The sequence below is a fragment of the Gellertiella sp. DMC107 genome, from assembly GCF_056313605.1.
In genome coordinates this window covers 1-57384 of the sequence record NZ_JBQUZZ010000001.1, presented here as the reverse complement: position 1 = coordinate 57384, position 57384 = coordinate 1, and the positions used below count along the sequence as shown (strand labels likewise).

Annotated in this window: 48 protein-coding genes and 1 riboswitch (1 of these 49 only partly in view); of the genes, 25 read left to right on the top strand and 23 right to left on the bottom strand. The window is 63.3% G+C overall.

The genetic code is table 11. The features are described from left to right. Both ACT54B_RS00240 and ACT54B_RS00235 read right to left on the bottom strand, forming a co-directional pair. A protein-coding gene (locus ACT54B_RS00240) for an ABC transporter permease (protein WP_476041921.1) crosses the window boundary here: on the bottom strand, positions 1-129 show its 5' end (the start). The gene continues 675 nt to the left of window position 1, outside the view; the window shows 129 of its 804 coding nt (coding positions 1-129); the start codon lies at positions 127-129; its stop codon lies off the left edge, out of view. A 228-nt stretch (positions 130-357) separates the two neighbouring features. Further along, positions 358-1137 carry an ABC transporter substrate-binding protein gene (locus ACT54B_RS00235; protein WP_476041918.1) on the bottom strand — a complete coding sequence of 260 codons (780 nt, stop codon included), beginning with the start codon at positions 1135-1137 and terminating at the stop codon, positions 358-360. A 402-nt stretch (positions 1138-1539) separates the two neighbouring features. Between ACT54B_RS00235 and ACT54B_RS00230 the strand changes: the two genes are divergently transcribed. Beyond that, positions 1540-3765, top strand: a complete 2226-nt coding sequence (locus ACT54B_RS00230) for an OmpA family protein (RefSeq protein ID WP_476041916.1) — start codon at positions 1540-1542, stop codon at positions 3763-3765. Positions 3766-3897: 132 nt separating this feature from the next. On the opposite strand, the gene mobB is transcribed toward ACT54B_RS00230, so the two are convergent. The 4 genes from mobB to moaA all read right to left on the bottom strand — a co-directional run bounded on the left by mobB (position 3898) and on the right by moaA (position 7071). Continuing rightward, positions 3898-4413, bottom strand: coding sequence for a molybdopterin-guanine dinucleotide biosynthesis protein B (gene mobB, locus ACT54B_RS00225; protein WP_476041914.1), 516 nt, complete (start codon positions 4411-4413; stop codon positions 3898-3900). After that, positions 4410-5030 carry a molybdenum cofactor guanylyltransferase MobA gene (gene mobA, locus ACT54B_RS00220; protein ID WP_476041912.1) on the bottom strand — a complete coding sequence of 207 codons (621 nt, stop codon included), beginning with the start codon at positions 5028-5030 and terminating at the stop codon, positions 4410-4412. The genes mobB and mobA overlap by 4 nt, the downstream gene beginning before the upstream one ends. Further along, entirely contained in the window at positions 5027-5920 is an 894-nt protein-coding gene (locus ACT54B_RS00215; RefSeq protein ID WP_476041910.1) for a DMT family transporter, read from the bottom strand. Before ACT54B_RS00215 ends, mobA begins: the two co-directional genes overlap by 4 nt. A 107-nt stretch (positions 5921-6027) precedes the next feature. Beyond that, positions 6028-7071: a GTP 3',8-cyclase MoaA gene (gene moaA, locus ACT54B_RS00210; protein ID WP_476041908.1), complete on the bottom strand. Its 1044-nt coding sequence runs from the start codon at positions 7069-7071 to the stop codon at positions 6028-6030. Between the two features lie 219 nt (positions 7072-7290). Between moaA and ACT54B_RS00205 the strand changes: the two genes are divergently transcribed. Further along, the gene (locus ACT54B_RS00205) at positions 7291-7674 is read left to right on the top strand and encodes a gamma-butyrobetaine hydroxylase family protein (protein ID WP_476041906.1); all 384 of its coding nucleotides are present in this window, start codon (positions 7291-7293) and stop codon (positions 7672-7674) included. A gap of 47 nt (positions 7675-7721) precedes the next feature. Here the strand turns inward: ACT54B_RS00205 and ACT54B_RS00200 are convergent, their stop codons facing one another. Further along, a complete protein-coding gene (locus tag ACT54B_RS00200; protein ID WP_476041904.1) occupies positions 7722-8189 on the bottom strand; it encodes a MarR family winged helix-turn-helix transcriptional regulator in 468 nt (155 codons plus the stop codon). 45 nt (positions 8190-8234) lie between these two features. Between ACT54B_RS00200 and ACT54B_RS00195 the strand changes: the two genes are divergently transcribed. After that, positions 8235-9134: an alpha/beta hydrolase gene (locus ACT54B_RS00195; protein WP_476041902.1), complete on the top strand. Its 900-nt coding sequence runs from the start codon at positions 8235-8237 to the stop codon at positions 9132-9134. Positions 9135-9196: 62 nt separating this feature from the next. Here ACT54B_RS00195 and ACT54B_RS00190 read toward each other — a convergent pair whose 3' ends face one another. The 3 genes from ACT54B_RS00190 to fumC all read right to left on the bottom strand — a co-directional run bounded on the left by ACT54B_RS00190 (position 9197) and on the right by fumC (position 13679). Further along, entirely contained in the window at positions 9197-10264 is a 1068-nt protein-coding gene (locus ACT54B_RS00190) for a GGDEF domain-containing protein (RefSeq protein WP_476041900.1), read from the bottom strand. Positions 10265-10523: 259 nt separating this feature from the next. Beyond that, a complete protein-coding gene (locus tag ACT54B_RS00185; RefSeq protein ID WP_476041898.1) occupies positions 10524-12131 on the bottom strand; it encodes a fumarate hydratase in 1608 nt (535 codons plus the stop codon). Between the two features lie 156 nt (positions 12132-12287). Continuing rightward, the gene (gene fumC / locus ACT54B_RS00180; protein WP_476041896.1) at positions 12288-13679 is read right to left on the bottom strand and encodes a class II fumarate hydratase; all 1392 of its coding nucleotides are present in this window, start codon (positions 13677-13679) and stop codon (positions 12288-12290) included. A gap of 388 nt (positions 13680-14067) precedes the next feature. On the opposite strand from fumC, the gene ACT54B_RS00175 reads away from it, so the two are divergent. Then, positions 14068-15987: a L,D-transpeptidase family protein gene (locus ACT54B_RS00175; RefSeq protein WP_476041894.1), complete on the top strand. Its 1920-nt coding sequence runs from the start codon at positions 14068-14070 to the stop codon at positions 15985-15987. A 63-nt stretch (positions 15988-16050) separates the two neighbouring features. Here the strand turns inward: ACT54B_RS00175 and ACT54B_RS00170 are convergent, their stop codons facing one another. Then, positions 16051-16725 (bottom strand): HAD family hydrolase, encoded by a 675-nt coding sequence (locus ACT54B_RS00170; RefSeq protein ID WP_476041892.1) that lies wholly within the window; start codon positions 16723-16725, stop codon positions 16051-16053. A gap of 154 nt (positions 16726-16879) precedes the next feature. Between ACT54B_RS00170 and rpiA the strand changes: the two genes are divergently transcribed. The 4 genes from rpiA to ACT54B_RS00150 all read left to right on the top strand — a co-directional run bounded on the left by rpiA (position 16880) and on the right by ACT54B_RS00150 (position 21259). Then, positions 16880-17575 (top strand): ribose-5-phosphate isomerase RpiA, encoded by a 696-nt coding sequence (gene rpiA / locus ACT54B_RS00165; RefSeq protein ID WP_476041890.1) that lies wholly within the window; start codon positions 16880-16882, stop codon positions 17573-17575. Between the two features lie 26 nt (positions 17576-17601). Then, positions 17602-18138 (top strand): DUF2059 domain-containing protein, encoded by a 537-nt coding sequence (locus ACT54B_RS00160; RefSeq protein WP_476041888.1) that lies wholly within the window; start codon positions 17602-17604, stop codon positions 18136-18138. A 177-nt stretch (positions 18139-18315) separates the two neighbouring features. Then, on the top strand, positions 18316-19707 hold the full coding sequence (gor, locus tag ACT54B_RS00155) for a glutathione-disulfide reductase (RefSeq protein WP_476043428.1): 1392 nt from the start codon (positions 18316-18318) through the stop codon (positions 19705-19707). A gap of 178 nt (positions 19708-19885) precedes the next feature. Continuing rightward, the gene (locus tag ACT54B_RS00150) at positions 19886-21259 is read left to right on the top strand and encodes a class II 3-deoxy-7-phosphoheptulonate synthase (RefSeq protein ID WP_476041885.1); all 1374 of its coding nucleotides are present in this window, start codon (positions 19886-19888) and stop codon (positions 21257-21259) included. Between the two features lie 91 nt (positions 21260-21350). Here ACT54B_RS00150 and ACT54B_RS00145 read toward each other — a convergent pair whose 3' ends face one another. Beyond that, positions 21351-21842 carry a hypothetical protein gene (locus ACT54B_RS00145; protein ID WP_476041883.1) on the bottom strand — a complete coding sequence of 164 codons (492 nt, stop codon included), beginning with the start codon at positions 21840-21842 and terminating at the stop codon, positions 21351-21353. 234 nt (positions 21843-22076) lie between these two features. Here ACT54B_RS00145 and ACT54B_RS00140 point away from each other — a divergent pair, with 234 nt between their 5' ends. Beyond that, complete coding sequence (locus ACT54B_RS00140; protein WP_476041881.1) at positions 22077-22499, top strand: GFA family protein; 423 nt, start codon at positions 22077-22079, stop codon at positions 22497-22499. Between the two features lie 6 nt (positions 22500-22505). Here ACT54B_RS00140 and ACT54B_RS00135 read toward each other — a convergent pair whose 3' ends face one another. Then, a complete protein-coding gene (locus tag ACT54B_RS00135; protein ID WP_476041879.1) occupies positions 22506-23426 on the bottom strand; it encodes a hypothetical protein in 921 nt (306 codons plus the stop codon). Between the two features lie 161 nt (positions 23427-23587). After that, complete coding sequence (locus ACT54B_RS00130; protein WP_476043426.1) at positions 23588-25468, bottom strand: LTA synthase family protein; 1881 nt, start codon at positions 25466-25468, stop codon at positions 23588-23590. Between the two features lie 230 nt (positions 25469-25698). Here ACT54B_RS00130 and ACT54B_RS00125 point away from each other — a divergent pair, with 230 nt between their 5' ends. The 4 genes from ACT54B_RS00125 (at position 25699) to ACT54B_RS00110 (ending at position 31278) form a co-directional block, all read left to right on the top strand. After that, positions 25699-27378, top strand: coding sequence for an NAD+ synthase (locus ACT54B_RS00125; protein ID WP_476041877.1), 1680 nt, complete (start codon positions 25699-25701; stop codon positions 27376-27378). A 33-nt stretch (positions 27379-27411) separates the two neighbouring features. Next, a riboswitch (cobalamin riboswitch) is annotated at positions 27412-27616 on the top strand. Positions 27617-27662: 46 nt separating this feature from the next. Continuing rightward, complete coding sequence (bluB, locus tag ACT54B_RS00120) at positions 27663-28349, top strand: 5,6-dimethylbenzimidazole synthase (protein WP_476041875.1); 687 nt, start codon at positions 27663-27665, stop codon at positions 28347-28349. Between the two features lie 119 nt (positions 28350-28468). Then, positions 28469-29206, top strand: a complete 738-nt coding sequence (locus ACT54B_RS00115; protein WP_476041873.1) for a phosphatase PAP2 family protein — start codon at positions 28469-28471, stop codon at positions 29204-29206. A gap of 212 nt (positions 29207-29418) precedes the next feature. Further along, positions 29419-31278: a methyl-accepting chemotaxis protein gene (locus tag ACT54B_RS00110; RefSeq protein ID WP_476041871.1), complete on the top strand. Its 1860-nt coding sequence runs from the start codon at positions 29419-29421 to the stop codon at positions 31276-31278. Between the two features lie 63 nt (positions 31279-31341). On the opposite strand, the gene ACT54B_RS00105 is transcribed toward ACT54B_RS00110, so the two are convergent. Continuing rightward, positions 31342-32235 carry a hypothetical protein gene (locus tag ACT54B_RS00105; protein ID WP_476041869.1) on the bottom strand — a complete coding sequence of 298 codons (894 nt, stop codon included), beginning with the start codon at positions 32233-32235 and terminating at the stop codon, positions 31342-31344. 249 nt (positions 32236-32484) lie between these two features. Next, a complete protein-coding gene (locus ACT54B_RS00100) occupies positions 32485-34809 on the bottom strand; it encodes an NADP-dependent malic enzyme (protein ID WP_476041867.1) in 2325 nt (774 codons plus the stop codon). A 241-nt stretch (positions 34810-35050) separates the two neighbouring features. On the opposite strand from ACT54B_RS00100, the gene ACT54B_RS00095 reads away from it, so the two are divergent. The 6 genes from ACT54B_RS00095 to ACT54B_RS00070 all read left to right on the top strand — a co-directional run bounded on the left by ACT54B_RS00095 (position 35051) and on the right by ACT54B_RS00070 (position 41336). Then, the gene (locus ACT54B_RS00095; protein ID WP_476041865.1) at positions 35051-35863 is read left to right on the top strand and encodes a UDP-2,3-diacylglucosamine diphosphatase; all 813 of its coding nucleotides are present in this window, start codon (positions 35051-35053) and stop codon (positions 35861-35863) included. Between the two features lie 150 nt (positions 35864-36013). Next, on the top strand, positions 36014-37207 hold the full coding sequence (locus ACT54B_RS00090; protein ID WP_476041863.1) for an MFS transporter: 1194 nt from the start codon (positions 36014-36016) through the stop codon (positions 37205-37207). Between the two features lie 105 nt (positions 37208-37312). Continuing rightward, a complete protein-coding gene (locus ACT54B_RS00085) occupies positions 37313-38467 on the top strand; it encodes an ABC transporter permease (RefSeq protein ID WP_476041861.1) in 1155 nt (384 codons plus the stop codon). A gap of 3 nt (positions 38468-38470) precedes the next feature. Continuing rightward, on the top strand, positions 38471-39259 hold the full coding sequence (locus ACT54B_RS00080; RefSeq protein ID WP_476041858.1) for an ABC transporter ATP-binding protein: 789 nt from the start codon (positions 38471-38473) through the stop codon (positions 39257-39259). Between the two features lie 74 nt (positions 39260-39333). Further along, positions 39334-40704: an MlaD family protein gene (locus ACT54B_RS00075; RefSeq protein ID WP_476041856.1), complete on the top strand. Its 1371-nt coding sequence runs from the start codon at positions 39334-39336 to the stop codon at positions 40702-40704. 5 nt (positions 40705-40709) lie between these two features. Further along, positions 40710-41336 carry an ABC-type transport auxiliary lipoprotein family protein gene (locus ACT54B_RS00070; protein ID WP_476041854.1) on the top strand — a complete coding sequence of 209 codons (627 nt, stop codon included), beginning with the start codon at positions 40710-40712 and terminating at the stop codon, positions 41334-41336. A 131-nt stretch (positions 41337-41467) separates the two neighbouring features. On the opposite strand, the gene ACT54B_RS00065 is transcribed toward ACT54B_RS00070, so the two are convergent. After that, positions 41468-48160 carry an apolipoprotein A-IV repeat region-like domain-containing protein gene (locus ACT54B_RS00065; RefSeq protein ID WP_476041852.1) on the bottom strand — a complete coding sequence of 2231 codons (6693 nt, stop codon included), beginning with the start codon at positions 48158-48160 and terminating at the stop codon, positions 41468-41470. 442 nt (positions 48161-48602) lie between these two features. On the opposite strand from ACT54B_RS00065, the gene ACT54B_RS00060 reads away from it, so the two are divergent. Together ACT54B_RS00060 and ACT54B_RS00055 are read left to right on the top strand one after the other, a co-directional pair. Next, positions 48603-48971 (top strand): Hpt domain-containing protein, encoded by a 369-nt coding sequence (locus ACT54B_RS00060; RefSeq protein WP_476041850.1) that lies wholly within the window; start codon positions 48603-48605, stop codon positions 48969-48971. Between the two features lie 174 nt (positions 48972-49145). Next, entirely contained in the window at positions 49146-49466 is a 321-nt protein-coding gene (locus ACT54B_RS00055) for a 2Fe-2S iron-sulfur cluster-binding protein (RefSeq protein WP_476041848.1), read from the top strand. Between the two features lie 266 nt (positions 49467-49732). Here the strand turns inward: ACT54B_RS00055 and ACT54B_RS00050 are convergent, their stop codons facing one another. After that, on the bottom strand, positions 49733-50374 hold the full coding sequence (locus tag ACT54B_RS00050) for a DUF922 domain-containing Zn-dependent protease (protein ID WP_476041846.1): 642 nt from the start codon (positions 50372-50374) through the stop codon (positions 49733-49735). A gap of 101 nt (positions 50375-50475) precedes the next feature. Here ACT54B_RS00050 and folP point away from each other — a divergent pair, with 101 nt between their 5' ends. From folP to folK, 3 genes are read left to right on the top strand one after another with little or no spacing between them, the layout of a single operon-like run. Continuing rightward, entirely contained in the window at positions 50476-51348 is an 873-nt protein-coding gene (folP, locus tag ACT54B_RS00045; RefSeq protein WP_476041844.1) for a dihydropteroate synthase, read from the top strand. Further along, a complete protein-coding gene (gene folB, locus ACT54B_RS00040; protein WP_476041842.1) occupies positions 51345-51713 on the top strand; it encodes a dihydroneopterin aldolase in 369 nt (122 codons plus the stop codon). The genes folP and folB overlap by 4 nt, the downstream gene beginning before the upstream one ends. Continuing rightward, complete coding sequence (gene folK, locus ACT54B_RS00035) at positions 51703-52224, top strand: 2-amino-4-hydroxy-6-hydroxymethyldihydropteridine diphosphokinase (protein ID WP_476041840.1); 522 nt, start codon at positions 51703-51705, stop codon at positions 52222-52224. The genes folB and folK overlap by 11 nt, the downstream gene beginning before the upstream one ends. Before the next feature lie 60 nt (positions 52225-52284). Here the strand turns inward: folK and ACT54B_RS00030 are convergent, their stop codons facing one another. The 5 genes from ACT54B_RS00030 to ACT54B_RS00010 all read right to left on the bottom strand — a co-directional run bounded on the left by ACT54B_RS00030 (position 52285) and on the right by ACT54B_RS00010 (position 56464). Further along, positions 52285-52836: a hypothetical protein gene (locus ACT54B_RS00030; RefSeq protein ID WP_476041838.1), complete on the bottom strand. Its 552-nt coding sequence runs from the start codon at positions 52834-52836 to the stop codon at positions 52285-52287. A 114-nt stretch (positions 52837-52950) separates the two neighbouring features. After that, on the bottom strand, positions 52951-54039 hold the full coding sequence (locus tag ACT54B_RS00025) for a YcjF family protein (protein WP_476041836.1): 1089 nt from the start codon (positions 54037-54039) through the stop codon (positions 52951-52953). Beyond that, entirely contained in the window at positions 54036-55508 is a 1473-nt protein-coding gene (locus ACT54B_RS00020; RefSeq protein WP_476041834.1) for a YcjX family GTP-binding protein, read from the bottom strand. Before ACT54B_RS00020 ends, ACT54B_RS00025 begins: the two co-directional genes overlap by 4 nt. Before the next feature lie 3 nt (positions 55509-55511). Continuing rightward, the gene (locus ACT54B_RS00015; RefSeq protein ID WP_476041832.1) at positions 55512-55922 is read right to left on the bottom strand and encodes a VOC family protein; all 411 of its coding nucleotides are present in this window, start codon (positions 55920-55922) and stop codon (positions 55512-55514) included. 77 nt (positions 55923-55999) lie between these two features. Further along, positions 56000-56464, bottom strand: a complete 465-nt coding sequence (locus ACT54B_RS00010; protein WP_476041830.1) for a SixA phosphatase family protein — start codon at positions 56462-56464, stop codon at positions 56000-56002. Positions 56465-56796: 332 nt separating this feature from the next. On the opposite strand from ACT54B_RS00010, the gene dksA reads away from it, so the two are divergent. Beyond that, positions 56797-57216: an RNA polymerase-binding protein DksA gene (gene dksA, locus ACT54B_RS00005; protein ID WP_476041829.1), complete on the top strand. Its 420-nt coding sequence runs from the start codon at positions 56797-56799 to the stop codon at positions 57214-57216. Positions 57217-57384: the final 168 nt, after the last annotated feature.

Genomic DNA, 57384 nt, shown 5'->3' with positions numbered 1-57384 from the left:
GGTATCGCCGCACGCGACGATGGAATCCGGTGGCAGGAAGGAAAACACCCCCACCGGCCCGCATAGCGGGTCAAGCACATGTCCCAGCCAGCCCATGAACGAGCCGGCGGCGGAGAAGACTCCGTCCATTTTTCCCCCTCGCGCCTTGCCGGCGCGTTGTCCTTATCTCGGGTCTTGCACAGGCCATGCCCCGTTCCGGGGAGCGCTTGGCCTGCGCCGGGCGTCTTGCCGCGCCTCGCCTTCAGGTTATGCCCGAACGGGTGACGGTGTCCACCATCCGATCAGACTCTCCTAAAATTCGAAAGAAAATGGCGGAAGATCCGGTCTTCCGCCATGTTTACCGCGTCTTGACTTCGCTTATTCGCCGTAGACGTCGAAGTCGAAGTACTTCTTGTTGATTTCCTGATACTTGCCGCTGGCGCGGATGCCCGCGATGGCCTGGGTGAAGCGATCCGCCAGGGCTTCCTCGCCCTTGCGCACGGCAATGCCGGCGCCTTCGCCATTGATAACTGGATCGACCGGCAGGGTGCCGAGGATCTTGCAGCAGCTGCCGGCATCGGACTTCACCCACTGCGACAGCACCACGACGTCGTCGATCACCGCATCGATACGGCCGTTGGCAATATCGAGCTTGTATTCGTCAGAGGTCGGATAGAGCTTCAGCTCGGCGCCCTTCATGTGCGCTTCGGCATAGTTGGCATGGGTGGTGGAGGACTGGGCACCCAGCGTCTTGCCTTCCAGCGCGGCTTCGGTGGCTTCCGTCAGCGGGCTGTCCTTCGGCACGGCAATGGCCGGAGGGGTGTTGTAGTACTTCTTGGAGAAGGAAACCTTTTCCTTGCGCTCGGCGGTGATCGACATGGAGGCGACGATTGCGTCGAACTTCTTCGCCTGGAGCGCGGGAATGATGCCATCCCAATCCTGGGTGACGAATTCGCAGGTCACCTTCATCTCGTCGCAAAGAGCCTTGGCGATATCGATGTCGAACCCGGTCAGCGTGCCGTCGGCCTCCAGGTTGTTGAAGGGCGGATAAGCGCCTTCCGTGCCGATGATGATCTTTTCTTCGGCAAGGGCGCCGCCAGCAACAAAAGCAATGGCCGCAAAGCTCGCGGCAGCCAGAAGGCGTGCAGACAATTTCATGAGATCCTCTCCTTTTACAGGCGCCGGTTCGGACCGTCCGGCGCTCCCCTTTTGATTTGTGTATGTCTATACATAATTATGTCCGCTATTTTCACGGACGAGCTACGGAAATCAATATTAAATATGAATTTCCTGCCGTAAACGGGTTTTTTTGGCTGTTCTCGCGGAAAATCGGGGGAAGAACCGGGCAAAATTCGCCAAAAGCCACGTCCCGCTTGCGGAACGCTATTGCCCGGTTCGCGTTAACCGGTCGGTGAACAGGGCATTCATGGGCTATTCAGCTGGATGCCGCTACCCCTTTTCGGGAAGATTGTGAGCAGCTTGTCATATTCACGCCAGGAAATGCGGCAAGCTGGTCGGGTTCCCATCATCGCGATTCTTTCGCGCCAAGAGGATTAAGACATGACGCTTCGTTCCAAACTCTTTGCCACAGTGGCCTTGCCGGTGCTGTCGGTATCCCTGATTGCCGAACCGGCCCTTGCCGCGGGCAATCGCGCAGGCCAGCAGGCCGAATGGCTGATGGCGCAGGCGCTCGAGGGTGACCTCGATGGCGATGGCCAGTTGAGCGCGGAAGAGCAGCAGCTGCTCCAGCAGCAACAGCAACAGGAAGCCCCGGCCGAAGAGCCTGCCCCGGCCGAAGAACCGCAGGCCCAGCCGGAAGAACAGCCCGCGCCGGCGGAAGAGCCCGCGCCTGCCGAAGAGCCTCAGGCCCAGCCGGAAGAGCAGCCCGCCCCGGCGGAAGAGCCGGCACCGGCCGAAGAGCCTCAGGCCCAGCCGGAAGAGCAGCCCGCCCCGGCGGAAGAGCCGGCACCGGCCGAAGAACCTCAGGCCCAGCCGGAAGAGCAGCCCGCCCCGGCGGAAGAGCCCGCGCCTGCCGAAGAGCCGCAGGCCCAGCCGGAAGAACAGCCCGCTCCTGCGGAAGAGCCCGCACCGGCCGAAGAGCCTCAGGCCCAGCCGGAAGAACAGCCCGCCCCCGCGGAAGAGCCTGCACCGGCCGAAGAGCCGCAGGCCCAGCCGGAAGAACAGCCCGCTCCTGCGGAAGAGCCCGCACCGGCCGAAGAGCCGCAGGCCCAGCCGGAAGAACAGCCCGCTCCTGCGGAAGAGCCCGCGCCTGCCGAAGAGCCGCAGGCCCAGCCGGAAGAACAGCCCGCCCCGGCGGAAGAGCCTGCACCGGCTGAAGAGCCTGCCCAGCCCGAGGCACAGCCGGAACAGCCTGCCACGGAAGAGCCGGCCCAGCCGGAAGCGCAGCCCGAACAGCCCGCCACGGAAGAGCCCGCCCAGCCGGAGGCTCAGCCGGAGCAGCCTGCCACGGAAGAGCCCGCCCAGCCCGAAGCCGGCAACACGGATGCGCCGCTGCCTGTGATCGAGGATACGCTCTCGCCCGAGCAGAAGCAGCAGATCGCGGAAGATCCGTCCAAGACGGCGGATACGGTCGTGCTGCCGGTCGATAATGGCGGCGCCGTTCTCGACAGCGACAAGGACGCCGATACCACGGGTGGTTCGGAAGCCCGCGATGCCCGCACCAAGGAACGCGAGCAGGTCGATATCGCCCCGCCGCCGGAAACCGATGCGGATGCGCAGGCTGCCCTGCCGGTGATCGAGCCAGCGGCCGTGAATGAGGCCTTGCAGGAAAAGGGCAAGAAGGTTTCCGAAGCCCCGACCTTCCAGGTGCCCGGCGTCACGCAGGTGAACAATGTCACCAACAACAACGTGACGAACAACACGGTTATCAACAACACCGTGACCAACAATACGGTCGTCAACAATGTGACCCAGGTGAATGTGGTCGAGAAGGTCGACAATTCCGTGGTGCTCAATGTGGGCAACCAGATCGTGGTGCGCACGGATGACCGCGAACGCCTGCGGATGGACAGCAATGACAGCTTCTACGAGAACCTGTCGCGTGGCCGCAGCCGTGAAACCATCGTCCGCCCGGACGGCACCCGGATCGTCACGATCTACAACCAGTATGGCGACATCATCCAGCGCTCGCGCATCAATTCCGAGGGCGATGAATATGTGATGATGTACTCGCCGGAGGCGGACACCGAAGAGCCGCGCCGCATCTACGACGCCGGTTACGACCTGCCGCCGATGCGCCTGACGGTGCCGGTCAGCGACTACATCGTCTCCACCTCGGAAGACTCGGACGAGGATTACTACACCTTCCTCGAAAAGCCGCCGGTTGAAAAGGTGGAGCGCGTCTACACCATCGACGAAGTCCGCTACTCGGCCCGTCTGCGCGACAAGGTGCGCCGTATCGATCTCGATACGATCACCTTCTCCTCCGGCAGCGCGGAAGTGCCGATGTCGCAGGCCAAGACCCTGAAGAAGGTGGCCGGCGCCATTCTGAAGGTGCTGAAGAAGGATCCGGGCGAAACCTTCCTGATCGAAGGCCATACGGATGCGGTGGGTTCGGACAAGTCGAACCTGGTGCTTTCCGACCGCCGCGCCTCCTCGGTGGCCGCTCTCCTCACCGAAGTCTACGGCATTCCGCCGGAAAACCTGGTGACACAGGGCTATGGCGAGCGCTACCTGAAGATCCGCACCGCCTCCGCCGAACAGCAGAACCGCCGCGTCACCATCCGCCGCGTCACCCCGCTGGTTCGCCCGATGGCAAAGAAGTAAGGCAGACGACACAGCCGTCAAAAAGCAAGCCGCCCGGAGCGATCCGGGCGGCTTTTCTGTTTCGTAAGATGTCGATGGCGGCGGGCAGGGGGGCTGCCAGTCGGCGTTGCTGACAGGGCCGATACCCGGCTGTCAGATGTCCCTGAGACCGGTGATGCGTTCGACGAAGTTGGCGATGCTGACGGTGTCGTCGAGGTCGAAGACGGGGAGGCCCTTGTCGTCCACCGGGTGATCGGCGGCGATGGCGACGATGGTGGGATCGCCGGGCGCGAGCGGCTGGCGGTTGGCGGCGTCCAGGCGGCGGGCCTCGATCTTGGGGATCGGCTCGCGCTTGTAGCCTTCGATCAGCACCAGGTCGCAAGGGGCGAGGCGGGCGAGGATCTCCTCGAAGGCGGGCTCGGGGGCGCCGCGCAACTCGTGCATGATGGCGTAGCGGGTGCCGGAGACGATGGTCACCTCATGGGCCCCCGCCTGCCGGTGGCGGAAACTGTCGGCGCCGACCTTGTCGATGTCGAAATCGTGGTGGGCATGCTTGATCGTGGAAATGCGATAGCCGCGGCGGGTGAATTCCTCGACCAGACGCACGGCGAGGCCAGTCTTGCCGGAGTTCTTCCATCCCGAAATCCCGAAAACGCGGGGTGCGCTCATGGTAACCTGTCCCGTAAGGCGAGCGCCTGCCGATAGTCGGCGGGCGTGTTGACGTTGAAGAACGGGTCTATCGCCGCTTCCGGGGTCTCGATCAAGGGAAAGCTGACCGCCACATGCCGGTGACGCAGGATAAAGGCCTTCAGGCGGCGGTTTTCCGGATCGGCGAGCCACCGGCGCAGATCCTCTTCCAGCGCCAGGGGCCACAGCGCAAAGACCGGATGCCAGTGGCCGTCCGCGCTGGCGGCGACGGCGATCTCGTCCCCCCCGACGAGGGCGCCCTGCAGCGCGGCCCGCAGGCCTGCCGGGAAAAAGGGGGTGTCTGCCGCGACCGAAAGGAGATGGGTGGCCCGCGTGCCCGTGTGGCGGACATGGGCGAGCCCGGCCGCAATGCCGGCAAGCGGCCCGGCAAAGCCCTCGATGTCATCCGGCACGCGGGGAAGATCGGCAAGGCCGGAAAGGGGCGCGTTGACATTCAGGGCGACGGCGTCGCATTGGCTCCGCAAGCGGTGCGCCACATGGTCGATCAGCCGACCCTCGCCGAAAGGCAGGAGCGTCTTGTTCTCGCCCATGCGGCGGGACAAACCGCCCGCCAGAAGAAGGCCGGGCCTCTCGCTCATCCCGCCTCCCGCGCCCGCTTCTGGCGGCCGCGCATGGCTTCGCGGTGGAAAGTGTAGAGGCCGGTCAGCACCACGATGACGATGCCGATTACCGTTACCCCGTCCAGGGTTTCGCCGAGAAACAGCATGCCGAGCGCAATGGAGGCCAGCAGGCCCGAATAGCGGAAGGGGGCGATGAAGGAGATTTCCCCCGTGCGCATGGCGGCAATCACGAACTGGTAGCCGATCAGCGAAAACACCGACCCCACAGCCAGATGCAGGAAAATGCGCGGCGTGATGGGCATCCATTCGCGCGTGAAGAGCAGGATCAGCCCGCCCGCCATCGTTACGCAGGCGGCGTTGACCGTGGTGACCATCAGCGAGGGAATTTCCGCCGGCACCCGCTTGGTGGCAAGATCGCGCCCGGCCGCCAGGAACACGCAGGCAATGCCGAGCAGGGAGGCGGTGGTGAAGCCGTCCGGCCCGGGGCGGATGATGATCAGCACACCACCGAAGCCGACGACGATGGCAAGCCAGCGCCGCCAGCCGGTGGGTTCGCCGAGGAACAGCGCCGCGCCCAGCGTCACGGCCAGCGGCAGCGATTGCAGGATCGCGGAGATATTGGCGAGCGGAATATGGCTGAGCGCCGCCAGGAAGACGATGGCCGCGACGACCTCGAAGAAGATGCGCAGCACGACCGGCGTGCTGGCCATGACCCGCAGCGGACGCAGCGCGTTGAAATGCCGGGCGATGAGAAAGACCAGCGCCGTCGTCATCACCCCCCGGATGAGCATGATCTGCCCGACGGTGATCTCCGTGCTGATCGACTTGATCAGCGCATCATTCGCGGCAAAGCCGCACATGGAGAGCGCCATGAACAGGGCGCCTTTCATGTTCTTCGAAATGGCCATACGGGATGATTCCGGCGCGTGAGGACGATGCTGCATGTCTAGCCGGAAAAGCCCGGGGGCAATAATGCATATTTATGATGGCTGGCGGGCGGCTGTTGATGGATCGGTCAGCCGCCGGTGACGCTCATGTGCCGGGCGACGGCCGGGCGATTGCGGGTGCGATCGATGATGAAATCATGGCCCTTCGGCTTGCGCGATATGGCCTCGTCGATGGCCGCCGAGAGATGCGCATCGTCCTGCGAAGCGCGCAGCGCGGCCCGAAGGTCGGCGGCGTCGTTCTGGCCGAGGCACATGTAGAGCGTGCCGGTGCAGGTGAGGCGGACGCGATTGCAGCTTTCGCAGAAATTATGGGTCATGGGCGTGATGAAGCCCAGACGACCGCCGGTTTCCTTCACCGCCACATAGCGGGCCGGCCCGCCGGTGCGGAAGGGAATGTCGGTCAGCGTGAACTGCGTTTCCAGGGCGGCGCGCAGTTCGGAAAGGGGGAGATACTGGTCGGTCCGGTCCTCGTCGATCTCGCCCATGGGCATGGTCTCGATGACGGTGAAATCCATGCCGCGCGCATGGGCCCAGCGGATCATCTCGGGGATTTCCGCATCGTTGAAGCCCTTGAGGGCCACCGCATTCAGCTTGATCTTCAGCCCCGCGGCCAGCGCCGCATCGATGCCTTCCATGACCTTCGAAAGCTCGCCCCAGCGGGTAATGGCCCGGAATTTGTCCGCATCCAGCGTGTCGAGCGAAACATTGATGCGCTTCACGCCCGCTTCCGCCAGCTCCCCGGCAAAGCGCGCCAGCTGCGAGCCGTTGGTGGTCAGCGTCAGCTCTTCGAGCTCGCCGCTTTTCACGCGGGCGCCGAGCGCACGCACGAGGTGCATGATGTTCTTGCGCACCAGCGGCTCGCCGCCGGTCAGGCGGATCTTCTTCACGCCCTTGGCGATGAAGGCGAGGCAGAGGCGCTCCAGCTCCTCCAGCGTCAGAAGGTCCTTCTTCGGCAGGAAGGTCATGTTTTCGGCCATGCAATAGGTGCAGCGGAAATCGCAGCGATCCGTGACCGAAACGCGCAAATAGGTGACCATCCGCCCGAAGGGGTCGATCATCGGTGCGATGGCCGTATCGCCGGAAAGAGGACCGGGCCTGCTGTTCACCGTCATGCTCCGTGCTTGTTTCCGCCTAATGTGTTGGCTGGGGACCCCCACGTCAAGAGAATGACGATTTTGTGTTGGCGACGATGCGCAGCGAGCGAAGGCAAACCGTCCATAGGCGGCATGGTGCCCCTGCCGCCCGTCCAGCGCTCAGGCGCGGCGAGGGCGCTTGCGGTGGCGGGCCGGAGCGCCTAGATGAAAAACCACGAGACACAGCGAGGCACCCCCATGAGCGAGAGCACGACCATCTGGCCGACCGAAATCCGGGTAACCAAGGACCGGCAGAGGCTTGTCGTCGCCTTCGACAACGGCAAGGCCTACGACCTGTCGGCGGAAATGCTGCGGGTCCTGTCGCCGTCGGCCGAAGTGCAGGGCCACGGTCCCGGCCAGCGGGTGACGGTGCCGGGCAAGCGCACGGTCTCGATCATCTCCATGACGCCGACCGGCAATTATGCGGTGCGGATCGGTTTCGACGACGGTCATGACAGCGGGATCTTCACCTGGACCTATCTGGCCGAGCTTGGCGAGACCGGCGTCGAGAAATTTGCCGCCTATGAGAAAGAACTCGCCGAGAAGGGCATGAGCCGGGACAAATCCGAGAAGCCGCGCTGAGAAAATGAGTCCGGACTTCCGGCCAAGCGATTGACCGGAAAGGCGTTCTACTCCTCTTCCCGGATCTCGCTGATCAGCACGGATGCGACCGATTCCATGATTTCCGCCAGTTCGCGGCAGCGCTCGATGGGGGTGTGGGAAAGGGTGCGCTCGATCACCTCGGTCTGGATGCGCATCGCCTTTTCCGCGAGGTCCCGACCCCCCGATGTGAGCGACAGCCGCAACACGCGCTTGTCCCGGGCGTCGCCGGCACGGGCGATCAGCCCCCGTTTTTCCATCTGCGGCAGAAGCATCGACATGTTGGACCGGCCGACCAGCAGCTTGCGCGCCAGCTCCTGCTGCGTGATGCCCTCGTACCGGTAGAGATTGACCAGGATATCCAGATGCGGCGGCTTGATGTCCAGTTCGGCGAGCGAGCGCGACAGCACCTGCTGCATCAGCTGGCAGGCGCGACCGACGGCGATCCAGCTGCGAAAACGCGGGTGATCCCAGGGAAGGGCTTGATTTTTGTTCATACTTGTACTTTATTGTTCATCGTTGAACATTAGCGGAATCCCACTATGGCATCCTTTGCGCTTTCCGTCATCCGCCTCGGCCTGAAGGCTGTCGCAACCGTCTCACCCGAACACGGCGCGAGGCTGGCCTACCGGCTGTTCTGCACCACGGACAATCCGAAGCCGAAGGGGGCGAAGCAGCGCGCGGCCCATGCCGAGGGCGAGGCCATCCTGGCCGGCGCCAAAGCGGTCCAGCTTTCGCTGTCCGATTGCGCGGCCATGACCTATCTGTTCGATGCGGCGAAAAGCGCGCCCCGGGTGCTGGTCGTGCATGGCTGGGGATCGGCGGCCGCCTATCTCGCGCCCTTTGCCCGCGGGCTGCACCAGGCCGGAAACCGGGTGGTGGCGCTCGACCTTCCCGGCCACGGCCGCTCCGGCGGCCGCATTCTGGACATGCGCCGCGCGGTCGAGGCCATCAATGCGGCATCCCGCGAGCATGGTCCTTTCGACGCCATCGTGGCCCATTCCTTCGGCGGCGCGGCGACGATCGTGGCGACCGCAGGCCTGATTGCCTGTGTGCCCCGGGTGAGGGTTGGGCGTCTCGTCATCATCGGTGCGCCAAGCCGGCTCGACTTCATTTTCGCCGGTTTTGCCCGGATGATGCGGCTCGGCAAGCCCATGCTGAAGCGGATGGAAGAGCAGGGCCAGCGCGAAACGGGGCTCCATCCGGATGCCTTCGACGGGGCAAGACTGGTGGCGAAGCTGGGTGTGCCCGCCCTGATCGTGCATGCCCATGACGACAAGGAAGTGCCGGCCGACAATGCCGCTGCCTATGAAGGTGTTTCGCCCGCCATCACGGTGCGCTGGGCGGATGGTCTCGGGCATCGCCGCATCGTGCGCGACGAGGGGGTGATTGCCGAAGTGGCCGCCTTCATCGCCCAGGGAACGGTGGCCGAAGCCGCCTGACACGCGACAGGAAAAACGGCGCAATCCTTGCGGATGCGCCGTTCCAAGCAACCCCGGTCCGGTTACTTCTTGTAAATCAGCCAGCCCTTCTGGAATTCCTTGCGCATGCCATCCTCATAGGGGATGGAGCGGTTGCGACCGCCATTTTTGGCGCAGTAGAGAGCCACATCGGCCTTGGTGTAGAGATCGCTCGGATCTTCCGCGGCATCCGCCATGCAAATGCCGATGGAAATGGTGATCGGGCCGTAATTCACGCCGGTCTTGGAGTTCTTGAACGGCGTTGCTTCCAGGCTCCGGCGCACCCGCTCGCAGATCTGCATCACCTCGTCCAGCGTGTTGCCTTCGAGGATGAAGGCGAATTCCTCGCCGCCGGTGCGGGCGACGAAGACGTCCTTGCGAAGGTTGGCGCGGATGACCGTGGCGACGGTTGCGAGGATCTTGTCTCCGACCGGGTGGCCGTAGGTGTCGTTCACCTTCTTGAAATGGTCGATATCCGCAATCACCAGCGCGGTGATGGCCGTGCTCATGGTGTTATCGTAAACGGTCGCCAGCTTGTCGTCGAAGGCGCGGCGGTTCGAAAGACGCGTCAGCGAATCGGTATTGGCGATGCGCTTGTACTCGTCCAGTTCCTGGCGCACCTGCTCCATCTCGCGGGATTTCAGCGAGAGATTCTCGCTCGTCTGCGCCCCCTTGGCCATGGTGGCGCCGGTGGCATCGGCCAGCAGCGAGATCGCGTTGCGCAGGATGTCGGCGCTGGCGGCGCTCTTGTTCGAAATGCGGTTATAGGTCTCGCCGAGAAGGCGGTTATAGCTTTCCAGCGAATTCTGTTCCTGGCGCAGCATCCGCACCAGACCGTCCAGCTCGGTCATCAGGCGGGAATGGGCTTCGTCCACCACCGTGTGCTGGTGACGGTTGAAGTACTTGACCCCGATTTCATCGAGCTCTTCCTGCGTCGCCTTCTTGCCCAGCGCTGCAACCTCACGGGTGAGTGCAGGATTTGAACCGAGATAGGCTTCGTAAAAAAGCTCGTAGTTCCGCGGAATGGGAGAAACGCCCATGGTGCGCATGGCATAGGTGATTTGCCCTGCAATATCTGGAACCTGAGCCTTCAAGGCATGGGCCGCATCCATGGCGGTATTCTCCGGATAGTCTGTTCCCTTGGAGGCAGATCATTAGCGCCCACGGGTTATAATTTTATTAAAATCCGAGTTTTTACTAATAAGTTTTGTGGATGACTTTTTTGGATTGGCCCTGAAATCACCCAATATTTCGGGGGGTTTACAAGTTTCTCTTTTGTCAATTTTGCCAGAAAAACCGGCTGAAGACTTGCAACGGGACGAGCCGGAGGCGGCCGGCCGCAGATTCTACGGCCGGCTCGCTTGTATTCCGTCAGCCTAGATTGAGTTCCTGGAAGAAATCATTGCCCTTGTCATCGATAACGATGAAGGCGGGGAAGTTTTCTACTTCAATCTTCCACACGGCTTCCATGCCGAGTTCCGGATATTCGAGAACTTCAACCTTGCGTATGCAGTCCTGCGCGAGCCGCGCTGCGGGTCCCCCTATTGAACCAAGGTAGAATCCGCCATGGGTTTTGCAGGCCTCGCGAACCTGTCGGCCGCGATTGCCCTTGGCCAGCATGACCATGGATCCGCCGAAAGACTGGAACTGGTCCACATAGCTGTCCATGCGGCCGGCGGTGGTCGGGCCGAAGGAGCCGGAGGCGAAGCCTTCGGGCGTCTTGGCGGGGCCGGCATAGTAAACCGGGTGGTTCTTCATGTAGTCGGGCATGCCGCCGCCCTGTTCCAGCCGTTCGCGGATCTTGGCATGCGCGAGGTCGCGGGCGACGATGATGGTGCCCGTCAGCGACAGGCGGGTCTTGACCGGATGCCGCGACAATTCGGCGAGAATGGCGCTCATCGGCTGGTTCAGATCGATGTTCACCACGGATTCCGACATCTTCTTCTCGTCGATCTCGGGCATGTAATGGGCCGGATTGGTTTCCAGCTGCTCCAGATAGATGCCGTCTTTCGTGATCTTGCCGAGGGCCTGACGGTCTGCCGAGCAGGAAACGCCGAGGCCGATCGGCAGAGAGGCGCCATGGCGGGGCAGGCGGATGACGCGGACATCGTGACAGAAATACTTGCCGCCGAACTGCGCGCCCACACCCATCTGCTGGGTGAGCCTGTGGATTTCCTTCTCCATCTCGATGTCGCGGAAGGCATGGCCGCTTTCGGACCCTTCCGTCGGCAGGCTGTCGAGGTAGCGCGTGGAGGCGAGCTTCACCGTCTTCAGGTTCATTTCCGCCGAGGTGCCGCCGATGACGATGGCGAGATGGTAGGGCGGACAGGCCGCCGTACCCAGCGTGAGGATCTTCTCCTTGAGGAAGTCGATCATCCGGTCATGGGTCAGCAGCGAGGGCGTGCCCTGGAAAAGGAAGGTCTTGTTGGCCGAGCCGCCGCCCTTGGCGACGAACAGGAACTTGTAGGCATCCGTGCCTTCCTCGTAGAGGTCGATCTGGGCCGGCAGGTTGTTCTTCGTGTTCTTCTCGGTAAACATGGAAAGAGGCGCAAGCTGCGAGTAACGCAGGTTCTTTTTCTCGTAGGCATCGAGAACGCCTCTGGCGAGCGCGTCATAATCGCCGCCCTCGGTCCAGACGCGGCGACCCTTCTTGCCCATGATGATGGCCGTGCCCGTATCCTGGCACATGGGCAGCACGCCGCCGGCGGCGATATTGGCGTTCTTCAAGAGGTCATAGGCGACGAAGCGGTCGTTCTCGGTTGCTTCGGGATCCTCAAGGATCGCGGCGAGCTGCTTCAGGTGACCGGGCCGCAACAGATGGTTGATGTCTGCAAAGGCCGCTTCGGCCAGCAGGCGCAGGCCTTCCGGCTCCACGGTGAGAACCTCCTGACCCTTGAACGTGTCGACCGACACGTAATCGGAGGTCAGCTTGCGGTAGGGGGTCTTGTCTTCGCCGAGAGGAAAGAGATCGTCAGCCATGTCCTGGGCCCTTTTATGCCGTCAAATAGCGTCGATGCGCTCCATGCCACGCGGGCATTGCGTCAGCGTTGCTCTAGTGGGCGGGGCGCAGAATTGCAATGCGCCGGAAGTCTGAATGGCTGGGCTGGTTGACGCAGCGGCGTCTGTCTTTCGTGCCTATTCCCCGATCATCAGCTCGGGGCGCACCACGCGGTCGAAGTCCTCGGCCGATACGAGGCCCGACTTCAGCGCTTCCTCTCGAAGCGTCGTGCCGTTCCTGTGGGCGGCCTTGGCGATGCGGGCGGCATTGTCGTAACCGATGACCGGCTGAAGGGCCGTGACCAGCATCAGCGAGCGTTCCATGGCGGCCCTGATGTTGTCTTCCCGGGCTTCGAGGCCTGCAATGCAGTGGTCGGTGAAGGAAATGGCCGCATCGGCGATGAGGTCGGCCGATTGCAGGAAGTTATAGGCGATGACCGGCTTGAAGACGTTCAGCTCGAAATGGCCCTGACTGGCGGCAAAGGTGACGGCGGCGTGATTGCCGAAGACCTGGATGGCCACCTGGGTGAGCGCTTCCGCCTGGGTGGGGTTGACCTTGCCGGGCATGATCGACGACCCGGGCTCGTTCTCCGGGAGCGCAAGCTCGCCCAAGCCGGAGCGCGGGCCGGACCCGAGGAAGCGGATATCGTTGGCGATCTTGAAGAGCGCCGTCGCGGCCGCATTCAGCGCGCCATGCGCAAAGGCCAGGGCCTCGTGACCGGCAAGCGCCGCGAACTTGTTTTCGGCCGTAACGAAGGGCAGGGCGGTGATGGTGGCGATCTCGTGCGCGACCCGTTCGGCAAAGCCCTTCGGGGCGTTCAGTCCGGTACCGACCGCCGTTCCCCCTTGCGCGAGCTGATAAAGCCCTTCCATGGACCGGTGGATCTGGGCAATCGAGAGCGCCAGCTGGGCGGCATAGCCGGAGAATTCCTGCCCCAGCGTCATCGGCGTTGCATCCTGGGTGTGGGTGCGGCCGATCTTGATGATGCCGGCAAAGGCCTTCTGTTTCTCCTCCAGCGCCTTGTGCAGGTAGCGCAGGGCCGGCAGCACCTTGCGGCTGAGCGCGGACACGGCGGCGATATGCATCGCCGTCGGGAAACTGTCGTTCGAGGACTGGCTCATGTTGACGTGATCGTTCGGGTGAACCGGGCTTTTTGAGCCGACCACGCCGCCGAGTATCTCGATCGCGCGATTTCCGATCACCTCGTTGACGTTCATGTTGGTCTGCGTGCCCGATCCCGTCTGCCAGACGGGCAGGGGAAAGTGACCGGCGAGTTCGCCGCGGATCACTTCTTCCGCCGCGCGTTCGATGGCGGCCGCAAGATCGGGGTCGAGTTTTCCGAGGGCGCGGTTGGCTCGTGCCGCCGCCAGCTTGACGATGGCGAGCCCCTCGATGAGGCCGCGCGGCTGCACTTCCGATCCGATCCGGAAGTTGCCGCGCGCCCGCTCCGTCTGGGCGCCCCAGAGGCGGTCGGCGGGCACTTCGATCGGGCCGAACGTATCGGTTTCTGTGCGGGTGCGGTCACTCATCGTCGTCGTTCCTTTCGGTTTCGGCAGCGCCGCGGCGGCCGCCCGGATCGGCTTAATGTGGGGGCTCGAGCGACCGGGAAAAAGCCCCGAAATTCCGTGGCTTTTCGGCCACTCGGTGCAAATTTTTGTGAGAAGCCGATTTTCTTCGATCCGTCCGCAAGTCTTGCAGACAAATGCAGGAAAAAATTAACCAGTTATTTCATAAGTTTGTAAACGATACCCCGCAAAAGCCGTGCCGGGCAGGCGCGCTGCGGGACGATCTTGAGATGAACACGTCTAAGCGGCCCTTTCTTTTCTTCAACCGTCCTATCGGATAGGTTCGGCGGAAGGTGAAATCGGGTCCGCATAGGCTCTGGCCTGGTCGCATGACTGCGGGGTTATGGAAAACATGAAGTCGATGAAAATGGCCGGTGCGCTGGTGCTGGCACTCTCTTCCGGGGTTCAAATGTTGGGTGCGGGTCCGGCCAATGCCGGAACGCTGCTCGATTTCCTGTTCCCCAAGAAACCCCGCTCGCAGACCATGATCGAGCAGCAGCAGGATTTGCCCGGCGTGACGGGTGTGAGCCAGCGCGGGGCGGGTAACGGCTTTCCGCCGCCCCCCGGCAATTCCCTGGCCGGAGACAAGGACCCCCTGCCGCGGGTGAAGGCGCCGAGCTATTATACCTACAAGGCCGAGCCGATGCGGCTCGTCGCCTCCAGCCGATTTGCCGATCCGGTCGTGACGAGTGCCGTCAGCTCCAGCGATGCGCCCCAGGCCGGCATCGATGCGGCCTCCGATCCGCGCCGTTTCCTGACCGAGGCGAATGTTCGCGCCACGGAATCCGTCGCCAAGGCGCTCGAAGCCTATTACGGCGCGGGAAAGCCGCTGCTGTGGGTGAGCGGCAGCATGATGAACGACCGGGCCCGCTCCGTGCTTTCGGTTCTCGGCAAGGCGGATGAAGTGGGCCTCGACCCCGCCGATTATGCGGTGTCCGTGCCCCCGCTCAATTTCGATGCCACCGATACGCAGGGTCGCAACCGCGATCTGATGCAGTTCGAGCTGTCGCTGTCGGCCAAGGTGCTCACCTATGTGCAGGACGCGGTGCGCGGGCGCATCGATCCGAACAAGATTTCCGGCTACCATGATTTCAAGCGCAAGGATGTCGATCTCGACGCGGCGCTGAAACTGATCAGCCTGTCGCCCAATCCGGGCTCCTATCTGCTCAGCCGTAACCCGTCCAACCCGCAGTTCGAGGCGTTGAAGGCGGAACTGGCGCGGCTGAAGGCGGAGGAGAGCGGCAACGAGGCGCCGATCGTCATCAATCTCACGGGTGCGCTGAAGCCGGGCCAGTCCAATCCGGAGCTGGTGAACATCATGGCCGCGCTTCAGCGGCATGGTTCGGAAGCGCTGAAGTCGGCGCATGCCGCCACCTTCGCCGCCTATGCCGGCTCGCCCGACTATTCGCCGGAGATCGTCGCGCTGGTGGAAGACTACCAGAAAGAGGCAGGGCTGAAGCCGGACGGCATCATCGGCAAGGCGACCGCGAGCCGCATGATGGGCGTCTCCGAGGAAGCCAAGATCGACAAGCTGGTCGTTGCCATGGAGCAGGTGCGCTGGCTGCCGAAGGATCTCGGCGCGCGCTACGTCTTCATCAACCAGCCCGCCTTCATGGCCTATTACCACAACGACAATCGCGAGCAGCTGTCGATGCGCGTGGTGGTCGGCGGGCCGCACACCCAGACCTATTTCTTCAACGACGAGATCGAGACGGTCGAGCTGCATCCCTACTGGGGCGTGCCGGCGTCGATCATCGTCAACGAGATGCTGCCGAAGCTCCGGCGGGATCCGTCCTATCTCGACCGCCTGGGTTACGAGGTGACCTATGCCGGATCGAAGGTCTCGTCCTCCGAAGTGAACTGGTACGACACCAAGAATGTGGGCGTGCGCCAGCCTCCGGGCAGCGACAATGCGCTCGGCGAACTGAAGATCCTGTTCCCGAACACCCATTCGATCTACATGCATGACACGCCCTCGAAGAGCTTCTTCAAGCGCGACATGCGGGCGCTCAGCCATGGCTGCATCCGTCTGGCCGAACCGCGTGTGATGGCGGCGGCCGTGCTGAACACCACGGTGGACGATATCGGCAAGAAGCTTTCGCAGCCCGGCAACAAGGCGCTGACCGTACCGCAGAAGGTGCCGGTCTATGTGTCCTATTTCACGGCCTGGCCGGACAAGGACGGGATCGTGCGCTACTACGACGACGTCTACCAGCGCGACGACTATACCCGGAAGGCGTTTGCCACCACCTCCAAGGCGCGCGGCGCCTGAGACGAAAAAACCCCGCTTCGGCGGGGTTTTTTGTTGGGGAAAGGCCTGCCCGTCCGGGCGTGGTCAGCGGCCCAGCAGCCGTTCCAGGAGATCGGCGGTCAGCTCGTCGTAATGGGCGATGATGTGGCTCGGCTCCAGATCCGCCACCGGGCGATCGGAATAGCCGAAGGGCACGGCAAGCGAGGGAACGCCGGCATTTTTCGCGACGAGGATGTCGTTCAGGCTGTCGCCGATCATCACCGTGCGCGAGACATCGCCACCGGCGCGCTCGACCGTGCCGAGAAGGTGGGCGGCATCCGGCTTGCGGACGGTGAAGGTGTCGCCGCCGGTAATCGCGGCAAAGCGGTCGGTCAGGCCATTGGTCTCGATCAGACGGCGGGCGAGGCCTTCCATCTTGTTGGTACAGACGGCAACCTTCCAGCCCGCTTCCGCAAGACGGTCGATGGCGGCGAGGACGCCCGGATAGGGCGCTCCCTTGCCGGGCATGCCGCCCTGATAGTGGCCGATGAAGCGCTCCAGCATCGCGGGATAGTCGTTTTCATCGAGCGGATGACCGCGCAGCGCGAAGGAGCGCTCGATCATGGCGCGGGCGCCGTGGCCGACGAGATGGGTGAGGTCGTCGAAGGTCACCGGCGCCAGCCCTGCGGCATCGATGGTGTGGTTCAGGCTGTCGATCAGATCGGGGGCGGTATCGATGAGGGTGCCATCGAGATCGAAGACGGCAAGCGGTGCGGCCAAGGCGTTTTCCCTTCCAGGTCTGTCCAGAGACGGGCGAGGGTTAAGGGAAAGCGCACGGCAAAGCAATCCGCCCGCTTGCGCTTCTTTTAGCTTTCGTTTGACGGGCGAGCCGTGTAAACAGCGGTCATCGTCAACAGTCTGGAGCGAACGGCGCATGGACGCCCGCGAAATGAAAATCAAGGCTGCGGCCGCAGCGCTTGAACATGTCGAAGACGGCATGAAGCTTGGTATCGGCACCGGTTCCACCGCGGACGAATTCGTCCGGCTTCTGGCGGAAAAAGTGGCCGGCGGCATGAAGGTGGAGGGGGTTCCGACCTCCGAGCGCACGGCGCGGCTCTGCCTGGAACTGGGTATCACGCTGCGCTCGCTCGACGAGCTTCCGGAACTGGATCTCACCATCGACGGCGCCGACGAGCTGGACGCCCGGCTGACCCTCATCAAGGGCGGCGGCGGCGCCTTGCTCCGGGAAAAGATCGTTGCCTGCGCCTCCCGCACGATGATTGTCATTGCCGACGAAACCAAGCAGGTGGACATGCTCGGCGCCTTCCCGCTGCCCATCGAGGTGAACCCCTTCGGCCAGACGGCGACCCGCATTGCCATCGAGCGGGCGGCTGCGCGCCTCGGGCTCACCGGTGCGCTCAATCTGCGCAGCAGCGGACAGGATCTCTTCCATACCGATGGCGGTCATCTCATCATCGATGCATCATTTGGCCGTATTCCTGATGCAGAGGCGCTGTCAGCCGAACTGGCCGCGATTCCCGGTGTCGTGGAGCATGGCCTGTTCATCAACATCGCATCGCTTGCCATCATTGCCGGTCCGGCAGGGGCGCGCACGCTTAAGCCACTTTGAATAATAAAAAGGAGCATGGGACACTCATGATCACTCTTGCGGGTATCGGCCGCTGGGCCGCTGCGACCATCCTGGTTTCGGGTATTGCGCTTTCCACTCAGGTGCGCGCTGACGATGCGGTGACCGAAGAGCAGCTGAAGGCTGCCCGGGCTGCCATCAGCGCCATCAATGCCACCGCCCAGTTCGACAACATCCTGCCGGGCCTTGCCGAGCAGCTGAAGAACCAGCTCATCCAGGCGACGCCGAACTATCAGGGCGAAATCACCGCCTCGGTGGACGAACAGGCTCTGGCGCTTGCCGGCCGCCGTGGCGACCTGGAAAAGGAAGCCGCAACCATTTATGCCAAGACCTTCACCGTCGAGGAACTGAACGCGATCACCGCCTTCTACACCTCGCCTGCGGGCAAGAAGCTTCTGTCCGACGGCCCGATCGCCACCCGTGAAATGGCCAAGGCTGCCGATATCTGGGCTGCCGGCATTTCGCGCGACCTGGCGACCGAAACCGACAAGAAGCTCGAGGAAGTCATCGGAAAGCAGAAAACCACGGAGCCGGCTCAGCAGTAAGCGCTGACGGCATTGTGAATATTTCTGAAAAGCCCGGACAGCCGTCCGGGCTTTTCTTTTGGTACCCGGACCACCTATATGAACCGGGCCGGAGGGATTCCCGACGGACACGAAGTCATGAACCGCTGGTGCCGGCGCCGCTCGGCTGCCCGCCAGCCGAACAGCCGGAGGCCCGCGATGGCGCAGTATGATTATGATCTCTTTGTCATCGGCGGCGGGTCCGGCGGGGTGCGCAGCGCCCGTGTGGCGGCCTCGCTTGGCAAGAAAGTGGCGATTGCCGAGGAATACCGTTTCGGCGGCACCTGCGTGATCCGCGGCTGCGTGCCGAAGAAGCTCTTCGTCTATGCCTCCCAGTTCCCCGAGCATTTCGAAGATGCGGCCGGCTTCGGCTGGACGGTCGGCGAAAGCCGTTTCGACTGGAAGGCGCTGGTCGCCGCCAAGGACAAGGAAATCACCCGTCTGGAAGGTCTCTATCGCAAGGGGCTCGACAATGCCGGCGCGGACATCATCGAAAGCCGGGCGGAGCTTGCCGGCCCCCATTCGGTGCGCATCGTCGCAACAGGCACGGTGGTGACTGCGGAGCGGATCGTGATTGCGGTCGGCGGATCGGCCAACCATCATCCGGCGCTGCCCGGCCACGAACACTGCATCACGTCCAACGAAGCCTTCCATCTGGAAGAACTGCCGCGTTCGATCCTGATTGCCGGCGGTGGCTATATTGCCGTGGAATTCGCCAATATCTTCCACGGCCTCGGCGTCGAGACGACGCTGATCTATCGCGGCAAGGAAATCCTCTCCCGCTTCGACCACGACATGCGGCGCGGGCTGCATGAGGCGATGGAGGCAAAGGGCATCCGCATTCTTTGCGAGGACCTCATTCAGGAGGTCTCGCTCACCGAAAGCGGGGAGCGGCTCGTCAGGACCAAGAACCACGGCGACCTGACGGTCGGGGCCGTCATGCTGGCGCTCGGGCGCGATCCAAACACGAGGGGGCTCGGGCTGGAGGCCGCCGGTGTGGCCACCGACGAGAAGGGCGCGATCATCGTCGATGACTATTCCCGCACCAACGTGCCCGGCATCTTCGCGCTCGGCGATGTCACCGACCGGGTACAGCTGACGCCCGTCGCCATTCACGAAGCCATGTGCTTCATCGACACGGAATATCGCGGCAAGCCGACGACGCCGGATCTGGATCTGATCGCGACCGCGGTGTTCTCGCAGCCGGAAATCGGCACTGTCGGGCTTTCGGAAGAGGCGGCAGCAAAGCGATACGAGTCGCTGGAGGTCTATCGCGCCCAGTTCCGCCCGATGAAGGCGACGCTGTCCGGCCGGCAGGAAAAGACGATCATGAAGCTGATCGTCGATGCGGAAAGCCGCAAGGTGGTGGGCGCCCATATTCTCGGCCACGAGGCCGGTGAAATGGCGCAGCTTCTCGGCATCACGCTCAAGGCCGGCTGCACCAAGGACGATTTCGACCGCACGATGGCCGTGCATCCGACAGCGGCGGAAGAACTGGTGACCATGTACAGCCCGAGCTACCGGGTGGTGAAGGGCGAGCGCATCGGCTGATCGTCTGCCGGGCATCGAAACACACTGTCTTCAAAAAATCGGAAAAGCCGCCATTCTGCGGCTCTCCATGGCTTTGCAAGACTTTCTTAAATGTCTATAAGCGCGCGATCAATTTGACGCGTAGGCCGCTTCCGAAACCCTTCGGGCAAGGGGTGGCCATATCGAAACAGGTGAGACCATGGCACAGAATTGGACCCCGAACAGCTGGCGGAACAAACCCATCCAGCAGGTGCCGGATTATCCGGATGCGGCAGCACTTGCCGCCACCGAGGAGCGCCTTTCCAAGTTTCCGCCGCTGGTCTTCGCCGGGGAGGCCCGCCGGCTGACCAAGTCGCTCGCCAATGTGGCCGAAGGCAACGCCTTCCTGCTGCAGGGTGGCGATTGCGCCGAGAGCTTCGCCGAGCATGGCGCCGACAATATCCGCGACTTCTTCCGCGCCTTCCTGCAGATGGCCGTGGTGCTGACCTACGGCGCCCAGCTGCCCGTGGTCAAGGTCGGCCGCATCGCCGGCCAGTTCGCCAAGCCCCGTTCGTCGAACACCGAGACGATCAACGGCGTCTCGCTGCCGAGCTATCGCGGCGACATCATCAACGGCATCGAATTCACCGAAGAGGCCCGCGTGCCGGCGCCCGAGCGTCAGGTCATGGCTTACCGCCAGTCCGCCGCGACGCTGAACCTGCTGCGCGCCTTCGCCATGGGTGGCTATGCCAACCTGGAAAACGTGCACCAGTGGATGCTGGGCTTCGTCAAGGACAGCCCGCAGGCCGAGCGCTACAAGGCGCTTGCCGGCCGCATCAGCGAAACCATGGATTTCATGCGCGCCATCGGCATCACGTCGGAAAACCAGCCGGCGCTGCGCGAGACGGATTTCTTCACCAGCCATGAGGCTCTGCTGCTCGGCTATGAAGAGGCGCTGACCCGCGTCGATTCCACCTCGGGCGACTGGTATGCCACCTCCGGCCACATGATCTGGATCGGCGACCGCACGCGTCAGCCCGACCATGCCCATGTGGAATACTGCCGTGGCATCAAGAACCCGATTGGCCTGAAGTGCGGCCCGTCGCTCTCCGCCGATGGTCTGCTGGAGCTGATCGACATCCTCAACCCGGCCAACGAACCGGGCCGTCTGACGCTGATCTGCCGCTTCGGCCATGACAAGGTCGCCGAGCACCTGCCGCGCCTCATCCGCGCCGTCGAGCGCGAAGGCCGCAAGGTCGTCTGGTCCTGCGATCCCATGCATGGCAACACGATCACGCTCAACAACTACAAGACCCGCCCCTTCGAGCGCGTTCTGTCGGAAGTGGAAAGCTTCTTCCAGATTCACCGGTCGGAAGGCACGCATCCGGGTGGTATCCACGTGGAAATGACCGGCAAGGACGTGACCGAATGCACGGGCGGCGCCCGCGCGGTTTCGGCCGAAGACCTGCAGGATCGCTACCACACCCATTGCGACCCGCGCCTCAACGCCGACCAGGCGCTGGAACTGGCCTTCCTGCTCGCCGAGCGCATGAAGGGCGGCCGCGACGAGAAGCGCCTGGCCGCCAACGGCTGAACGGGTTGAACATCCGATGTCAAAAAGGGCGCCTCCGGGGCGCCCTTTTTCATGATCCCGCCTCGGGGCCCTATTCCCTGCCTGCTCGCCCTTAGCGCCCCGCAAGCAGCCTTATCTGGCGGCCGAAGGTGAAGATGGCTTGCATGATCGCCTGGGGCGGTGCGCGAAACTTGACCGCGACGTGGATCATCGAGCCGGCGCCGTTCGGCTCCACCCGCCAGATCTTGCGGTGGTCCCGGCCAAGCGGATAGGACTGGCCATTGGCGTTGATGCAGGTGAGGGTAATGCTGCGCGGCTCGGATGGCGGCAGGCGCTGCAGCGTGGTGCGGAAGTCGCGGTCCTCGAAAACAAGGCTGAAGGATTTCTGCGTGTCGGTGCTTTCGGGCAGGATCCGAACCGGCTCGAAGGTCAGCGCATTGTCGATCCAGGCCTGTTCGATATCGCGCCAGATCTGCTCGGGGCTGCGCCGGGAGCGGCGCTTCAGCGTGATCCACCTCTCGCCGCGGGCGGCACCATCGACCAGCTTCCAGCTCGAATAAAGAAGGGCGGCCGTGAAGGCGATACCGATCAACGGGAATGGCATGAGAATTCCTTGCATGCAATCATCGACCCAGCGCGTAACCATGCCCGGGCAAATCAGAACATTTGTGACTGGTATTGACCGGCGGTTGCGCTTCCAGTGTTGCTTCGCCGATTTGATGCGGCGCATAGCATGAAGCTCGCATCAGAAAAAGGCATAATTGTTGAAGAAAATCCAAATTGACCGGTCTTTGTGCGGTGTTTAGCGTCATCGCTCGTTAAAGGGAGAGGAAATGCAATGGCGGAAGAGCATACGGGTGGATGTTTGTGTGGCGGCGTGCGCTTTCGGGCGCGGGGCCCGCTCAGGGAGGTGATCGCCTGCCATTGCAGCCAGTGCCGCAAGCAGACCGGACATTTCCTGGCGTCCACCAATGTGGCGGATGAGGACCTGACCCTGGAGGGGGAGGAAAATCTGCGCTGGTATCATGCGAGCAATTTCGCGCGGCGCGGCTTTTGCGGCCATTGCGGCTCGGTGATGTTCTGGAAGGCCAACAGCGAGGCGCACACGTCCATCTGCGCGGGCGGCTTCGACCAGCCAACCGGACTGACGCTGACCAGCCACATCTTCTGCGCTGACAAGGGCGACTATTACGAGATCACCGACGGATTGCCGCAATATGCGGCGGGCAGCCCCGGGCTGGTCGTGGATAACGGGGGCTGACCCGGTTCAGCGGGGCGGGATATCCAGTTCGGCACAGGCGGCGAGGAAGGCGGCATCCAGCGCCGCCAGCTTCACCGCCTCCCAGCGCATGTAATCCCGGACAAAGGCTTCCGACATCCAGAAATCGCCGCGCCGGCGCGCCAGCGTCCAGCCGATGCTGGCTTCCTTTTCCGCCTTGGAAAACATGCGCTTCACATTGCTGACGGAGATCGCGTATTTTTCCGCAAGGTCGGACAGGGCCAGCGGCCCCAGCAGGAAGCGTCCTTCCATCGGCGAAACGTCCTTCAGCCGGGTGACGACGTGGTGGAGGATCATGCCGCCCGCATCCGACCAGGCAAAGCTTGCCACGCATTCCGGCGGGTTGCGCCAGGCGGGATCATCCACCAGGCTCCGCGTCGAATGGATATGCGCCACACGGTAGAGCGTCGGATGGTCGCCGGCGATCCGCTCGCGGCTGCCGCCGTCGATCATGTCCAGCGCCGCCATATGGGCCATGAACCAGGTCTGCATGCCGAAATTGCTGATGTCGGTGGTTTCCAGCACGCGCACGCGCCGGTCCGGCACGGCCGGCACTTCCCGGAGAAACTTGTAGGTGAGCAGCTCCTGCAGGAAGGCGCTGGCCGTGTTCCGGCTTGCCGCGCCGATCCGCATCACCGTCTCGATCAGCCGCGTTGCGGTAAGCCCGGAGAGCGGATCGTCGGGGTTTCGCTGCGAGGACAGGGCGAAGAGCGAATGGGTGATCAGCCATTTGCGATGGTTGGATTTCAGCCGGGTGAGGCGCGGGCTCTTCTCCTGCAGGCCGATCAGGCGGCTCGCAATCATGGCTTCCGCCGCGCGGTAACGCGGGTGCCGGGACAGATCGTCGGCATCGAGGGGTGTCGGGGAACCCGCATTGGGGTTGCTGTTCCGTGCCAGATTATCGACCATGGTCCTGCGCAAAGATTTGAGATTGCAGGATAATCCTGACGGTTCTGCAAGCCTTCGTCAATGCGGATTGACCCTTAGGCAGGCGGTCTACCCAAAAACCGCCAGCCCTTTGCCGGGCTGGTGCGAAAAGCCCTGGCCGGTTTGCCAGCCAAGGTTTCATTTCAGGTGGAGGGGCCGGAGACCGCCAGTTGTCCCGGGAAAAAGCGGCTGATGCCATACTGCTTCCCAAACATCATGTCGTGCTGGAGGTAGCGATAATCCCGGATGAGCGGGTCGAGTTCTCCGCCACGCGACCAGTCGGGCGTGGGTTCGTTGGTCTTGCTGACCAGCTGATAGCGGTCCACGATATCGTACTTGTCATGCACCTTGCCGAGGAAGCCGGTGTAATAGGGGTGCTCGTAGCCGGCCATCTTCATCAGGTGATAGGGGATGAAGGCGGGGCTGACGGTGCCGATATCGGTCTTCGGGCCGGTGCGGTTGGACCAGACGATCAGCGGCGTCTCATGCTCGCGCTTCATCGTGTCCACGTCGCCCTTGCGGGTCGCGACCTGTTCCGGCATGTAGCCGCTGGAGGTGTAGACCGGGCCGAGCGGCGGCAGGTGATCGCCCCAGAGAACCACGATGGTCTCGCGCTTGCGCTTCTTCGCCCAGTCCATCAGCATCTTCAGGGCATCGTCGGATTCCTTCACGCCCTGCACATAGGTGGAGAGAGCCTCCTTGTCGCCCGCGGGGAGGTTGCCCTCGACGGCAATGGAGTTCTTCGCATAGCGATGCGGCTCGTAGGGGCCATGTCCCTGCAGGGTGACCGAGAAGAAGAAGAACGGCTTGTCCATGGCATCGCCTTCTTCCATGATTTCCCGGAAGAGGCTGTCGTCGGAGGCGAAGATGCCCCGTTTGGTCATGGGCGGCAGGTTTTCCTCCGACTTGAACTCCTCGAAGCCGAATTCCTTGTAGACTTCGCTGCGGTTCCAGAACCAGCCCTGATAGGGATGGATGGCGCGGGCGGCATAGCCCTGGCTGCGGAAGAAGGTGGCGAGCGTCGGCACCTTGCGGCGGATATACTGCTGATAGGGAATGCTGCCATAGGGCAGGAAGGCGTTGGAGAAGCCGGTCAGCGCCTCGAACTCCACATTCGGCGTCATGCCGCCGAATTCCGGCGAGAAGACATGGCCCGCCAGATTGCTGCGCATGAAGGGCATGGGGTCCGGATTGAGCTTGACGTTGGAGAGGCGCGTGGCATCCCACAGGCTCTCGCTCATCAGCATGATGACGTCGGGCCGTTCCTGCTTGCCGGCCGTCACCGCCGTGACCGGCGGCTCGATGGCGGTGATGGAGTCATGCGAATAGCCGGCCGGCGCTTTCACGTTGGCCATGGGCAGGTTGAAGGCAAACGCCATCAGGAAGCCGTTGTGGCGATAGTTTTCCTTCTGGTCCCACATCATCGGAATGACCTGAAGACGGTCGCGGAGATAGGAGAAGGTGGAGTAATCCATCAGCGAGGCGAAGGACATCAGCAGCGGTGCGGCAATCGCGATCTGCGCGATGCGGCGCTTGCCGGTCATCCGGGGGAACGTGCGCCAGGCATAGCGGAAGCCGAACACGGCGCCGATGATGCCGAGCACGAGGCCCGCTGCCACCAGCGTCGCGGCCACGGGCCGATCCTTGACCATGGCCGGCATGAGTTCGAGAATCTGGCGGCCGAAGGCGAGGTCCGTCGGGTAGAGCGGATCGGAGAGATAGAGCCGCTTCTGGCCCGAAATGAAGGCCGGAAGGATGAGGATCGGCGCGGCGATGAGGATCGACAGGAACCAGCGCCCGAGCAGCGCGTCGATGGCCAGCAGCACCAACAGCACCACACCGACCGTGGTCCAGCCGGGGCGCGAGGTGGAGGTGAAGAAGTCCATCAGATCAGCATAATTCGAGCGGGAGACCAGCTCGATCGTCAGCACGATCAGGAAGGACAGCAACAGGTAGGACAGGCCACGCAGGACGCGGGCATACAGGCGCGAATAATCCGCGTCGGCTGCATGCAGCCACGGCAAGGACTTCAGCGGGGCGGCCTTGGTGTCGTTATACAATTGCGGAGTCTCCGGCACCTGTCAGGAAAGGTTCATTTCACTGTCACACATCCGTCATGAATGACAGATGAACCGTCCGCCTTGGTAAATCTGTCCCCGGAATTATCCGGTCCTGTGGCGCTCCGGCGATAGTGCGGGCCAAAAGCGGATGCGGCGGATTGCAGGCGCGGGCAGGGCGCGCTACATCACTCCTCATGACCCAGGCACCTGACATTACCGATACAATCCGCATCGCCGTCGGCCAGTTCAACCCGACGGTCGGTGACATCAAGGGCAATATGGCGAAGGCGCGGGAAGCCCGCGCCGATGCGGCACGGCAGGGAGCCCATCTCCTGCTGCTCACCGAACTGTTCGTGGCGGGCTATCCGCCGGAAGACCTGGTTCTGAAGCCTGCCTTCATCCGCGCCTGCCGGGAGGCGATCGACGCCTTTGCCGCGGAAACCGCCGATGGCGGGCCGGGGGTCATCATCGGCTTTCCCCGCCAGGACGAGGCGGGCCGCTACAATTCCGTCGCGGTGCTGGACGGCGGCCGGGTCCTCGCCATCCGTGACAAGGTGGATCTGCCCAATTACGGCGAGTTCGACGAAAAGCGCGTGTTCCGCGCCGGCGCGATGCCGGGGCCGGTGAATTTCCGGGGCGTGCGTCTCGGCATCCCGGTCTGCGAGGATATCTGGGGTGAACTCGGCGTCTGCGAGACGCTGGCGGAAAGCGGCGCGGAGCTCCTGCTGGTGCCGAACGGCTCGCCCTATTATCGCAACAAGATGGATATCCGCCACCAGATCGTGCTGAAGCATGTGATCGAACTCGGCCTGCCGATGATCTATGCGAACCAGCTCGGCGGACAGGACGAACTGGTCTTCGACGGCGCGAGCTTTGCCTTCAACGTCGACAAGTCCATGGCTTTCCAGATGAGCCAGTTCGAGGAGACCCTGTCCGTTTCCACCTGGAAGCGGGAGGGCGAAAGCTGGGTCTGCCGCGACGGCGGCCGGGCCAATCTGCCCGATACGCAAGAGGCCGATTATCGGGCCTGCATGATCGGCTTCCGGGATTACGTGAACAAGAACGGCTTCCGCAATGTGGTGCTTGGCCTCTCCGGCGGCATCGACAGCGCGATCTGCGCGGCCATTGCGGTGGATGCGCTGGGCGAGGAGCGGGTGCGCTGCGTGATGCTGCCCTATCGCTACACCTCCTCCGATTCGCTGACGGACGCGGAGGCCTGTGCCAAGGCGCTGGGCTGCCGTTACGAGGTGGTGCCGATCGAGGAGCCGGTCGCCGGGTTTCTCTCCGCGCTGTCGGAGGTTTTCGAGGGGACGGAAGAGGGCATTACGGAGGAAAACCTCCAGAGCCGGGCGCGCGGCACCATTCTGATGGCCATTTCCAACAAGTTCGGTTCGATGGTCGTCACGACCGGGAACAAGTCGGAAATGTCGGTGGGCTATTGCACGCTCTATGGCGACATGAACGGTGGCTTCAACCCGATCAAGGACCTGTACAAGATGCAGGTCTATGCGCTTTCTGCCTGGCGCAACAGCCATGTGCCGCCGGGCGCGCTCGGGCCGGGGGGCGAGGTGATCCCGAAAAACATTCTGGACAAGGCACCTTCGGCAGAGCTTCGGCCGAACCAGACCGACCAGGATTCGCTGCCGCCCTATCCGGTCCTCGACGATATTCTCGAATGTCTCGTCGAGGCGGAAATGTCGGTGGAGGATATCGTGGCGCGCGGTCACGACGTGGCGACGGTGCACCGGATCGAGCATCTGCTCTATATCGCCGAATACAAGCGCCGGCAGTCGGCGCCGGGCGTGAAGATCACCCGCAAGAATTTCGGACGCGACCGGCGCTATCCGATCACCAACCGGTTCCGCGACCGGTAGGCGGGGGCGCCTTGCCAAAGGGCCGGCGCCTTGTCATAAGCAGGATATTCAGGTGCCGCCGGGTTTCCGGCGGATAATCGGGAATCCGGTGAAAAACCGGAACGTGCCCAACGCTGTAAGGCGGACGTCGTTGCAGACGGCTTTCCTGACCGGAAGGCCGCGCCACTGGGAAACCGGGAAGGCGTGCAGCGGGCGGATGATGCCCAGTCAGAAGACCGGCCTGATGCCATAGCCGATGCCGCGCGGACGGCGGCAGCGGTGTCTGCATTGTTGGGGATCGAACGATGCTTGCGACGAAATCGCACCGCGATGCGCTGGTGCATGCCGAACCGTTCACACCGGATGAAAAAGCCGCCCTTTATCGCGCCATCGAAACGCGGCGGGACGTGCGCGACCAGTTTTTGCCCGACCCTCTGCCTGACGATGTGGTGGAACGCCTGTTGAAGGCGGCGCATGCCGCACCGAGCGTGGGCTTCATGCAGCCCTGGAATTTCCTGCTCGTCCGTTCCGAGGAAAAGCGCCGCCGGGTGCACGAGGCCTTCTGCCGGGCGAACGAGGAGGCGGCGCTGATGTTTACCGGCGAACGCCGCGACCAGTATCGCGCGCTGAAGCTCGAAGGCATCCTCAAGGCGCCGCTCAGCATCTGTGTGACCTGCGATCCCACGCGGGGCGGCCAGGTGGTGCTGGGCCGGACCCACAATCCGCGCATGGATGTCTATTCCACCGTCTGCGCGGTGCAGAATCTCTGGCTCGCGGCCCGGGCGGAAGGGGTTGGCATCGGCTGGGTGAGCATTTTTCACGACCGCGACGTGCGGGAGATCTTTTCCATCCCCGACCATGTGGAAATCGTCGCCTGGCTTTGCGCGGGCTATGTGGACCAGCTCTACAGCGAGCCGGAACTGGCGGTGAAAGGCTGGCGGCAGCGGTTGCCGCTGGAGGATCTGGTCTTTGAGGAAACCTGGGGCGGATAGTCTCCCCTCGGCGCGCGCCGGACAGAGCTGTCACAGGACCGTAGCCAAACCGTCATGGCCGTTCGTTATCCTCCCCTGTGAAGGCGCATTGGGGGCGTCTCCATTTACGGGATCAGGGGATGACGGTCAGTGTTCCTGCACTGCCCGGCGAAGGGCGTGCCGTGGCGGCATGGCCTGCCGCCGGCTTTTTCGCGGCCACGGTGTTGGCCAGTCTGTTCTTTCGGCTGTTTCCAGAGGTGGATCTGGCTGTCAGCGCGCTGTTTTATGCGGAGAGGACCGGATTTTTCCTGGCTGCCGATCCGCTCTTGACGCTGCTGCGCAACATCAACCTCGTCTTGCCGCACGTCTGCGTGCTCTGTGCGTTTGCCGCGCTGCTGGTCCGGTCGGTCGGCCGACGGTCTCGTCTGGCCGCTCTCATGCCCCCACCGGGCCATTGTCTGTTTCTTCTCTGTGTCATGGGGCTGGGGCCAGGGCTTCTGACGCGGGTGATCAAGGACGGCTTCGGCCGGGCACGGCCGCGCGAGACGCTGGGTTTCGGGGGCGATTCTGCCTTTTCGCTTCCCTGGGATCTCTCCCGCGCCTGTCTGGACAACTGCTCGTTCATTTCGGGGGAGAGCGCTTCGGCGGCGGCCCTTCTGTCCCTGCCGCTGCTGCTGCCGGCTGGTCGCCGGCCCATGGCCTATGCGGCGATTGCGCCCTTCGCGGTCACCGTCTCGCTCAGCCGCGTGGCCTTCGGAGCGCATTTTCTCTCCGATGTCGTCATCGCCTGGGGCGTCGTCCTCACCCTCACCAGCCTGCTGTGGCGGCTGCAGGTTCTGAGCTTCCCGCATCGAAACACAATCAATAGTGGCGCATAATGAAAATAGCAATTTATAATAGAAGATGCCGCTAAAATAAATGTCTTTGGTCAACAAAACGATTTAAATGGCCGTTAGGCTTAAGGCACTATTAAAATTTATCGGCAAATAGTTGTTGCCAACCGGACGGCAATCTTGCCGGAACATGATGTTTGCCGAGCGCCCTGAGAGGCACCGCCCCCCCTTCATCTTCCGAATTCAAGGTTCCTCGAATGATCTTCGATCGTTTTCGATTGGGCAGGCTCGTGCCTGCTGCCATCATCAGCCTTATCTGCCTCAGCACCGGTGTGCTTGCCATTTCGGACACATTGTCAGCGCGGCAATTGCAGCGCAGCATGGACATCGCTCTGGCGCAGGAACAAGCGCAGGACCTGGCCCGGGAGATCACCGAGCTGAAGCTGCGGATCGAGCTGGATATCGTCAGCACCCAGGAATCGCTGACCGATATGTCTGCAACGCAGGGCAAGGACGGGTTGGATGACGGTCTCGATCTTGCCGCGCAATCGGCCAAGAGCCTGTCGGAAAAGGTCGCCCGCCTGAAGGCGCTTGCCGAAACGGCTGGCCTTTCCGATCTCGTCACGACGCTGGACGCGCTTTCGGAACGTTACGCGGGCTTCCACGCGACTGGCATCGAGATGGCCAAGACCTATGTGGCTGGCGGACCGGAAGCCGGAAACAAGCAGATGCCGGCATTCGACAAGGTGGCGGATGCGCTCCAGGAAGAAATCGACGCGACCGGCAGCATCGTCAAGAGCTATGTGGACCGGCTCGAGCAGCAGGCGGCGGAGAGCAAGGCCGCACTGGAAGCCGAGGCGACGGCGCTGGTGCAGGCGATGATTGCCATGGCTGCGGTGCTCGCGGCTTGTGGCCTGGCGCTGAGCATCTTCGTCTCCCGGCGGCTGATGCAGCCGCTGGTGCGCGCCACCGATGCGATGAATCGCCTTGCCGAGGGCAACACGGCGGTGGAGCTCGGCGGGGCAGACCGGAAGGACGAGATCGGCGATCTCGCCCGCGCCTTCCAGCGGTTCCGCGACAATCTCGTGGCCAAGCAGCGCGCCGAGCGGGAAGAGGCGGACCTGCGCGATGCGGCCCGCGCCACCCGCATGGCGGCAGAGGCGGAACGGGCCGAGGATTTCGCGCGAACCAAGACGGTCGTCGATCGTCTGGGGGATGCGCTGGGCAAGCTTGCGGCCGGCCAGCTCGCCATCCGCATTCAGGAGCCTTTCGCCGGCGATTATGACCGCCTGCGCTCCTTCTTCAACCAGTCGGCCGAGCGGCTGCAGCTGGCCATGCATGGCATCATCGCCGTGGCCCATGACCTGCAAAGCGACAGCAGCGTCATCAGCAGCTCCGCGAGCCAGCTCGCCAGCCGGACCGAACAACAGGCTGCCGCGCTGGAGGAGACCGCCGCCGCGCTGAACCAGATCACCATCAATGTCCGGGATACGGCCGGGCGTGCGGAAGATGCCGGCCAGAAGGTCGAGGTGGCGAACCGCCAGGCGCATGAATCCGATGCGGTCGTGCAGAAGGCCATCGCCGCCATGGGGCGGATCGAGGAAAGCGCCCGCCAGATCAGCCAGATCATCGGGGTGATCGACGAGATCGCTTTCCAGACCAATCTTCTGGCGCTCAATGCTGGCGTCGAGGCGGCGCGGGCAGGCGAGGCCGGCAAGGGGTTTGCCGTGGTCGCCCAGGAGGTGCGCGAGCTTGCCCAGCGCTCCGCCAATGCGGCAAAGGAGATCAAATCGCTGATCTCCCGCTCCGAAGAGGCGGTCGACTCGGGCGTCAACCTCGTCAACGAGACGGGCGACATCCTGAAAATGATCCAGGAACAGGTGACCAATATCCACGCTGATATCAGCGCGATCATCAAATCCGCCCGGGAGCAGGCCACGGGTCTCCACGAGATCAATGCGGCGATGAGCCAGATGGACGAGTTTACCCAGCACAATGCCGGCATGGTCGTGGAATCGAACACCACCGTCCAGCGTCTGGCCGAAGGGGCAGGCACGCTCTATACCCAGGTCAACCAGTTTCAGGTGGATGACCGGCCATTGCGCCGGGTCGCCTGATCCAGGCTGCAGACATACGGGAAGCCGCCCCATCGAGGGCGGCTTTCGTGCATTCCGGGACGATCAGCGAAGGGCGGTGGCCGGCGCAGACGCCCCAAGCTCAATGCCTTGTTCCTTCTCGGCAAGAAATGCCGGGCCGACCTTGCGGATCTTCGGATCGTTGGGGTTATAATCCCGCTCCGGCAGAGACGCTTCCGGTTTTCCGGCATTCTGCGCGGGTGCGGACGGCTTTGTCCTCAGGATGTCCACCGAACCCTGCCGGCTCAGAAAATCCTGCCCTTCCAGCTTTGGCAGCGTGACGGAGGCCATCTTGCCTGACTCGATCTCTTCGGAGTCGCTCGGGCGGATTTCGATCATTCCATAGGCTTCCGGCGTGCCATAGTCGCTTTCGGCATCGTCGCCGAGCACGGTGGCAAGGTCCTGTTGCTCTTCGGACGTCGAGCCTTCGTCCGGCCCCCAGGCGACCGGGCGCGCATCCAGCATTTCCGGCGCCGCATTGCCAAGCGAGCCGGTGCCGATAATCTCCACATCCTGCTGCGTGCCGCGGATATCGCAACCGGCGCGCTTGATTTCCTTGAGGATCGCGGCACTCAGACCCGAGCCGTCATCGATGGTCTGGCTCAGAATGGGTTGCAGCGAAGACAGTTGCTCCTTCTGGGCGCGCACGGATGCCAGTTCCTCGCCCAGGCCCGAACAGGCATGTTGATTGCCGTTCATGAGCACGATGCTGTTGCTGGGGCAGTCGAGCCGGCGCAGATCCCGGCGGATCGCGATTTCAAGACGGTTGAGGCGGTACAGGGACTCGGCCTTGTAGTGGGCCGAGGTCGACGAGCCGATCAATTGCGGCATCTGGTTGAGGCGGGCCGCCAGCATGTCGCAGTAATCCGAGGCCGCTGCCTGGCCCGCCATGGCCAGCACCGGCAACATGATGAAGAGGGCTTTCGAACGTATGGGCACGGGACGCTCCTGGCGACGGATGGCATTGCGTTTCAACGTCCATGAAAAACGGCGATCCCTCGTGGAAGTTCCCGAGGCATCACTATAGTTCAGGTTGTGGAAATTGCGGCCACCATGCCGACACGCCGTCGGGATTGCAAACCTTCCCTGATATTTACCTTAACGCTAAAGCATGTTGTCCACAGGTCCTTTTCCTTAAGGGAAGGACGGGTGGAGCGGGCTGGCTGACGTTACGTCAGCCAGTCTGGATCAGGCCGGATGGGAGGCCTCCACCACCGCAAGCGCCGCCATGTTGACGACCCCGCGCGAGGTGACCGACGGCGCGAGAATATGGGCCGGCATGGCGGTTCCGAGCAGGATCGGTCCGACATGCAGGCCATCGGTCATGGCGCGCGTCACGCCCATGGTGATGTTGGCGGCATCGAGGTTCGGGAAGACCAGAAGGTTGGCTTCTCCGCTGAGCGTGGTGGCCGGCATGACCTTTTGCCGGAGGGCTTCGGAAATGGCGGACTCGCCGTGCATCTCGCCATCCACTTCCAGCTCGGGGGCCCGCTCGCGGACGAGTTGCAGGGCCTCGCGCATCTTGCGGGCACTTTCGGAATCGCGGGAGCCGAAGTTGGAGTGCGACACCAGCGCCGCCTTGGGCGTGATGCCGAAGCGGCGGATGGCGGCGGCGGCCAGCACGGTCATGGAGGCGATTTCCTCCGCGCTCGGCTGGAAGGTCACGTAGGTGTCGGTCATGAAGGTCGCGCCGCGCTGGGAAACCAGCAGGCTGAGGCCGGCGAAATCCAGCACGCCGTCACGCTTGCCGATGATCTGGCGCACATCGCGCAGATGCTTCTCGTAACGGCCTTCGAGACCGCAGATCAGCGCATCGGCATCGCCACGACGGACGGCCAGGGCGCCGATGACGGTCGTGTTGGTGCGCACGATGGTGCGCGCCGCTTCCGGAATGACGCCGCGACGGCCGACCAGGGCCAGATAATCCTCCACGTAGTCGCGATAGCGCGGATCGCCCTGCGGGTTCACCACTTCGAAATCCACATTGGGCCGGATGCGCAGGCCGTAGCGCTTCATGCGGCTTTCCAGAATATCGGGACGGCCGATGAGGATCGGCGTGGCGATATTTTCTTCCAGCAGCACCTGGGCGGCGCGCAGCACGCGCTCGTCTTCGCCTTCCGAGAAGATCACCCGCTTCTTTTCCGCCGACTTCGCCGCCGCGAAAATCGGCTTCATGACGAAGCCCGAGCGGAAGACGAAGCGGTTGAGCTTGTCCAGATAGGCATCGAAATCGGTGATCGGGCGCGCGGCGACGCCGCTTTCGGCTGCCGCACGGGCCACGGCCGGCGCGATGCGCAGGATCAGGCGCGGATCGAAGGGCGAGGGGATGAGATAGTTCGGGCCGAAGACGGGCGTTTCGCCGGAGAGCGCCTTGGCAGCCACTTCCGAGACTTCTTCGCGGGCAAGGGCGGCGATGGCGCGCACGGCGGCCATCTTCATCTCTTCGTTGATGGTGCTCGCGCCGCAATCCAGCGCGCCGCGGAAGATATAGGGGAAGCAGAGAACATTGTTCACCTGGTTCGGGAAGTCCGAACGGCCGGTGCAGATCATCGCATCGGGGCGCGCCTCGCGGGCGAGCGCCGGCATGATTTCCGGCACCGGATTGGCAAGCGCCATGATGAGCGGGCTCGGCGCCATTTTCGCCAGCAGTTCCGGTTTCAGAACGCCGGCGGCGGAGAGGCCGAGGAAGACATCGGCATTCTCGATGGTTTCGGCGAGAACCCGTTTGTCCGTGTCCTGCGCGTAGATGGATTTCCACTCATCCATCAGTTCCGCCCGGCCCTGATAGACAAGGCCTTCGATATCGTGGACCCAGATGTTTTCGCGCCTGGCGCCGAGCAGGCACAGCAGGTTGAGGCAGGCCAGCGCGGCGGCGCCGGCGCCCGAGGCGACGATCTTCACGGAAGCGAGGGATTTGCCCGCCAGTTCCAGACCGTTGAGGACGGCCGCCGCCACGATGATCGCGGTGCCGTGCTGGTCGTCGTGGAAGACCGGAATATTCATCTTGGCCCGGAGCTGCCGCTCCACTTCGAAACATTCCGGCGCCTTGATGTCTTCGAGATTGATGCCGCCGAATGTCGGCTCCAGGGCGGAGACGGTGTTGACCATCTCCTCCACCGTCGGCGCATCGATCTCGATATCGAAAACATCGATGCCTGCGAATTTCTTGAAGAGGACGGCCTTGCCTTCCATGACCGGCTTGGAGGCGAGGGGGCCGATATTGCCGAGGCCGAGCACGGCGGTGCCGTTCGAGATCACCGCAACGAGATTGCCACGGGCGGTGTAATCGGCGGCCTGTTCGGGATTGTCGCGAATGGCAAGGCAAGGTGCGGCGACCCCCGGCGAATAGGCGAGCGCCAGATCGCGCTGGTTGCCAAGCGGCTTGGTGGCCTGGATTTCCAGCTTACCCGGGCCCGGATAGCGGTGATAGAACAGCGCCTGCTCGTCGAGATCCGCTCTCGCGGCGGCATCGGTCAGCTTTTCGACGGTGTTTGCCTTGCCTTCGTCAGCCATTCCACGATTCTCCCGGTTCGATCTGTCGCAATCAGACCTTCGCAATAGGACAGGATGACGGACCGAAACAAGTGCCGGAGACGGAAATGCGGTTCCCCGGAAGTCAGAAAATGGTCGCATGGGTGGTCTGGCCGCCGATGTCCGCCTCGCCATGCCGTCCTGCTTGCCTGTCACAATCGTGAAACAGGACTCTGCTTCTTATGAAACAAGCAAGGACTGAGGCGGTTGAAAGAGGCATTTCGTGAGCGAAGACACCGAAGCACGCAGGTTCCGCACCCTGTTCATCTCGGATATCCATCTGGGGTCGAAGGCTTCAAAGACGAACTTCCTTCTGGATTTCCTACGCCATCACGATGCGGATACGATCTATCTGGTCGGTGATATCGTGGATGGCTGGCGGCTGAAGCGCAGCTGGTACTGGCCGCAGGACTGCAATGACGTGGTGCAGAAGTTCCTGCGGAAGGCGCGCAAGGGCGCCCGCATCATCTATATTCCCGGCAATCACGACGAATTCCTGCGCTCGTTTCCCGGCAAGCATTTCGGCGGCATCGAAGTGGCCGATCGCGCGATGCACGAAACGGCGGATGGGCGAAAGTTCCTCGTGCTGCACGGCGACGAATTCGACGTGGTGGTGCGCAATGCGCGCATGGTCGCCTATCTCGGCGACTGGGCTTACGATATCGCCATGCACATCAACCAGGCCCTAGCCGCGCTCCGGCGGTTGTTCGGCTTGCCCTACTGGTCGTTTTCCGCCTGGGCCAAGCAGCAGGTGAAGCAGGCCGTCAACTTCATCGGGGAATTCCAGACCGTGCTGGCCGACGAGGCCCGTCGCCATGGTGCGGATGGGGTGATCTGCGGACATATCCACCACGCTGTCATGACCGAGATCGACGGGATCGCCTACCTCAACACCGGGGACTGGGTGGAAAGCTGCACGGCGATTGCCGAGCATGAGGACGGTCGCTTCGAGCTGATCAACTGGGGTCTGGTGCAGGGGGCGGCCGCACCGCCGGAAAAGCCGCAGCTGCGGCTTGCGCCGCCGGCCGCCGCCTGACGACGCCAGGCCTCCCGATTTTATCCGTGTTTCCGCACCCTCTCCATAAGGGATTGGTGCTTTCGGGACGGGGCGGTTTGCTCTAGACTGGCGCCATTGCAGTGAATCATCGGCGCGTCCCTCCCAAGCAGCGCCCTTTTCAGGCCCGTCATGTCCGCTCCCATCCCCGCACCGGAGGCCCCGCCCTCCTGGTATCGCACCCGCAGTGCGCTCGTCTTCTGTTCGGCCATGGTCGTCAACGGCATGGCCCTGCCTTTCTTCTCGGTCTATCTGAAAGGCCTCGGTTTCAGCGATTATGAAATCGGGGTGATCCAGGGCGTGCCGCTGATCATCCGCGTCATCGTCATGCCTCTGGCAGCCATGGTGGCCGACCGTCTGCCCGACCGCGCCTATGTGCTGATCGCCTCTGCGGTGCTGTCGCTGGCAACGGCGATGGGGCTTTTCGGCGTGGCGGCCTTTCTGCCGGTGCTCTTGCTCTACACGCTTCAGGGCGCGGTCTATTCGCCCTTCATTCCGGTGGCGGAATCGCTGCTGATTACGGGGGTACGGCGGTTCGGCTATGATTATGGCGGCATGCGCCTGTGGGGGTCGGCGGCCTTCATCGTCAGCACGCTGATCGGGGGCTATGCCATCCAGGCCTGGGGTGGAGGGGTGGTGCTGTACGGCATGCTCTTCGGCTTCTTCCTGATGGTCGTCATGGGTGTTCTCGCGCCCCGCACCGGCCGGGCGGAACGGCCGGCAGCGGATGTCCGGGCGGCCCCCGCGTCGCTCCGCCGTCCCGACCTGCAGCTCGCCATGATCGGCGCTTCGGTGGTGCAGTCGAGCCACGCCATCCTTTACACATTCGCCTCGATCCACTGGATCCAGCTCGGCTTTTCCGGCTCCTCCATCGCCTTCCTGTGGGCGACGGGCGTGCTGGCGGAAATCCTCACCTTCATTTTCTCCAAGCGGCTCTATGGGCGCTTTTCCGGCTGGGCGCTGATGGGAATCGGCACGGCGGCGGCCATGATCCGCTGGCTGCTGTTTCCCTATCCCGAGCAATATGGCTTCTTCGTCCTTCTCCAGAGCATGCATGCCATCAGCTTCGGTTTTTGCCATATCGGCATCCAGCGGCTGATCGTGGAGACGGTGGGCGGCGAACAGGAAGCATCGGCGCAGGGAACCTATTACTTCTATAATGGTTCGTTTCTGGCGGCAGCGACATTCGTGTCCGGCTATCTGAATGTGACCTTCGGGACGCATGCCTATACGCTGATGGCCTTCGTTGCGCTGACGGGTGCCGGGATCGCGGCTCTCGGCCGGGCGCGCAGGCCGGCTGTCGTCATTAAGGCAACAGGCGGGTGAATCTTGCCCGTTACTGTCAGTGTTGGTCGAATTGTCCTGCGCAAGCAGGGTTAACCTATGGTAAAGGCTTGATCCTGTGAATCAGTACGAAGAGTTTTCCGCCCGGTGAGCACCCCTCAGGCAAAGGCCGCTGCCCTTCAGAAAGAACCGCTCGGCAACGGGCGGGGCGAGCGCCTGCGCCTGTCGGGCGAATGGCGCAGCATCAGCCTTCCGCCGGTGTTGAAGCCGATGGACGGGGTGGCTGCCAATCTCAACGGCGGCGAGCTGGAAATCGACTTCTCCGATGTGGTGTCCGTCGATACCAGCGGTGCCTGGGTGCTGAAATCCCTGGTCGCCGCCGCCGCCGCCAAAGGCGTAAAAGTGACCCTGACCGGCATGTCGCCGCCCGTCACGGAACTGCTGCAGGCGCTGCCGGATCGCTTGCCGGAAGGAAGTGCGCCACCGGCGCGGCGACGGACCCTGTTTCAGATCCTGTTCGAGCCCGTCGGCCGGGCGGTGTACGATTTCTGGGCCGACGGTGTTTCGGCCATGAACATCCTCGGGGCTGCCGTTCGCGGAGCCCAGTTGAAATTCGGCCGCAGCAGCGGTCTTTCCCCCGCAGCCGTGGTCAACCAGATGGACAATATGGGCGTGCGGGCCGTGCCCATCATCACGCTCATGTCCTTCCTGATCGGCGCGATCATTGCCCAGCAGGGGGCCTTCCAGCTTCGCTATTTCGGCGCTGAAATCTTCGTCGTGGACTTGGTCGGCATCCTCCAATTGCGCGAGGTGGGCGTGCTGTTGACCGCCATCATGATCGCGGGCCGCTCCGGCAGCGCCATCACCGCGGAAATCGGCTCCATGAAGATGAACGAGGAAGTGGATGCGCTGCTCGTCATGGGCCTCAATCCCGTCGGCGTGCTGATCTTTCCGCGTCTTGCCGCCCTCGCTGTCGTCCTGCCGCTGCTGACCATCGTTGCCAATTTTGCGGCGCTCGCGGGTGCGGCCGTCGTTGCCTTTGCCTATTCCGGCATCACCTTCGCCGTTTTCTTCGAACGCCTGCACCAGGCCGTGGCCTTTTCCACCATCATCGCCGGCATGGTGAAAGCGCCCTTCATGGCGCTCGCCATCGGCGTGATGGCCGCCGTCGAGGGGCTGAAGGTCGGCGGCAGCGCGGAAAGCCTCGGCAAGCAGGTCACCGCCTCGGTGGTGAAGTCCATCTTCGTCGTCATCCTCATGGACGGGCTTTTCGCCATGTTCTACGCCTCGATAGGGTTCTGACGGATGGCGGAAGACAAGCGGTCTGAAATCGTGCTTTCGGTCGAGGACGTTACCGTCGGTTTCGGCCAGAAACTGGTGCTGGAACATCTGAACCTCGATGTGCGACGGGGGGAAATCCTCGGCTTCGTCGGCGCATCGGGAACGGGCAAATCCGTGCTCATGCGCACGGTGCTGCGCCTGCTGCCGCGCCGATCGGGCACCATCCGCATCCTGGGGGAGGATTACGACACGCTCTCCGACAACGAGCGCACGGCGCTCGACATGCGGCTTGGCGTGCTGTTCCAGCATGGCGCGCTCTTCTCCTCGCTGACGGTCAAGGAAAACATCCAGCTGCCCATGCGGGAATATCTGGATCTGCCGCAGAAGCTGATGGACGAGCTTGCTCATCTCAAGATCGCGCTGACGGGTCTCGCCCCCGATGCCGCCGACAAATATCCCTCGGAGCTTTCCGGCGGCATGATCAAGCGTGCGGCCCTGGCCCGGGCGCTGGCGCTCGATCCGGACCTGGTTTTCCTCGACGAGCCCACATCCGGCCTCGATCCGATCGGTGCGGCGGAATTCGACGAATTGATCGCGCAATTGCGCGACACGCTGGGGCTGACGGTCTACATGGTCACCCACGATCTCGACAGCCTGTTCTCGGTTTGCGACCGCATCGCGGTGCTCGGGAAGAAGCGGGTCTTGGTCGAGGGAACGGTTGAGGATATGCTCGCCTTTGACGATCCCTGGGTGCAGTCCTATTTCCGTGGCAAGCGTGCCCGCTCCATCGTGAGGCCCGCCGATGCGCCATAGACCAGTTCCGATATCCCGCATGGCCGGGTTCCTGCCCGTGACCCGCCTCGCCAACGGAAAGTAGTGATCGACCCATGGAAACCAAAGCCAATTACGCCATTGTGGGACTGTTCGCGGTGCTGGTCATCGCGGCTGCCTTCGGCTTCATCTACTGGATGGCGCAATATGGGCGCAGCGGCCCGATGGAAGAGCTGGTCATCCGCATTCCGGGTTCGGCCAACGGGCTTTCCGTGGGTTCGCCCGTGCGTTTCAACGGCATTTCCATCGGTACGGTGCGCAATCTCGCCATCGATGCGGAAGATCCGCAATTTTCCGTGGCCTTTACCGAGGTGAGCGCGGATGCGCCCATCTATCGCTCCACCAAGGCGATCCTGGAGATCCAGGGCCTGACGGGTGCGGCCTATGTGGAACTGTCGGGCGGCGATACGGGCGAGGAAAACCTGCTGAAGGAGGCGCGCCGCAAGGGCGAGCGCGCCGTGCTTCTGGCCGATCAGTCGAGCGTGACCAACCTGCTGGCCACCGCCGACAAGATCCTCGGCCGGGCAGACAAGGCCATCGGCGATATTCAGGGCTTCGTGGAAGAATCGCGCGATCCGCTGACCAATACGGTGCGCAATGCAGAGACCTTCTCGAAGGCGCTCAGCGACAATGCGGATGGTGTGGATGATTTTCTCCAAAGCGTGAGCACGCTTTCCAAAACGGTCACCAGCGTTTCCGGCCGTCTCGACGGCACGCTGGCGGCGGTCGAAAATCTCGTCAAGGCGGTCGATGCGAAGAAGATCGATACGGTGGTTTCCAATGCGGAAAAGGTGAGCAACGATCTCGCCGCGGCCTCCGGCGAGCTACAGACCACCATCCAGAAGGTGGAGGAAACCGCCGACAGCTTCAAGCGTTTCGGGGACAGTGCCAACGAAACCCTGGCGCGCGTGGACAAGCTGGTGGCTTCCATCGATCCGGCAAAGACCGGCAAGGCGGTGGACGATGTGACCGCCGCCGCAGAAGATGCGCGCAAGGCGCTGGCTTCGGTTCGCGGCGTGACGGACGATGTGGAAAAGCGGCGCAAGGAGATCGACCAGACCATCTCGGATATTTCCGAGATGGCGAAGAAGCTGAACGCCGCTTCCAGCCGTGTCGACGGCATTCTCGTGAAGGTCGATGGCCTGGTGGGTTCCGATGACGGCAAGTCGCTCTTCGCCGAGGCGAAGAAGACGGTGATTTCCTTCCGGCAGGTGGCGGAGACGCTGAATGCCAAGATCGGACCGATTGCGGACAATCTCAACCGTTTCTCCGGAACGGGGCTTCGGGATGTGCAGACGCTGGTGGACGAAACCCGACGGACCGTGCAGGATCTCAACCAGACGATCAATAATTTCGACCGTAACCCGCAGCGGCTGATTTTCGGTGGCGAGACGGTCAAGCAGTATGACGGGCGTATCAGGCGGTGAGGGCAATGGCGTTGACAATATCGGGTGCAACAGGCGTATCGCACTGGTCGCGGCGGGCCGGCGGGCAGGGCGTGATCCTCGCTGCCGCTCTTCTTCTTCTGTCTTCCTGCGGAACCGGGCCGGCGCCCGATACCTATGATCTGACGGCGCTGGCGCCCGCGGTTACCGCGCCTGCGCGCAAGCGGCAGGTGCTCGTGACCGAACCTTCGGCCGTCAAGGCGCTCGACAGCGAGCAGATCGTCGTGCGGCTCGGCGGCGCGGAAATCCAGTACCTCTCCAAGGCGCAATGGGCGGATCGACTGCCGAGGCTGGTACAGGCCCGTCTTGTGCAGGCTCTCGAGGGCACCGGCAAGCTGGCCGGGGTCGGCACGCCCGGGCAGGGCCTTGCCATCGACGACCAGATCGTTTCCGACATCCGCGCCTTCGAGATCGTAACCGGCGGCTCTGCCCGGGCACGGGTCGAAATATCGGTCAAGCTGCTCAACGACCGCAACGGCACCATTCGCGCGCAGAAGAGCTTTGCCGCGGAAGTGCCTGCGGGCAGCGGCAACCCCTCTTTCGTCAAGGCTCTGGACAAGGCCTTCGGCGCGGTGACGGACGAGATCGTCGCCTGGGTCCTCGTATCGCTTTGAGCGGGGCTCGGGCCGCTCTTGCGGTCAGGGACGCCCCTCCGGGCTGATCGCCGCCTGAACCTCTCTTCATCCTGAGCATAAAAAAACGGCGCGAAGGCGCCGTTTTTCTTTGCGTATGGCTGTCCGGCGGCTCAGTTGAACCGGCCGGAGGCGTGAGCGAGCATCGTATAGACCTTCCCCGTATCGGAGGTGAGGTAAGACTGAGTGACGGTCTTGTCCCGGTCCGTGCGGGCCACGTCGCCCAGCAGCTTTTCGAAATCCGCGATGTAGCGGTCGACGGCCTGGCGGAATTCCGGCTCGCGCTCATATTTCCGCTTGATGTCGTCGAAGGTCTGCTGACCCTTCAGCGTGTAGAGGCGGCGGGTGAAGACATCCCGTTCGCCGCGCTGGTAGCGTCGCCACAGGTCCACCGACGCATCGTGATCGATGGCGCGGGCGATATCGACCGAAAGCGAGTTCAGCGACTCGACCATGTGGCGCGGATTGCGCGGATCGCTGCCGCGCGGGGGCACGGGTGCCTCCGCAACGGGACGGGCCGTGGCAACCGGGCTGCGCGGGGCAGGGCTGGGCGGAAGATCGGCCGGCTCTTCGCGGGAAGCACCGCGCAGCAGGTCGCTGATCCAGCCCCCGCCTTCGCCACGGGGCTCGGGCTGGGGTTCCGGACGGGTCTCGATGCGGGTCTCGCGCGGCTCCTGACGCACCGGCTCCGGCTGCATCTCGCGGCGATATTCGGTCCGCGGCGGCTCGCGGCGGATCTCCTGGCTGCGGGGCGCCGGCGCGGGGCGCTCGATGGGCAGAGAACCGCGCAGGTCGGTTTCGTCGTCATCCGACAGGACCGGAACGGACGGCCGCGGCGCCGGTTGCGCGCTAGCAAGAGCCCGGAGCGACTGATCCGAAACCTCGAACTGGCGCGTCGACTTGCCGACGATCTGCGAAATGTCCTGCAGGGCCTTGATCTGCTCCGAAACGGCGCGGCGCATGGCGGCCGCGCTTTCCTTGGCTTCTTCCGGCAGGTCGAAGGCGCCGCGCTTCAGTTCGTTGCGGGTCATGTCGAGTTCCTTGCGGATCTCGTTGGCGGTCCGGCGGATTTCCTCCGTCGCGCCGTCGAAGCGGGCCACCGCGTCGTCGACGCTCTGGCGCAGCGCTTCCCGCATGGCGTGGGCCGCAGAGCCGGACTTCTTGGCCGAGGCATCCACCACCTGATCCAGTTCCGCCAGCGATGCCGTGAGGCTGGAGAGCATGCGCTCCGACAGACCGACCGCGCGCTTTTCGGCCTCGCCGAAGGCGCCGTCGAGAAGCTGGTTCGCATTCTGCGCGGCCGAGGCCACGGAGTTGCGCAGGCTTTCTGCCGCCGAGGACGACCGCTTTTCCGTTTCGCTCAGCAGGCGGCTGACATCGCCGAAGGACTTTTCGAGCGACTGGCTCGCATCCTGGCCGGCCTGTGCCATCGTTTCCCGCAGCGTATCGGCGACCTGCTGGGTGCGCTTCTCCGCATCGGAGAGAACGCGGCCGACATCGGCGAAGGAGGACTGGAAGCCCTGGCGAAGGCTGCCGGCGACCTGCTGCGAGCGCTGTTCGGCGCGATCGAAGGCCCCATCCACCATGTCGCCGAGGGAGCGCATGGTGCCGGCGATTTCGTCGGAGCGATTGACCAGACCGATTGCCAGCTGGCGCAGGGCCTCCTCGCGCTCTTCCAGCGTGCTGGACAGATTGCTCTGGGCTGCCGAGAGGAGTTCCGAAGCCTGACCGAGGACCTTCGAATGGTCGGAGAAGCGGGCGACGATGGTGGACACCTGCGCAAGCGTATCGGAGGAAATGCCCGAGAGCTTGTCCACCTTGCCTTCCAGGAAGCGCGTGGACGCCGTCACGCGTTCTGCGGCGCGTTCGGCCGTTTCGCTGAACTGGTTGCTGGTTTCGTCCATCTGCTCGGTCACCGACTTCAGGGCTTCCGTCGTGCGGCTGACCGTATCGGCGATCCCGGCATTGCTCTGCGAGAGACGGTCGATGAGGCCCGTGACATTCTCGGTCAGCGTGCTTTCGACACGGCCGAGGTTCTGGGCCGTGGCATCGGCGCGCTGGATCATCGCGTCCATCAGGGCCGCATTTTCCTGACGCAGCCGTTCTGCGCTGTTGCGGGCGGCCAGGCTGATCTGGTCCGCGGCCTCACGGCCCGTGGCGGCGAAGGTATCGACCACCGGCACGAGCTTCTCGTCGACCAGCTGGTTGAGTTCCTGGGCGCGGCCGGCCAGCATGGAATTGAGTTCGCGCGAACGCTCGTCCAGTGCGGTGCGGACCGAATTGCCGCGGGCTTCCAGCGCGCGATCGACCTGGGACAGGGTGCTGTCGATTTCGCGCGCCTGGTTTTCCAGGCCGGTCTTGATGGCCTCGTTCCGGTTCGTCAGGGCACGCTCGACATCGCCCAGCGCATCGGTCAGTTCGTTGCGGGCCGTTCCAAGGCTGTCGCGGATGGCCGTGCCCTGGCTCGACAGAACCTGTTCGGCACCGGCAAGCACTTCGGTAATGGCGCTGACCTGGCTGCTGACGAGGCTTTCGGCTTCGCTGACCTTGTTCACGATCGCATTGCCGGCGGCGGAGAAGGTTTCCGCAACCGCTGCGGCCTGCGCGGCCAGACGGCTCTGCGATTCGGTGACGCGTCCAACGATCCGTTCCGAACGCTCTTCCATGGCCTGGGTATATTCCAGGTTCTTCTGGCCGATCTTTTCGAGGAAGCTGTCGCTGGCGGCGCCCAGCCGCTCGGTGGTGCGGCCGATCTCGGATTCGAGGTTGCCGGCGGCATCGGCCACGGCACCGCGCAGGGTGATGGCAAGCCCGGCGGCCTTGTCTTCCAGCGTGCGGTTGACATTGTCCAGACCGACGGCGAGGGCGCCATCCAGCTGCTGCAGGCGCTGATCGATGGTGGCCGTGCGCGCGCCCATCGTTTCCTCGATGGTGGACACGCGGCTGTCCAGCATGTCGGAGAGGCGGCCGGTCGCTTCGGTGCTGACCCGGTCGATATCCTGAACGCGCTCGGAAAGCGTGTCGCCGAAGGTGTGGGCAGCCTCGTCCACCCGGAGCGTAATGCCCGTAACGCCTTCGCGGATCCGGTCCTCGACGGCAATCAGCGTGGTTTCCACGCGGTTGCTGGTGTCGATCATCCGGCTTGCGAGCATTTCGACGGTCTGCTCCACCTGGCTCGATGCGGCGGTGGCGGCATTGTTCACGTCGGTGGCCGCGCTGCTCAGCTGGCTGGCAATCATGCCGGCGGTGCCGCGCAGGCGGGTTTCCATGTCACGGGACGAGCTTTCGATTGCCTGACGCAGGGCGGTGCTCTGGTCCTCGAGGGAGAGTTCCAGCATGCTGGCACTGGTGGCGACCGTGGTGCCAAGCGCCATGGTCTGCTCCGACAGAACGGATTCGAGCTGTCCGCGGGCGGTCTGCAAGGTGCCGTCCAGGGCGGCATGGCCGCTTTCCAGGGTCTGGCGGAGCTGCTCGTGGGTGCCGGTGAGCGAGCCGTGGATCCGCTCATAGCCTTCGGTCACGGTGCCATGGATCTGGTCGTAACCGGTGCTGAGCGAGGTTTCGATCTGCATGGCGCCGGAGAGAACCGTGTTGCTCAGGGCGTGGGCCGTGCTTTCCAGCGAGGTGGTCAGGCGGCTGACACCCGAATTGAGGGTCTGTTCCATCTGCAGCGCGCTGGTGGAGAGCGAGCCATCGATATGGCCGACGCTGCTGGAGACCGTATCCTCGATCCGGCGGGCGCCGATGAGAATGGTGGATTCCAGACGGTTGGCCGAGCCTTCCAGAACGCTTTGCAGGCGAAGCTGGTTGTCCTCATAGGCCTGCCGCAGCGCTTCCGCCTTGTTGTCCAGCGCCTGGGTCAGACGCTGTTCGGCATCGCCCACGCCGTCGAGGGCGGTGGCCACCTGGGTTTCGAGGGAGAGACCGAGGGTCAGCGTGCCTTCGGCAAGGGCGTCGGCCAGATCCTGGGCCTTCTTGTCGAGGGTCCTGGCAATCTCGCCGCGAGTCGACTCGACCGTTTCGGCCAGACGCTCGGACCGCACGGTGATGGTGTTTTCGATGCGCGCGCGGCCCTGTTCGAGAACCAGCGCAAAGTCATCGGCGCGACGGCCCAGCGTTTCGTTGATTGCGGCCTGGGTCGTTTCCGCCATGCCGGACAGCGTCGCCGTCTGGGTTTCGATGGTTTCGACGATCTGGCGGTTGCCGGAATCGAGCACATCGGACAGACCGGACATGCGCGCGTCGATCTTGTCGCCGATATCGGCCGTATTGGCGGCGATGGCATCGGCAAGGGCTGCCCCACGCTCCCGCATCAGCAGGTCGATGCGGCTTTCGGCGGAAACGAGCGTGCTGGAAATGGCGGATGCGCCACCCTCCACGGCTTCGGTGATGACCTGTCCGCGCTGGCGCAGGAGGGTATCGAGCCGGATTTCGGCGCCAGAAAGGGACTGGTTGAGTTCCTCGGCATTGGCGCTCATTTTTTCGGTCAGCGCGCCGCTGCGGTCGCGCATGACGGTGTCGATGCGGGCTTCTGCGGATGCGAGCGAACCCGCGATCTCCGCGGTTCGGTCGGCCAGCGCGCTGGTGATTTCCTCCGAGCGGTGATCGAGCACGGACTTGAACTCGCGGGTGCGGTTCTCCAGCGAGGCATTCATGTCCTGCATGCGGTTGGAGAGCGAGTCGCTCATTTCCTGCGTGCTGGAGGCGATCGCGGTGGTGATTTCCTCCGAACGCGCGCCCAGGGCTGCGGTCAGCTGCATGGTGCGGTAGTCGAGCTCGGTCGACAGTTCGGCGGTCTTCTCGGTCAGCGCCGAGGCGATTTCCGTCGTCTTGTTCGACAGGGCCGAGGTGATTTCCTCGGAGCGGGCACCCAGTGCCGCCGTCAGTTCCATCGTGCGGAAATCGAGTTCGCTCGTCAGTTCGGAGGTCTTCTCGGCGAGCGTCGAGGTGATCTCGCTCGTCTTGGCATTGAGCGTGGTGGTGAATTCCTCGGCCCGCGCGCCGAGCGACGAGGCGATCTCGCCCGTGCGTTCGGTCAGGTTGTCGTTGATGCTCCGGGCCGTGTCGCTGAGGAAGCTCGTGATTTCATTGCTGCGATGTTCCAGCGTGCCGGTGATCTCGCGGACGCGGGTATCGATCGCGTTCTCGATGACCTCCTGGCCCGTGCCGAGCGCGGTCGCCAGCGCGAAGGACTGGTCGTTGAGCGAGGTGCCCAGCCGGTCGATGCTGGTGGACAGGATGCTTTCCAGCGATTCCGAGCCGCTCGACAAGGTCTCGTTGACGCGGGCAAGGCTTTCCATGAGCTTGGTGTCGAGCGAGCCGGATTTCTGCTCGAAGGCTTCGGAGAACTCGGCGAAACGCTCGTCGAACACGGTGGAGAGCTGGCTGGTCGTGGCCTGCATGCGCTCGACGAAGAAGCCGGAGCGGATATCGAGATCCATGACGGCTTCGTCGGCGGTCAGCTGCAGGTTCTGGCGGAAGGTGGCGCTCTTCTCGTCCAGATTGGAATTCAGCTTGGCCAGCACGTCGTCCAGCGTGCCGGACAGGGAGGTCTGGCTGTTGGACAGGCTCTCGTTGATTTCCCGCGTGCGGGCGATCAGCGTCTCGTTCAGCTGGTTGGCGCGCTCGTTCAGGGCGGCATTCAGGCGTTCGGTATTGGCGTCCAGCGTGGACGCGCGGGTTTCGAACTGGCTCAACAGCTCGCCGCCGCGATTGGAGAGCGTGGAGCTCAACGCTTCGAGGCGGGTATCGAATTCGCGAACCAGCGCAAGGCTGGACGTATCCATGGCCTCCACGATGGAGTTTGCCTTGCCCGAGAGCAGGACGCTGATATTCTGCGCTGCGAGATCGGACTTTTCCAGCAGGGAGGCCGCGCGGGTATCGATCAGCTGGGCGAAGGCTTCACCCGACGTGGCGAGGCGAACGGAAATTTCCTCCGTGGCCAGCGACATCTCTTCCTTCAGCTGCTCGTTCGCGCCGATGATGGAGGACCGGATCCGCTCCACATGGCTGCTGATCGCTTCCCGTTCGGAACCCAGTTCCTGAACGAGCGAGCGGACCCGCATCTCGTTGTCGGCATAGCTGCGCTCGAGCGCATTGACTTCCGAATGCACCAGCGCTTCCAGCTCGGTGGCGCGCGCAATGGTGCGTTCGATGCCCTCGTTCATGGCCGTGACTTCGCGCCGTACGGCCTGGCCCACATTCATGATGCGGTCGGAGGCGATGTTCTCCGGCTCCACGAGGCGAAGGGCGAGTTCTGCCATGGAGCGAGCGGCATTGCGCATGTCCTGGGCGCGGGCGATCATCACCGAATAGGCGAAGATCATCATGACCGGCAGCACGATCGCCAGCAGGAGAAGGATCAGGCGCGGCATGCCGAACACGTCGGACATGGTGGAAAACTGCCAGAGCTGCTGTCCGTAGAGGCCCTGGGCGGCGCCGACGACCACGGCGGTCCACAGCAGGGAGATCAATGTGGCGTTGCGGATGGCGGCGCGCATGGAGGCGCCTTCCAGATTGCGCAGCATGGCGGACGGCGACCGGCGGCCATCATTGGCCGGGGAACCCGCCTGTCCCTTGGGACCTTCCGGCGCCGGACGGGATGCATCCGCGCCGGCCCTGCGTGCCGCCTGCTCGGCGGCGGTCTTCGGACGCTGCTTCATGTTATCCGCCACATTTGCCTCCCGGCCATCGGGCCTTGCTCCGGCGCGCGGCCGGCCTTTGTCGTCAAATTTCGGTTGCAGGGCATCCTCGAGAGCCTGATAGGCCTTGTCACCCAGGGGGTCTCCGCCTCTTCCGTTCGCCATGCGCACTGCCTCGTCATCCGGTTGGAAGTGTCCTGCAGATCCGCCTGCGGCTCAGCGCGTCGCGATTTCCGAAAGGCACTCCATACTGACTATCCGGTCTTTCTGCCGTGGGCGCTGATGGGTGTCGCCGCTCTGACACCAGTGTCCCGTTTGGCCGGCAAAAAGGCGGTATCGTCGCCTTTATCTAGCTTTACAATGCTTTAGTGCCACATCCCGATGTGTTGCACAATGAACCCGCACCGACGGCGCCGGGGTTCAGGCCGGTTTGTTAACATATTTTAAAGCCTCACCCGCATCATATTCCCTTTTGTTGCGGGTATTTAGAAGCCGTTAACCATAATCGCCGAAATCAGCCTTGATTGTGCCTGTTTTTAACGGGATGGCGTCCTGATGCGGCACAGAATGTCGTACCGCTACAACAATAACAGGGAAGATATAAACAATGGCAGCGTTGAATATTGCGTTCGAGGCCCCGGAACTCTCGGCTGGCCCATGCCCTTCCTCCACCCGCCCCATCGATCTCGTCCATCTCGCAAAGCAGACCATGGGCGAAAAAACGCTGGAAATTGAAGTGCTTCAGATCTTCGCGCGCCAGGCGAGGGCCTGCCTTGCCGAGCTTTCCGAAGCGGATGCCGCCACGCGGCAGGCGGTCGCGCACCGGCTGAAAGGGGCCGCGTCGGCGATCGGAGCGCATGAAGTCGCGGCCATTGCCGGCCGTCTGGAAGACACGCCTTCGGATGCCGCGCTGGTCGCGCAGGCGGGTTCCGCCATTCTCAAGGCCGAGAACTTCATCCTGAAACTGTGCCGTTGAGGCACAGGAGGGGGCCGCGCGCAGTGCCGTTCCGGCACAGGGGATAGAAGCCCCTGCGCCCCGTGGCGGCGCGGGCGCTTGCGACGATGCGCGCCTGTTCCCGTTGTTGACTGGACGGGGATTTTGAGCGAAGACAGCCGCCTTGCAACGCGTAAATCACCGGAACTGCATAAAATGACGAAACTGACCATCGTCGCCTTTGACGGCACGCGCCACGATCTGGAAACCGCCAATGGCACCACGGTGATGGAAAATGCCGTTCGCAACTCGGTACCCGGCATCGAGGCGGAATGCGGCGGCGCCTGTGCCTGTGCCACCTGCCATGTCTATGTGGACGACGCCTGGTCCGAACGGGTCGGTCCTCCCGCGACCATGGAAGAAGACATGCTGGACTTCGCCTTCGACGTGCGCCCCACGTCGCGCCTGTCCTGCCAGATCAAGATGTCGGCAGACCTTGACGGCCTCGTCGTGCATGTGCCGGAGCGTCAGGCCTGAGCTAGAGCCCAAAAAAAAGCCTCGCGGGCAGCTAGGAGCCGGCGAGGCGAGATGGGTGCATCACCGGCAGGGCGAGGGAGGAGAACGCCTGCGGCTCTGAGACGCACCAGGAGAACAGGGAACCCGAGAGACAACTGCAACTCATGGGTTTATTAATAACCCATAATCGCCGTATTTTAAATCGTTAGAAATTACCGGTTATTCGAAGGGATTGCATCCAGCTTCGCGCAAGTTTCGTTTGTCGTCGCGTCAAGCGTTCGTCGCCGCTAACCGGGTGTTTTTTCTCGCCCTTGTGCGCCCATCCGGGCTTTCAGCAGCCGAATCATCCGATCTTCGAAATTTGCCGCCTCGATGCGGTCGAACCGGGCCTGATCCCGGTCATGCGAGTCGACTTTTTCGGCAGAAATCCGGCTGACCCTCTCTTGCAGCGTGGCGCAGTCCCGTGTGGAGGGCAGGGCCAGCAGAGCCCGTTCCATCTCGCGTGCATGGGTGCGGGCAATTTCCGCGTGTCGTTCCTCATGGCGGCGAATGTCTGCTGCGAGGGTATCCCACAACAAGGCGAGGTTGTGCGGCGCGCTCGAGCGATACTTCCACTTGGGCAAAAAGATCTTGGTGGTGACCGTCACCCGCGCGTTGCCGATCCGGCAGCGGCCGTCTGCCTGCACATAGGTGACATCGCCGCCGAAGCGGATGCGGGTCGCACCGGGGTGACGCGCGCCCGTGGAAGACAGCATCGGACCGCGCTTTTGCAGTTCGCGGTCGAGATCAGTGGCGGTCTTGCCGCCAATGGAAAAGTAGGAAATGGTCTTGTGGACGATGGTTTCGGCCGGAGCCTCGACCGTGCCGAGAAAAAGGCTTGCGAGGGCGGCAGCGAGGAAAAGGCCTGGACGCCGGGCGGCAAATGGCATTCTTGAAATCCGTGAGGTTGAACTCGGGCGAACCTTGCTGCATAGGCACGGGAAGCGCAAGCGCTACATTGCCAAAACGTGATCCACAGGGGAGGCATCCGGTGAATTTGCACGCGCACAGAACCTGGCAGGTCGGTCGTGGCCGCAGCCTCGATCTGGAGGCCGGCGCCATCATGGCCATCATCAACGTCACGCCGGATTCCTTTTCTGACGGCGGGGTGCACGGGGGCGCCGAAGCGGCCATCGCCCATGCGCTGGCCTGTGCGGAAGCCGGGGCGGCGATCCTCGACATCGGCGGCGAATCGACCCGGCCCGGCGCAGCCGAAGTGCATGCGCAGGAAGAACAGGACCGGGTGCTGCCGGTCATCGAGGCGCTTGCAGCCCGAACCGACGTGCTCCTCTCCATCGATACCTACCGCGCGGAGACAGCCCGTCTGGCTCTCGAAGCGGGGGCCCATATCGTCAACGATGTGCATGGCGCGCAGCGCGAACCCGAGATTGCCGCGGTTGCGGCCCGGGCGGGCGCCGGTCTGTGCCTGATGCATACGGGGCGCGGTCGTGAGAAGCTGCCCGATCTCATCGAAGACCAGATGGTGTTTCTCAACCGGTCGCTGGACATTGCCGCGGCGGCGGGCGTCGACCGCGGCCGCATCGTGCTCGATCCGGGCTTCGGCTTCGCCAAGAATGCGGAGGAAGATCTGGAGCTGATGACGCGCTTTTCGGAGCTGCATGCATTCGGACTGCCCCTGCTGGCGGGCACCTCGCGCAAACGGTTCATCGGCGCCATGTCCGGCCGAACCGTGGCGTCCGAGCGGGATGTGGCGACGGCAGCGACCACCTTTTACCTGCGCCAGCAAGGCGCGGCGATTTTCCGCGTCCATGACGTGTCGCCCAACCGGGATGCGCTTTTCGTGGCCAATGCCGTGATCGCCGCAGAACGTCGCCTGTCCCTGAAACCGGAAGCCACCGCATGAACGAGACCTATCGCATCGAAATGAAGAACTGCGCTTTCTTCGCGCGCCACGGGGTGCTTGCCGAAGAGGCGGTGCTTGGACAGCGCTTCTTTGTGGACGCAGCGCTCGACGTGTCGCGCGGGAGTGCGCTCGAGACCGACCGCATCGACGATACCGTGCATTATGGCGAGGCCTTTCAGGTGATCGAACGGATCGTGACGGAAACGCGCAAACAGCTGATCGAGGCGCTGGCGCTCGATATCGCCAAGGCGCTTTGTGCCCGTTTCCCGCAGATCCGGCTGGCGGCGATCACGGTGCGCAAGCCTTCGGCCCCCATTCCCGGTGTTCTCGATCATGTGCAGGTCACGGTGACCCATGCGGCCTGAACCCGTCACCTTTACGGCCACGCTTGGGCTCGGCGGCAATGTGGGCGATCCCGTCCACGCCATGGCGGAGGCGCTGCGCATGCTCGATGGCCGGCCGGATTGCCGGGTACTGGCCGTCTCGGCCGTCTACCGGACGCCGCCGTGGGGCAAGACCGACCAGGCGGACTTCTTCAATGCCTGTGCGCTGGTGGAAACGATCCTTCCACCTGTCGATCTTCTCGATGCCTGCCTGGGAATCGAACGGGAGATGAAGCGTGTGCGTGTCGAGCGCTGGGGGCCTCGCACGATCGACATCGACGTGCTGACCTATGAGGACCGGGTGGAGGCGAATGAGCGGCTTGAGCTGCCGCATCCCCGCATGACGGAACGGGGTTTCGTGCTGAAGCCACTCAGCGATATTGCCCCGGCCCTGGTGGTCAAGGGCGCGCCGGTCAGCAGCTGGCTGGAAACGGCCGATCTGTCCGGCATCGAGAATGCCGGCTTGCCGGCAGTCTGGTGGCGGGAGAAATAGGCCCATTCATGCGAAAAGGCGGCCCGAAGCCGCCTTTTTCCGTCAGGAGCCCGGATTTTCCTACTTGATCGCGCCAACCTTGATGTCGTCGACATCGCGGGCCAGCTTCATCCCGATCACGGGAATCATCTTGTCATCGACCTTCACGGAAATCGTCACGTTCATGGCATTGTCCCCATCGAGGCGGGCAATCATGGCGCCGTTCAGCTTCGAGCGGTTGATCCCGAGAACGACGTTGTCCTTGTTCACGCGCCCGGAAATGATGTCGAGACCCTTGCCAGAGGCGCCATCCAGGAACCGGCCCTTGTAGCTGGAACCGGTCTCGGACAGGACCGCGGTCATCGGCTGGCTGAACAGGCCGACCCGGCAGGTGCCGTCGAGTTTCAAGCCGGTCTTGCCATCGACGGTTGCTTCGCCGGAAAGGCTGCAGGAGAATTTCGTGCCCTTGTACTTTCCGGCGACAATTTCGCCCGGGCCTTTCCATGAGCCCGCGACCTGTTCGAAAAAGGCGCGGTCCCGCTGGGCGGCGTCAGCCGCCGGAACGGAAAGGGCGGCAGTGCCGGCGAAGGCGGCCGCGAGGCCGGCGAGAGCGGAAAAACGACGCGTGTGCATGGGCATTCCTTGGACGAGCTACAGGCAAGACGTGCGTCGATTTATGCGGCAGATTGGTTAATGCTTGGTTGATCGCCGGTCTAAAACCTAGGCTTTGCGGGATCTTTGGCTGGTTCAGCGCGCTTCGCTGGCCCCTTCACCCGACAGCGATGTGGGGTTGAGGTCGCTGATGAAATCGCCAATTCCGGGCCGTTTTCGTGCCTTGAAGGGCAGCGGGCGGCAATAATCCATCGCGGCAATTCCGATGCGCGCCGTCATCAGCCCGTTGATCACGCCCTCGCCGAATCGAGCCGAGAGGCGGGAGGCGACGCCATGGCCGAGGACCTGCTGGACCAGACTGTCCCCCACCGCAATGGTTCCCGTCACCGCCAGATGGGCGACGACGTCCCTCACCAGCCGCAGAAGGCCGAGCGAGCCGGGCCGGCTTCCGTAAAGCGTGGCGATACGCCGGATCAGCCGGAAAGCCTCGTAGATGACATAGGCGATATCGACGACGGCGCGCGGACTGACCGCCGTGACGATCGATACACGCTTGGCCGAATCGAGGACGATGCGCCGGGCCTCCGCATCCAGCGGGCCGAGCAGTTCCACTTCAGCGAGCGCCACCAGATGCGGGCCATCGATCACATCGTCGCGGGTGGCGGCCAGAAGGGCGCGGCCCTTGGCGGTTTCCGGGCGATTGGCAAACAGGTTCTCCAGCCGGGCGATGACGGCTCGGGCCGCATCCGGCTGGCGATTGCGGGACGCGGCCTCGCCATCGGCCTTGAGCGACAGAACCGACTGGAGCCGGTAGAGGCCGGCAATTTCCCGTGCGACCACGCCTGCAAGCGCGAGAACGAAAACCGCAACCACGCCCAGCGACACATAGCCGAGCCAGGTCGAACGGTCGAACAGGGCGCGGATCAGGTCGTCGATCCAGATACCGACCGCCAGCGAAAGCAGAAGACCGAAGGCGGTCGCCGCAATTCCGCCGAGCGAGAAGCGCCGGGGGGCCGGGGTGACGGCGGCGGGCAGGGCCGCGGCTTCCCGCAGAAAGGGATCGTCCTCATCGGGCGTCAGGGTGACCGGGCCCGAGAAGCTTTGCGGCTTGCGGGGCGCACGAAGCGGTTCGGCGCCAGGACGTTTGTCTCCAACCGAGCCGACATCGAAAGCGCCGGGGTTGCGCCCGCCGCCGTTCTTTTCCTCGTCGCGTGAAGGGCTCATGCGAGATAATCTCCCAGAAGATACTGGAGGGCACGATCAAGCCGGATATGCGGAACGGAGAGCTTGAGGCCCCCCGCTGTCACATCCAGCGCGGGCGGACGAAAGCGAACCACTTCCACCGCATGGGAGGGGCGGGTTTTGCCCGGCGCCACATCTTCAAAAACCGATTCCGGATCCGCCGGCAAGTCACCGGGAAATATGGCCGTTTGCCTGATGCCGTCGAAGATCTCGCCGCCGATCCGTTCGCCTGCCATGGGCGTGCCTGAAATGACCGGCAGGCGTTCGCCATGACGCTCCACATAGGCTTCGCGGGTGGCGCGGACCGCTGCGAGCGCCATGACGTCGAACCCGGCGCCGCTCAGGCCTATCCCGGTCAGCGCCCGTTCGGTGATGCGGCGGGCGATGGCTTCCAGCCGCTCGTGGCCTTCGTGGTGGAGATGGTCCGCCTTGGTGGCCGCGACCAGGACGCGGTCGATGCGGCTGCCTGTGAGGGCGGAGAGCAGTCCGCCACGCCCGAGACGAAAGCAGGCCAGCACGTCCGAGAGTGCCCTTTCCAGATCCTCAACCGCCTCCGATCCGCGATTGACGGCCTGCAAGGCATCCACGAGCACGACCTGACGGTCGAGGCGCGCGAAATGCCCGCGGAAAAAGGGTTTCACCACATTGGACTTATAGGCCTCGAAGCGGCGCTCCATGGTGGCGTGCAGCGAGTCCCGCGCGGCGGGCCGATCGGAAAGATCGGGCAGCGGCGCAAAGGTGAGGGCAGGCGACCCATCGAGATCGCCGGGCATCAGGAAGCGGCCGGGCGGCAGGGTCGACAGGGAGCGTTCGTCGTCGCGGCAGGCGCGCAGGTAGCGGGCAAAGGCATCCGACAGCCGGCGGATTTCCGGCTCTCCGGCGGCCGCATCCGGAACCATGCCGGAGGCAATTGCCATCCATTCTTCCGCCAGCACCGCGCGCACGCCATTGCGGGCCAGCGCGACGGTATTGGCGCTGAAGGTGCGGTAATCCTGTCCCAGCAAGGGCAGGTCCAGCAACCATTCCCCGGGATAATCGACGATATCGATGGAGAGTTGGCCGGGGTGAAACAGGCGGTTCCAGCCGCTGGCACTCTGATAGCGGATCGTCAGCCGCAATTCGGCGATCTGCCGCGTGCTCTCGGGCCAGACCCGTTCCTGCAGGAGATCGCGGATGTGATCCTCATACTGGAAGCGGGGCACGGCATCGTCCGGCTGTGCGTCAAGCTTGACGGAAGCAATCCGGCCGGCCCGCATCGGCTCGAACAGCGGCAGGCGTCCGCCATTCAGCAGGTTATGAACGAGGGAAGTGATGAAGACGGTCTTTCCAGCGCGCGACAGCCCGGTCACGCCCAGCCGCAGCGTCGGGCTGAAGAGGTTGCCGGCCCGGGCGCTCAGGTGATCGAAGGCGATCAGCGCCTCATCGGTAAAGCTTGTGATTGGCGTGGCCATGGATCAGGCGCCGTCATCGAGGCCATCCGCGGAGGGCGGGGCAAACTGAAGTTCGATGCGGTTCCCGGCAGGATCGAAGAGAAAGATCTGGGGGTTGCCGGTCTCCGGCAGGCTCTTCACGGTAAAGGCGATCCCAAGGCCCTGGAGCCGCGCCTTCGTGGCGTTTAGGTCCTCGCAATCGAAGGCGAAGTGATCGATGGGCCCCCGTGCCGTTTCGGGACGGTTCTGTCCGGCGGCTGCCTCATAAAGATGCACAAGGGGCAAAGGCCCGGCATAGAGCCAGCATCCATCCGCCTGAAAGGGAGGGCGATATCCTTCGGTCAGCCCGAGGACATCCCGATAAAAATGCTTCAGCGCGTCGAGCAAGGGCTGCTCGGCCCTTATGTTGATGTGGTTCAGACCCGTGATGGCCATGATGTCCTTCCTCGGCAAGGCGCGATTGCTGTCCCACCGGATATAGGATGCCAGAGGGCGGACCGGAAGGTCCAGACCTAGCGGCGCAGGAACGCGCTGATGGTCCAGGCCTCATCGGCGATGGCGCCCACATGGGTCAGCACCGCAAAGCCCGCCGTCGGGTAGCCGTCCGGAACCACATCGGCACAGGCGCGCATGCCGCTGAGCGTCTCGAGGATTTCCTCCATGGCGGGATTATGCCCGATCAGCAGCAGGCTCTGATGCTCCGCATGCCGGGAAATCTGCTCGAAATAGGCCGTTGGCGGGGCATTATAGAGGTCCTGGCAGTAGATAATGCCCGGAGGCGAGGCAAAAGCGTCCAGAAAGGCGGCTGCCGTTTCACGGCAACGGGCGGCGGTGGAGCAGAGGACGAGATCGGGTCGAAAGCCGGAATCGGCCGCAAGCCGCGACACTGCGGCCGCCTCTTCGCGCCCTACCGGATCGAGCATCCGGTCGAAATCAGTCTGGCCCGGCTTTGCCCAGCCGGCTTGTGCATGGCGCATCAGAAAGATGCGCGAAGGCGGTGGCGGAAGGAAGGGCATCCGGCGGGTCCAGTAGGTTTCAAATCGCTTATTGACCTAGCGGGGTTGGGACCGCTTCGTCAACCCAAACCGTTCCGCCTGGCGCCGGCCGATCAAGCCTCGCTCCAGAAGCTTCTGTCATAAAATTGAAATCAAAGGGAAAAAAGCCGTTCAAACTTTCGTGGCATGGGTTTTTTCCGGCGCATGGCACAGCCCTTGCACTGGTGGTTGTGAACTGCGCGACGGAGGCTTGAACCTCAAGGCTTTGTTGCGATATACACCGCCCACACGAGATGTTCTTCAGGAGAATCGCGTTGAGTGAGAAGATCGATCTTAGTACCTATGTCCTCTCGGAATCCGATGAGTTTATGAACCCGTCGCAGCGGGCCTATTTCAAGGCGAAACTTCTGGCCTGGAAAAACGACATTCTCAGGGAGGCGCGCGAAACCCTCGACCATCTGGCCGAAGAAAGCGCCAACCATCCTGACCTCGCCGATCGCGCATCCTCGGAAACCGATCGTGCCATCGAACTGCGTGCCCGTGATCGTCAGCGCAAGCTGATCTCCAAGATCGATGCTGCCTTGCAGCGGATCGAGGACGGCACCTACGGTTATTGCGAGGAAACGGGCGAGCCTATCGGCATCAAACGCCTGGATGCCCGTCCGATCGCCACGCTGTCGATCGAAGCCCAGGAACGGCACGAGCGCCGCGAAAAAGTATACCGGGACGAATGAAACTGGCCGCCGCTTCCGAAGCGGCGTTTTTTGTTTCCTTCATGCCCTTCGCATATTGAAGACCGGGTGGTGTTCCACCCGGTCTTTTTCGTTATGAAATAGAGAAACCTCCACCTTCGGTGGAGGACTGGACGAGTTCTACACAGTCGTTGAGAGACCTCCTGCTTG

Bases quoted from the DNA above. Each gene is read 5' to 3' on its own strand.
- ACT54B_RS00235 (WP_476041918.1), bottom strand. From the start codon at position 1,137: ATGAAATTGTCTGCACGCCTTCTGGCTGCCGCGAGCTTTGCGGCCATT.
- ACT54B_RS00230 (WP_476041916.1), top strand. From the start codon at position 1,540: ATGACGCTTCGTTCCAAACTCTTTGCCACAGTGGCCTTGCCGGTGCTG.
- mobB (WP_476041914.1), bottom strand. From the start codon at position 4,413: ATGAGCGCACCCCGCGTTTTCGGGATTTCGGGATGGAAGAACTCCGGC.
- mobA (WP_476041912.1), bottom strand. From the start codon at position 5,030: ATGAGCGAGAGGCCCGGCCTTCTTCTGGCGGGCGGTTTGTCCCGCCGC.
- ACT54B_RS00215 (WP_476041910.1), bottom strand. From the start codon at position 5,920: ATGGCCATTTCGAAGAACATGAAAGGCGCCCTGTTCATGGCGCTCTCC.
- moaA (WP_476041908.1), bottom strand. From the start codon at position 7,071: ATGACGGTGAACAGCAGGCCCGGTCCTCTTTCCGGCGATACGGCCATC.
- ACT54B_RS00205 (WP_476041906.1), top strand. From the start codon at position 7,291: ATGAGCGAGAGCACGACCATCTGGCCGACCGAAATCCGGGTAACCAAG.
- ACT54B_RS00200 (WP_476041904.1), bottom strand. From the start codon at position 8,189: ATGAACAAAAATCAAGCCCTTCCCTGGGATCACCCGCGTTTTCGCAGC.
- ACT54B_RS00195 (WP_476041902.1), top strand. From the start codon at position 8,235: ATGGCATCCTTTGCGCTTTCCGTCATCCGCCTCGGCCTGAAGGCTGTC.
- ACT54B_RS00190 (WP_476041900.1), bottom strand. From the start codon at position 10,264: ATGGATGCGGCCCATGCCTTGAAGGCTCAGGTTCCAGATATTGCAGGG.
- ACT54B_RS00185 (WP_476041898.1), bottom strand. From the start codon at position 12,131: ATGGCTGACGATCTCTTTCCTCTCGGCGAAGACAAGACCCCCTACCGC.
- fumC (WP_476041896.1), bottom strand. From the start codon at position 13,679: ATGAGTGACCGCACCCGCACAGAAACCGATACGTTCGGCCCGATCGAA.
- ACT54B_RS00175 (WP_476041894.1), top strand. From the start codon at position 14,068: ATGAAGTCGATGAAAATGGCCGGTGCGCTGGTGCTGGCACTCTCTTCC.
- rpiA (WP_476041890.1), top strand. From the start codon at position 16,880: ATGGACGCCCGCGAAATGAAAATCAAGGCTGCGGCCGCAGCGCTTGAA.
- ACT54B_RS00160 (WP_476041888.1), top strand. From the start codon at position 17,602: ATGATCACTCTTGCGGGTATCGGCCGCTGGGCCGCTGCGACCATCCTG.
- gor (WP_476043428.1), top strand. From the start codon at position 18,316: ATGGCGCAGTATGATTATGATCTCTTTGTCATCGGCGGCGGGTCCGGC.
- ACT54B_RS00150 (WP_476041885.1), top strand. From the start codon at position 19,886: ATGGCACAGAATTGGACCCCGAACAGCTGGCGGAACAAACCCATCCAG.
- ACT54B_RS00145 (WP_476041883.1), bottom strand. From the start codon at position 21,842: ATGCCATTCCCGTTGATCGGTATCGCCTTCACGGCCGCCCTTCTTTAT.
- ACT54B_RS00140 (WP_476041881.1), top strand. From the start codon at position 22,077: ATGGCGGAAGAGCATACGGGTGGATGTTTGTGTGGCGGCGTGCGCTTT.
- ACT54B_RS00135 (WP_476041879.1), bottom strand. From the start codon at position 23,426: ATGGTCGATAATCTGGCACGGAACAGCAACCCCAATGCGGGTTCCCCG.
- ACT54B_RS00125 (WP_476041877.1), top strand. From the start codon at position 25,699: ATGACCCAGGCACCTGACATTACCGATACAATCCGCATCGCCGTCGGC.
- bluB (WP_476041875.1), top strand. From the start codon at position 27,663: ATGCTTGCGACGAAATCGCACCGCGATGCGCTGGTGCATGCCGAACCG.
- ACT54B_RS00115 (WP_476041873.1), top strand. From the start codon at position 28,469: ATGACGGTCAGTGTTCCTGCACTGCCCGGCGAAGGGCGTGCCGTGGCG.
- ACT54B_RS00110 (WP_476041871.1), top strand. From the start codon at position 29,419: ATGATCTTCGATCGTTTTCGATTGGGCAGGCTCGTGCCTGCTGCCATC.
- ACT54B_RS00100 (WP_476041867.1), bottom strand. From the start codon at position 34,809: ATGGCTGACGAAGGCAAGGCAAACACCGTCGAAAAGCTGACCGATGCC.
- ACT54B_RS00090 (WP_476041863.1), top strand. From the start codon at position 36,014: ATGTCCGCTCCCATCCCCGCACCGGAGGCCCCGCCCTCCTGGTATCGC.
- ACT54B_RS00080 (WP_476041858.1), top strand. From the start codon at position 38,471: ATGGCGGAAGACAAGCGGTCTGAAATCGTGCTTTCGGTCGAGGACGTT.
- ACT54B_RS00075 (WP_476041856.1), top strand. From the start codon at position 39,334: ATGGAAACCAAAGCCAATTACGCCATTGTGGGACTGTTCGCGGTGCTG.
- ACT54B_RS00070 (WP_476041854.1), top strand. From the start codon at position 40,710: ATGGCGTTGACAATATCGGGTGCAACAGGCGTATCGCACTGGTCGCGG.
- ACT54B_RS00065 (WP_476041852.1), bottom strand. From the start codon at position 48,160: ATGGCGAACGGAAGAGGCGGAGACCCCCTGGGTGACAAGGCCTATCAG.
- ACT54B_RS00060 (WP_476041850.1), top strand. From the start codon at position 48,603: ATGGCAGCGTTGAATATTGCGTTCGAGGCCCCGGAACTCTCGGCTGGC.
- ACT54B_RS00055 (WP_476041848.1), top strand. From the start codon at position 49,146: ATGACGAAACTGACCATCGTCGCCTTTGACGGCACGCGCCACGATCTG.
- ACT54B_RS00050 (WP_476041846.1), bottom strand. From the start codon at position 50,374: ATGCCATTTGCCGCCCGGCGTCCAGGCCTTTTCCTCGCTGCCGCCCTC.
- folB (WP_476041842.1), top strand. From the start codon at position 51,345: ATGAACGAGACCTATCGCATCGAAATGAAGAACTGCGCTTTCTTCGCG.
- folK (WP_476041840.1), top strand. From the start codon at position 51,703: ATGCGGCCTGAACCCGTCACCTTTACGGCCACGCTTGGGCTCGGCGGC.
- ACT54B_RS00030 (WP_476041838.1), bottom strand. From the start codon at position 52,836: ATGCACACGCGTCGTTTTTCCGCTCTCGCCGGCCTCGCGGCCGCCTTC.
- ACT54B_RS00025 (WP_476041836.1), bottom strand. From the start codon at position 54,039: ATGAGCCCTTCACGCGACGAGGAAAAGAACGGCGGCGGGCGCAACCCC.
- ACT54B_RS00020 (WP_476041834.1), bottom strand. From the start codon at position 55,508: ATGGCCACGCCAATCACAAGCTTTACCGATGAGGCGCTGATCGCCTTC.
- ACT54B_RS00015 (WP_476041832.1), bottom strand. From the start codon at position 55,922: ATGGCCATCACGGGTCTGAACCACATCAACATAAGGGCCGAGCAGCCC.
- ACT54B_RS00010 (WP_476041830.1), bottom strand. From the start codon at position 56,464: ATGCGCCATGCACAAGCCGGCTGGGCAAAGCCGGGCCAGACTGATTTC.